Origin of the sequence: Brachyspira pilosicoli (assembly GCF_036997485.1) — a bacterium.
GTDB classification, from domain to species: domain Bacteria; phylum Spirochaetota; class Brachyspiria; order Brachyspirales; family Brachyspiraceae; genus Brachyspira; species Brachyspira pilosicoli_C.
The window spans coordinates 1,038,087-1,095,757 of record NZ_JAWLPU010000001.1; the positions used below are offsets into that span (position 1 = coordinate 1,038,087).

Below are 57,671 nucleotides of genomic sequence, written 5' to 3' on the forward strand. Positions count from 1 at the left end.
ATGCTATTAGAAAATCAATAATATGGTGTGATAGCAGAACATCAAATGAAGTAAATTATATAAATGAAAAAATAGGCAAAGATAATATAATAAAAATTACTCATAGTCCATTAGCAACAGGTTTTCAAATAGTATCACTTTTGTGGATAAAAAATAATGAAAAACACAATTATGATAAAATATATAAAGTGATATTGCCTAAGGATTATATAAGATATAAGCTTACTGGTATAATTGCTACAGATATAACAGATGCAGCTTCCACTTGTGCTTTTGATTCAAATGAAAATAAATGGTCTTATGAGATAATAAAAAAGCTTGATATGAGAAGTGATATATTTCCAGATGTATATTATCCTCATGAGGTAGCGGGAAAAGTTAGTAAAAAAGCATCGGAAGAAACTGGTTTAAATGAAGGCATTAATGTAATGTATGGTGGGGCAGACCAAGCGATGCAGGCCATAGGAAATGGAATTATAGAAACAAAAACTGCATCAATAACTATAGGCACAGGTGGTCAAATTTTTATGCCTATAGATAAAGCCGTGTATAACAACAATTCTCATACATTTAATTTTGTGATGCAAAATACTTGGTATTATTTAGGGGCGGCATTATCATCTGGCTTAGCTTTGAAGTGGGCTAAAAATAATTTTTGTAGTAATGGAGAATCATTTTTAGATATAGATTTAAATGCCCAAAAAATAGCAGCAGGGTGTGAAGGTTTAATATTTCTTCCATATTTAGCTGGTGAAAGAACTCCTCATATGAATAGTGATGCCTCTGCTATGTTTTTGGGATTAACATTAAAGCATACAAAATATCATATTTTAAAATCTATAATGGAAGGTGTTGTATATTCGTTAAAAGATTGTTTTTCAATATTAACAGACGATATGCATTTTAAGTGTGATAAGCTAATAGCATCTGGTGGAGGCTCTCACAGTAAATTATGGCTTCAAATACAGGCTGATATATTAGACAAAGAAATATATGTTTCTAAAACTAAAGAACAAGCTGCTTTAGGTGCTGCTATAACTGCTATTGTTGGAAGTGGGGTATATAGTGGATATAAAGAAGCTATAAAAGAATTAATAAAGCATGATGATAAACCAATAATACCTATAAAAGAAAATGTAAAAATATATTCAGAGTATTATCAAATATTTAAAGAGGCTTATAGGGTAAATAAGCATTTAATGTCATCGATTAGAAATATAGAACAGTAAATTATGATATTTATAATCTAACAATATTAAAAAATACAAACTAATTATAAAAGCTATAGTGTAATTTTTGTATACTTGACAATAAAAAAAAATTGTGTATACTAATTAATATATAAATCTTCGGGGCTAGGTGAAATTCCATACCGGCGGTAAAGTCCGCGAGCCTTTTTGATGTCTCTTTTATTCAAAAATGGCAGATTTGGTGCGATTCCAAAACCGACAGTTAAAGTCTGGATGGTAGAAGATGTTTTTAATGTAAACTACATGTCAAAAAATTATGCTCTAAGTGTGTAAACATTTAGAGTTTTTTTGTTTATAGTTCATACTATCCTACCAAAATATACCAAAGATTAATATAAATATTTTTTTAGAGTATTAATATATGCATGAAAAATATATGAGAATGGCTATAGAGGAGGCAAAAAAAGGAGAGGGTTTTACTAGTCCTAATCCTTTAGTTGGTGCTGTTATAGTGAAAGAGAATAAAGTTATAGGAATTGGGTATCATAAAAAATATGGTGAGAATCATGCTGAGATTAATGCTTTTTTGGATGCAAAAGAAAGAGGAGAAGATGTCGAGGGTTCTTCAATATATGTAACTTTAGAGCCTTGTTCGCATTATGGAAAAACACCTCCTTGTGCTGATGCTATTATAAAAAACAAATTAAAAAAAGTTATTATAGGCTGTGTGGATTCTAATCCTAAGGTTGCGGGTGGCGGCATAAAAAAATTAAAAGATGCTGGAATTGAGGTTGTAGTGAATGTACTTGAAGAAGAGTGCAGAAAGTTAAATGAAGTTTTTTTCTATTATATAGCTAATAAAAGACCTTTTGTTGTGATGAAATATGCTATGACCATGGACGGAAAAATTGCTACAGTGAGCGGCAAATCAAAATGGATAACTAGTGAAAAGACAAGAGAACATTCTCATAGGTTTAGAAATAAATATTCTGCTATAATGGTTGGAATAAACACTGTAATAGAAGATAACCCTATGCTTAATTGCAGGCTTCCAAACACTAAAAACCCTATAAGAATAATTTTGGATAGTTCTCTAAAAATAGATTTGGGCTCTAATATTTGTAAAACAGCAAAAGATATAAAAACTTTTATAGTAACTGTGAGTGACGATGATAAAAAAATAAAAGAGCTTGAGAGTTTAGGGTTAGAGATAATAAAAACAGAAAGTGATAATGGAAGAGTGAACTTAAAAGATTTGATGAGAATACTCGGAGAAGAGAAAGATATAGACAGTGTGTATGTTGAGGGTGGTGCGAGTTTGCATGCAAGTTTATTAAAAGAAAAGTTAGTAAATAAGGCTTTAATTTATATAGCACCAAAGATATTTGGCGGTTTTGAGGCAAAAAGCCCTATAGGAGGCGAAGGAATAGAAGAGCCTGATAACGCTATTAGGCTTGTTGGAAATAGTATAACAAAGATAGAGGACGACTTATTTTTGGAGTATTATTTAAAATATTAAATAATACTTGATTACTGGGGACTAGTCCCCAGACCCCTACTTCTTTTGGTGACCCAAAGAAGCAAAAGGACTGCATTTGTATTATTTTGCATTCAATGTCATCAAAGAAATTATAATTTATAAATTTTTATAGGATTACTTAATAATGTTTACTGGTATAGTTGAAGAGATAGGAACTGTTAAATCGGTACAAAGCAAAGTGATTACAATAGAAGCAAACAAAATATTTGATGATTTGCATTTGGGTGATAGTGTTGCTGTTAATGGTACTTGTTTAACTGTGTCTAGTTTTGATAATAAAATATTTAATGCAGATGTTACTCAAGAGACTTTAAACCGCACTAATTTGGGAAGTTTAAAAAATGGAAGCAAAGTTAATCTTGAAAGGGCTATGACTTTAAGCGGAAGATTTGGAGGGCATATAGTAAGCGGACATATTGACGGAGTGGGAAGCATTAAGTCTATGAAGAAAGATGACAATGCTATAATACTTACTATTGAAGTGCCTAAACATTTAATGAAGTACATTGTAGAAAAAGGTTCTGTTGCTGTTGATGGTATAAGTTTAACAGTGGCAAGTTTAACTGATAATACTTTTTCTATCTCCATTATTCCGCATACATTAAAAGAGACTGTATTATATTATAAAAAAGAAGGTGATAAAGTTAATATTGAAAATGATGTTATAGGCAAATATGTTGAAAGGCTTTTAACATTTAAAGAAGACAATGATAGCAAAAAATCTAATATCACAATGGAGTTTTTGCTAAAAAATGGTTTTTAAAAAATTTATTTAAGAAATATATTTGATTTATATAATAACAAAAAGGAGAGTTAAAATGAAAAATGTTTACAGCACTATTGATGAGGCTTTAGAAGATTTAAGAAACGGTAAGATTATAATTGTTTCTGATGATGAAGATAGAGAAAACGAAGGCGATTTAATCTGTGCGGCAGAGTTTGCTACTACAGAAAATATTAACTTTATGGCTACTTATGCTAAGGGATTAATATGCATGCCTATGAGCAAAGAGATTACAAACAAGTTAAACTTAAATCAAATGGTTACAAAAAATACTGATAATCATGAAACAGCTTTCACAGTATCTATTGACCATATTGATACTACTACAGGAATATCTGCAGTTGAGAGGTCTATCACAGCTTTAAAAGTAGTTGATGAGAATTCTAAACCAGAAGATTTTAGACGCCCTGGTCACATGTTTCCTTTACTTGCAAAAGAAGGCGGAGTGTTGGTGAGAATGGGGCACACTGAAGCTACTGTTGATTTGATGAGATTAGCAGGTTTAAAAGAATGCGGTTTATGCTGCGAGATTATGAAAGATGACGGCGATATGATGAGAAAAAATGATTTAATAGAATTCTCTAAAAAACATAATCTTAAAATGATAACAGTATCTGCTTTAATAGACTATAGAAAGAAAAATGAAGATTTGATGGAGCTTTATGCTAAGGCTAAAATGCCTACAAAATACGGCGAGTTTGAAATATTAACTTTCGTAAACAAAATAACAAAACAGCATCATGTTGTGCTTACTATGGGAGATATCAGCGACGGTGAAGATGTTTTATGTAGGGTGCATTCAGAATGTTTAACAGGCGATGCATTAGGCTCAAGAAGATGCGATTGCGGAGAGCAGTATAATTATGCTATGCGTGCTATTGCTGAAGAAGGCAGAGGTATAATGGTTTATATGCGTCAAGAGGGCAGAGGAATAGGACTTGTTAATAAATTAAAAGCTTATGAGCTTCAAGATAAAGGGCTTGATACAGTTGATGCTAATAGGGCTTTGGGTTTTAGAGACGATATGCGTGAATATTATGAGGCTTATCAGATGCTAAAAAAATTAGGTATTAAGAGTGTGAGAATAATGACTAATAACCCAGAGAAAATAAAACATTTAGAAAATTACGGACTTGAAATAGAAGAGAGAATACCTATACAGATAGAAGCAACAGAGTACGATTTATTTTATTTGCAAACTAAGAAAGAAAGGATGGGACACATTCTTGATTAATTTTAGATAGAAAACTTGTGAGTAATTTGTATTTGCAAAAATGTCAGTAGCTCATTATTAAACAAGTTTTTTATATATTTTAGGAGGTTTATTAATTATTAGGAGGTTTATGAAACGAGATAAAAATTATAATTAGATTTTATAATTTTTAATATGCACTTTTTGCAACTTTGGCGAAGTCCACCTGCGGTGTGCGGAGGGAAAAAGTTGAAAGAATATAAAATTTATTGATTCTTATAATTTTAATCAGTAGTAAGAATTGAATAATTGTTATTTATAAGCAAGGAGTTATTATGAAAAAAATTATTTTGTTTCTTTTAAGCATTAATTTTTTATGGGCATTTCCGCCTAGTGAAGCGTATTTTTCTGAACTTTTAAGCGATGATGGTAAAGTGACAAAAAATACACTTAAAGCCTATAATGTAGAAAGTTATGGTATGGTTTATTTTGATGGAGAGATTACATTAACAGGAGTTCTTGAAAGATCTGATAATTATGATATGGGAAATAATTATACTGCTTTAAGATTTTATCCTGATAATAATGTAGATCTTCCTTTTTTATATGTTTCATCTGAAATGGATTTGAAAAATCAAGGTGCTTCTAAATATGGTGATTCTTGGGATTTTAGCGGCGTTGAATTTGACAGATTGGAATTCGGTGTTTTATTAAAAAATATTGAAGTAAAATTACCAGAACCTTTGAATAAAAGATTTTTAGGTGCTGCTGCTGTAAGAGCTGAAGTTACAATTAGAAATTATCGTTTTTATGGAGAAGGTGAAGCATCTAGAGAGGCTTACGGTGATATTGTAGGTTTTAAGGCTTTAGGTGATGTAGAAACAAAGTATTTTAGTAAAAATAATTATAATTCAGGAAATGTTTCTTACAACGAACTTCAATATAATTCTAAAGACAATTATGTGAATATAAGAGATAAAGCAAATGGAAAAATAATAGGAAAGATTTTGAAAAGAGATATGATTTATAATGGTGGAGTTTTATTATCTATCAATGGAGAAGGTATTGATTATGTGAATTATGAAGATATCGAAACAAAGTGGCTTGAAGTATTTTATCTTCCTCCAGAGGCTGAAGACGGAAAAGATGCAATTCATGGCTTTGTGCATGGTTCACAGATAAAATTTGAAAACGGAGGCTATTAAAAGAGCATAGCAATAATAATAAAATTTTATAGCAAATTTAAATATATAAAGCTAGATAAATTGAACTGACGAAGGAAGTTAGAAGAGCCTAGATATCGGGAAATTTTCTAGCAAGCAAATTTAAAAAAGGATATAAACATGAAAACTTTTGAAGGAAAACTCGTTAGCGAGAAAAAAATTAAAATTGGTATAGTATGTGCAAGATTCAATGAATTTATTGTCTCTAAACTTTTGGGGGGAGCTTTGGACGCTTTATCCCGTCATGATATTAAAGACGATGATATTACAGTAGCTTGGGTGCCAGGTGCCTTTGAAATACCTCTAATAGCTTCTAAAATGGCTAAATCAAAAAAATATGATGCTGTTATATGTTTAGGTGCTGTTATAAGAGGTTCTACTACTCATTATGATTATGTTTGTGCCGAAGTATCTAAAGGTATTGCTAATGTTTCGCTTAATTCTGATATACCTGTAATGTTTGGTGTGCTTACTACTGAAAACATAGAGCAGGCTATTGAAAGAGCTGGCACTAAGGCAGGAAACAAGGGATTTGATTCTGCTATGGGTGCTATTGAGATGGTTAATTTAATAAGAGAAATAGAGAAATAATAAAAATATATTGGCTTAGTATTATTTTGGTTATTATATGTTGGTACTAAGCCGATATTAATTTGCTTGTTGGTATTATAGTTTATACATATTCCAAACATACAACGCTATAGTACTTGCGTTTTCGCGAAGCGTGCCCGAAGGGCGAAAACTTTTTGACGAAGTCCGCACCGCGAGAGCGACAAAAAAGTTGATAAAAAAATAATTATTTCAATATATACTAAAAATTTATTTTTTAAGTTTTTGTTTTGTGGTGGCGTTGCCCCCACGCCCCTACTTCTTTTGCCGAATAGGCACCTACTCGGTGGTGTCCCAAAGAAGCAAAAGGACTGCATTTTTATTATAAATTTATAATTTAATTATACATTAAAATGCATTCCCCCGCACGACTAAGAAGTTATAATTAAAGCATAGCATTACCGTGCGGCAAGGTGGTACAGCTCGTACGCGGGAAAAGAACAACAAAAAGTTGATAGAAAATTATTGTTAAAAAAAGCTGACATATATCAAAAAATATATGCCAGCCATAATTATTAAACTATTATTTATTTTTCGATTCTTACTACAGGTTTAATTAAATCAGCAGGTTTATCTCTCATCATAAATAAAGCTTTTTCAAGATTATCCCAACCATCAAATACATGAGAAACAAGATGATGTACATTTAATTTTCCAGAAGAAACTAAAGAACCAAGTTTTTCCATTCTAAGTCTTCCGCCAGGCATAAGTCCGCCAAGTATAGCTTTATGACCCATACCAACACCCCATTCAACTCTAGGTATTTGTATATAATCGCCTTTACCTAAATAGTTAACGTTACCGATTTTACCGCCAGCTTTTAGTGAACGAACAGCCTCAGCAAAAGTTTCAACACCACCGCCAGCAATAATAACTTTATCAACGCCTTTTCCATTAGTCATTTTAAGAACTTGTTCATCTATAGGACCATTTTTATAGCTAATGAACTCTTCAGCACCATATTTCTTAGCAGCCTCAACACAATTAGGTCTAGTACCCACAGCAATAATCCTTGAAGCTCCTCTTAAAGCAGCACCAGCTACCCCCATAAGTCCAACAGGTCCAATACCTATAACAAGTACACTATCCCCATATTGTACATCAGCAAGCTCAGCACCATGAAAACCAGTAGGCACCATGTCAGAAAGCATACAAGCATCTACAGGGTCAATATTTTTAGGTAAAAGAGCTAAGTTACCATCAGCATCATTAACATGGAATACTTCGCCAAATACACCGTCTTTAAAGTTAGAGAATTTCCAGCCAGCAAGCATACCGCCTGAATGCATAGAATAACCAGCTTGAGCTTCTACACTATTCCAATCAGGAGTAATAGCAGGAATTAATACTTTATCGCCAGGTTTAAAGTCTTTTACTAAGCTTCCAACTTCTACAACTTCACCGCAAGCTTCATGACCTAATATCATGTTATGTCTTTCGCCTATAGCTCCTTCCCATAATGTGTGAACATCAGAAGTACATATAGCTACAGCTAAAGGTTTTACAAGTGCGTCTGTAGGTCCGCAAGCAGGTCTTTCTTTTTCAATCCAGCCTGATTGACCTATTTTTAACATAGCGTAACCTTTCATATTTCTCTCCTTTTATATTTAAATTATACCTTATTAATAGTATATAAATATAATAGCAAATGTCAAAGTTAGAATATGAAAACTTAATGCTTTTACTAAATTTATATCAATTAGCTTGAGAAGTTATATTATCAGTTCCCATTTTTGAGTATATACTATTCAATTTATCTTGTATTATAGCAGCTGAAACTATACCTAAACCGAAAAATGAAAGTACAAGAAGTAAAACGGAAGCATCTTCTGTATTATCCATGCCTACTTTTGAAGTCATATCTTTATATATTATTTTAGAATATTTATAGAACCAGTATAATTGATAGAATGGTATAAATAAGCATAATATTAATTCTAATGTTGGATTTATTTCTGCATTATCCATAAAGTTTTTTATAGAATCTGTGGTTTTATATAACCAATACAAATAATATATTCCGCATGTTACAACACTTAATATTACTAACATTGGAACTGATTTAATATTTTCGTTTTTCATAAAACATCTCCTAATAAATTTATTTTGTATAGAATAATTTATTTTTAAAAAAAGTCAATTATAATACTATTTTTTTATATATTAGTGATAAAATAAATAATATTGAAATTATAATTAAAAATTTATATAATTGCTTTATTATTATTTTTATAGGATATAAATATGATTAAAAGATACACTAGAAAAGAGATGGGTGAACTTTGGAGCTTACAAAATGAGTTTCAGGTTATGCTTGACGTAGAGATTGCAGCTTGCGAGGCTATGGCTGAAATTGGAGAGATTCCTAATGAAGCTGTAAAAAGAATTAAAGAAAAAGCTACTTTCACAGTTGAAAGAATTGCTGAAATAGAAAAAGAAACTAATCATGATATTATATCATTTGTAACAGCTGTTCAAGAAAATGTTGGAGAAGGCGGACAGTATATACATAAAGGCTTAACTTCAAGCGATGTAAAAGACACTGCATTGGCTGTAATGATGAAAAAATCAGCTGAAATTATATTAGAAGATTTAAAAAGATTATCTGAAGTATTATTAAGAAGAGCTAAAGAGCATAAATACACTCCTTGTATAGGACGTACTCACGGTATACATGCTGAGCCTATGACATTAGGTTTAAAATTCATTTTATGGTATGATGAAAACGAAAGAAATATTAAACGTGTAGAAGAAGCAAAAAAACAAGTATCAGTTGGTAAGCTTTCTGGTGCGGTTGGAACATACAGCAACATTGACCCACGCATAGAAGAAATTGTATGTAAAAAATTAGGAATAGAAGCTGACAGAGTTTCTACTCAAATAATACAAAGAGACAGACATGCACAATATCTTACTACTTTAGCAATAGTTGCTAGTTCATTAGAGAAATTTGCTACAGAGATTAGAAACCTTCAAAGAACAGATATTAGAGAAGCAGAAGAGTATTTCAGCGAAAAGCAAAAAGGCTCATCTGCTATGCCTCATAAAAGAAACCCTATCACTTGCGAGAGAATATCTGGTTTAGCTAGACTTGTAAGAGGAAATGCATTAGCTTCTTTGGAAGACATTACTCTTTGGCATGAGAGAGATATAAGCCATTCATCAGTAGAACGTGTTATACTTCCAGATTCTACAATAGCAGTAGACTATGCTCTTAATAAGTTTATTGATATAGTAGACAAACTTTTAATTTATCCTGATGCTATGAAAGCTAATATTGAAAAAACAGGCGGTTTGATTTTCAGCCAAAGAATATTGATAAGCTTAGTTAATAAAGGCATAGACAGAGATAATGCATACAGATGGGTACAGAGAAATGCAATGAAAAAATGGCTAAACAATGAAGACTTTAGAGAGAATGTTCACAAAGATGAAGATATAACAAAATATTTAAGCTCTAAAGAGATTGATGACTGTTTTGACTATGCATATTATTTAAGAAATATAGATGTGATAATGAAGAGATTTGGAATATAATTTTTAAGTTTTTTTGTTTGTGGTGGCGTTGCCCCCTGCGAAGCGTGCCCGTAGGGTGCCGCCCCTAGTTCTTTTGCGACCGTAGGGAGTCCTTCAGGGCGACCGAAGGAAGTGCCTGTGGTATTGCCACAAAGAACCAAAAAGGCTGCATTTTTATTATAAATTTCATAATTTCATTGTACATTAAAATGCACTCCCCCGCACGACTAAGAAGTTATAATTGAAGCATAGCATTACCGTGCGGCAAGGTGGTACAGCTCGTACGCAAGAAAAAGAACAACAAAAAAGAATAAATAAAAAAATTACCACATAAAAAAGAAGGGTTTTTTAATCCCATATTTATTTTTTGAATAATTTGATAAAATCTATTTTTGATTTATAAAAAGCTATAATAATTTACAAAATTTAATTATAAATGTTTATTAATTTTATACAAATCAAAAGGAATAATAATGAGTATAATTGAAGAAATTAATGAATTACATAAAAATGATGAACATGAAAAAATTATTGATATTATAATGGCAATTCCAAAAGAGCAAAGAGATACAGAACTTTTTAGTTTGCTTGCCAGAGCTTATAATAATGTAGGAAGATACGATGAAGCGTTGGATAATTTAATGTATATAAGAGAAGAATGCATTAATGATGCTTTATGGAATCATAGAATTGGTTATTCTTATTTTTATAAAGGAGATAAAGAAAATGCATCTATGCATTTTAAAAAGGCTTATGATTTAAATAATGATGATATACACTCATATAATTTTTATATGCTATGTTGTTCTGAAGATAAAGATGATGGAATAAATTTTGAAGAGAGAGTTAATAGGTTTTGGACATGGTTTGAAGAAAATGAAAAAGTTATATCTGATTTTATAGATAAAAAATCTAATATGTCGTCAGAGGAAATAATAGAATTTGTTTCTAATGGTGTAAGTTTAATATCCAATAATCTGCAGTTTAATTTCGGGGGTAATTATGAGTTTACATTTACTGTAGAAGGCAAAGAATATTTATTTTATCTTACTCCTAGAATAGTAGCTGCTATGCCTGAGAAATTAAAAAATAAATGGAAATTCTTTCCTTATATGCAAAAACAAGATATAGCTGATTCTAATTTTAGAATGTATAATAAAGATTTAAAATTTAATGAAATTTTAGTATTAGCTGAATATAATGAATATACTAATTTTTTTAATTTGAAATTCTATAATAAAAAGTTAAATGAATTAGAAGAAGATTATGCATATAATGCTTTTTACATAATGCTTGAACATGCTGTAGGTGAAAATATATCGAAACTATATTTATTAGGAGATGTTGAAAAATTAGATAAAAAACTTGATGGTATGATAGAGCTTACAAAACTTTATGACTTTATAATGGACATTCTAAAAAATAAAAATAATGATATTATTACAGACCCTATGAATAGATATACAGCTTATGAGTTTAACCCTACAAATAGTTCCTTTAGAGGAGATATATTTATGGGTAGTACATGCTATATGGAATTTATTAGTGATTATGTTAATAATAATGTAAAGACTATTATTAATATTTCCAAAATGGGAGCAAGGGCTGTATATTTAGCTTATGAATTTTCAGATAATAAAGACGATGACGATGAAAATATAATAAAATTGATTGATGAAAGAGATAAGATTGCAAATGAGCTTGAGAGTATGATGGGTGAGAAGGGAAGCGGTAAAGAAATAGGTATACTATTAGGCGGTGCTTTTGGAATACTATGCGGATATATAGACTTGCTTTTATATAATCAAGATGAGTTTATAAAAAGAGCTGAAGAAGTATTAAAAAAATATAATTATAAATTTAACTTATTGAGATTAAGACAATATTCAGAAATTATAAAGACATTTAATGATTAATTAAATACAATAATATTAATGTGCTTTTTTAGTGCATTACTGCATGTATTATAATAGTTTATACATATTCCAAATGATAAAGCTAAAGCATTTGCACTTTTTGGTTCTTTGACGAAGTCCGCAGAGCGTAAGCTGCGGAAAAAAGAACAACAAAAAAATTGATAAAAAATAATTATTTCAATATATACTAAAAATTTTTAAGTTTACCAAAACATATTTTTTATGTTTTTGTTAGTCTCGGGGGCTAGCCCCCGCACCCCACTTCTTTTGCGACCGTAGGGAGTCCTTCAGGGCGACTGAAGGAAGTGCCTGTGGTATTGCCACAAAGAACCAAAAAGGCTGCATTTTTATTATAAATTTTATAATTCAATTGTACATTAAAATGCACTCCCCCGCACGACTAAGAAGTTATAATTAAAGCATAGCATTACCGTGCGGCAAGGTAGTACAGCTCGTACGCGAGAAAAAGAACAACAAAAAGTTGATAAAAAATAATTATTTTAATATATTCTAGAAATTTTTAGCTTTTTATTTTAATTATTTACAAGGCTTTTTAATATTTTTAAGAAGCTTTTTTATTTTTGCATTTATTTATTAAACTTCATAATTTATTAATTTATGAATTTGCTAATTTTAAAAAATAGTATATAATCGTACTAATTCTATATAAGGATTAAGCCTATGATTATCAAATTAATAGAAATGAAAAATGATTTAAACAATAAAAACACATATCATCAAATTTTTAATGATGCATTTCCTATCGAAGAGAGATGGAACTTTGATATGATACTTGAAAATAAAAATGAATCCAGCTATAAATTTTATTCTATTTTAGATGATGATAAACCAATAGGCTTGACTATGATTTGGAGCTTTGAAGAGTTTTATTATGGAGAATATCTTGCTATAGATAAAAACTTAAGAGGAAAAAATTACGGCTCAGAAGTATTAACTAAAATATTTGATATGCATAATGACAAATTAATCGTTATAGAGGTAGAGCCTTATGATTTGAATGATATAGCTAAAAGAAGAATTGATTGGTATAAAAGATTTGGTCTTATATTATCAGATTATGATTATGATATGCCTTGTATAAAAGACGGCAAAAAAGATACAATGAAAATGAAAATTATGACAAACAGAGAAATAAAATCAAAAGAAGAATATAATAATATTATTACAACATTATACAATAAAGTATACAGCCCAAGATTAGAAAGTATAGATAAATGGCGAGATTAAATTACTATTAAAATTTCATCTTGCTTGACAAATAGAAAAATGTTTATATAATATACTCAAATATAAATAATTTTATAGGATTTTTATTATGGATATTAAAAAAATAGCATCAGATATAGTTCAAGTTGCTGGAAAAGAAAATATTATTTCAGTTTCATCTTGTGCGACTAGATTAAGATTAATAGTAAAAGACAGAAGCCTTATTGATGATGCAAAGATGCAGGCAATTGATGGCGTTAATGGTGTATTTTTTAATTCTAATCAGTATCAAATAGTATTGGGTACAGAAATAGTTAAAAATGTTTATGATGCAGTAGTAGCTTTGGGTGTTTCTGGAATTAATAAATAACATAAAAATATTTTTAATATTTATTAAAAAATTTTAAACCTTCTTTTGGGACTAAATATTAATATAATATGTCCTATTATGTCTTTTTTGTTTATGAGACCAAAATCTCTGCTGTCTCTGCTTAGGGCTATATTATCTCCTAAAACAAAATATTGGTCTTTTCCAATATTATATACTGCATTATCTTTTTTGCTGAAAATATAATATTTATGCCTTATAAGCTCATCATTTAAATATAATCCGCCGTCAAAAATTTCTACTTTATCTCCCTCTTTTCCTATAACACGCTTTACTAAATTGTTAGTACCCATTCTAAAAACTATAACATCAAAGTTTTTAATATTATTAAAAATAAAATTATTTTTTAAAAGCAATATCTCATCACCCTCGTAAAAAGTAGGCTCCATTGATTTGTTGCTTACTATATAGGTATCAAAGAAAAATACCCTAATAAAGCCTGCCAAAAATAAAGCAAGCAAAGATGCTAATATTATTTCTAAAATCTGTCTTTTATTCATAAAAATTAATTATTTAAATCTTTCTTCCATTTGTTAATTAAATTAAGCGCCTCTATTGGAGTGATATCATTAATATTTAAGTCTTTAATTTCTTTTTCTATTTCGCTTTCTTTTGTTTTTTTGTTATCTACTATATTAATATCAGAATCTGCTTTAGAATTAAAAGGAAGAATATCTGGAGATTTTTTATTATTTATCTCTATATTCTCAACTTGTATGCCAGCCTCATTCTCAAGCTTTTTTAATATTTCTGAAGCTCTCTGTATGATTTTATTTGGAGCACCCGCAATTTTTGCTGCATATATACCATAACTTGACTCAGCAGCTCCCTCAATAACTTTTTTCATAAATATTATTTCATCTTTATACTCTTCAACTAATACCTTATAATTTTTTACACCTTCCAAATCTTCAAGCATAGTAAGCTCATGATAATGTGTAGCAAATAATGTTTTTGATTTTTTATTCTCTTCGTTTACTAAATATTCAACTATAGCCCAAGCAATAGAAAGCCCGTCATAAGTAGAAGTGCCTCTCCCTATTTCGTCCATTATAACAAGGCTCTTATCAGTACAATGATTAAGTATATAAGCGGTTTCATTCATCTCTACCAAAAATGTACTCTCGCCCTTTGCTATATTATCACTCGCACCAACCCTTGTAAATATTCTATCAACTATAGATATTTTAGCACTCTTCGCAGGTACAAATGAACCAATCTGTGCAAGAAGAACTATCAAAGCAGTTTGTCTCAAATATGTACTTTTACCGCTCATATTTGGTCCTGTAATTATTAGCAAATGCTCATTTTTGTTGTCTAAATATGTGTCATTCGCTATAAAGCTTTCGTTTTTTAAATTGGCTTCAACTACAGGGTGTCTTCCTTCTTTTATGTCTATTATACCGTCGTCTGTTATAATAGGCTTTGTGTAATTTTCTTCTGCAGCAAGGCAAGCCAAAGAAACATAAACATCTATTATAGATATTACTTTTGCCATTTTTAATATAGATGTTAAATATTCATTGACTTTACTGCGTACGTCTATGAATATATCATATTCTAAAGCATAACTTTTTTCATTGGCTTCGTTTATAGTCTTCTCATATTCCATTAGTTTGCTTGTGGTATATCTCTCACTTCCTACCAATGTTTGCCTTTTTATAAAATCTTTAGGCACTAACGATATATTAGATTTTGTTATTTCTATATAATAGCCTATAACATTATTATATCTTATTTTAAGATTGTTAATTGAAGTGGTTGATTTATATTCATTTTCTAATTCGCTTATCCAACTTCTTCCTTCTCTTCTTGCCTCATTATATTTTTTTAATTTTTCATCATAATCATCTTTTATAATATCACCTTCGTTTATTACAATTTTAGGGTCTTCCAATATTGCTCTTTCTATTAAATCAGTAACAATTTTTATATCGCTTATCTCTTCAAAGTTTACATCATTAAAATTATTAAGCACAAGCTCTGTAATTATTTGCAAAGATGAAAATAAAAACCTTTTTAAAGCAACCAACTCTTTAGGGTTAATCCTGCCAAGCGCCAATTTTGAAGCAAGTCTCTCTATATCTCCCACATCAGAAAGCATATCCATTATTCTATACATAAACTTCTGATTCTTATAAAAATATTCAACATTATTAAGTCTTTTATTTATCTCATCAATATTAAGCAAAGGTTCGACTATTATTCGCTTTAAATATCTTGCTCCCATAGATGTTTTTGTTTTGTCTATGGTATCAAATAATGTCATTTTGTTGTTGTCATTTCTTATAGTTTCCAAAATCTCTAAACTTGATATTGTGGCATAGTCTAATGTCATGGAGTCTTTTCTGTTGTAGAGTTTAATATTTGATATATGCTCTAATGATGTTTTGGATAATTCTTGCAAATAATATATCAAAGAACCAAGAAGTGAAACTATTAAATGTTTATCTTCTATACCGAAACTCTTTAATGATATTGTCTTAAAATGATTTATTAATAATTTATATGCATAAGAATATTCTGCTGTATAATTTGGGGTAGTGCTGAAAAATATATTTGAAAACCTATTTTGTATTTCTTTTATTATATTACTCTCTTTTACAGATTCTACAGTCATTATCTCTTTTGGAGAAAACCTTATAATCTCTTCACATATCTCATTTAAAAAGTCTTTTGTATTATTATTATCAAGCTCTGTAACATACAATTCCCCAGTAGATATATCACATATAGCAATAGCAACATTATTCTCACTTTTTGAAACTATTATAGAAGCTAAATAATTATTGCTCTTTGATTCTAAATATTTATTTTCTGCAATAGTCCCAGGTGTTATCACTTGAGTAACTTCTCTTTTTACTATACCTTTTGCTGTTTTAGGGTCTTCCATTTGGTCGCATATTGCTATTTTCTTTCCGCTTTTTACTAACTTTGATAAGTAATTATCTATAGCATGATAAGGTACTCCTGCCATTGGAACATTTGCCCTTTTTGTAAGTGTAAGACCTAAAAGTTCTGAAACTGTCTTGGCATCTTCAAAAAATACCTCGTAAAAATCTCCCATTCTAAACAAAAGTATACTATCGCTATATTTATCTTTAATCTCTTTGTATTGCCTCATCATTGGTGTGAGTTTTTCTTCTTTGTTTAAATTTTCTGATGATTCTTCTAACGAAAAAAAAGTTTCTTGCATATATCAATAAAATCCATTATCTAATATTATTGAAAAATAGTATATTATATTTATTTACTTTTATCAAACGAAATATTGTAAACTATATAATGATACAGTATTTTGCTATAATTTTTTTTTATTTTCCATAAAATTATTATGTAAAGACCTCTTTTATATTGCTTTTTTATATTAAATATTGTATATTATTAATATTACTTCATACAATATTGTTAATTAATTATTTTTTGTTATATTTAAGCATATATATAAAAACACAATATATATAAAAAATACCATTATGGAGAGGATTGAGTAATACTCAGTCCTTTCACTTTTTTAAATTGGACTTATTAAAAATAATCAGAGAAATAAACTTGTTCTTTAGGTATTATACTTTCTAATAATTTAATAGCATTAGCTGTTGATTCTATTCTTCCAATTCTATAAAGATACGAAGGGCTTTTATAACTCATAAGCATAGTAGTTAGAGTTTTTATATCCATTTTTATAATATATCTGTCTTTAGAGTTTCTCTTATATTCTTTAGTTATTCTTTTGCATACCGTGTCTTTATCTTCATTCCAATAAATCATAAAACTTGCATTATTCCACTTAGCCATATCGTCTTTAATTATTAAATTAATTTTTTTATTTTTTGGTTTTCTTAAGAAAGGATAATTATTAATAAAACCTTTAACATCTGTAATTCTCGCCATAATATATGGTCTTATAGTCTCTTTTATTTCACTGTCTTCAAGAAGGAAAGCTATAGGTTCATTTGTGTAATTATATCCTTTAACCTCATCAACCATAGAAAAATGTGCTGATATATAATTCCAAAGCCCAAGTCTTGCTTCAAAATTAAGATAAATCATCTCTTTTATATGAAATACATCATTTTCAATAACATAAACTAAATACCCTTCAGCTTCATTTTTATCATTATAATATAAAGCAACAATTGTATCATCAACTTCCCATCTCCAATACTCTTCCCATTCCAAATCGCCTCTAATTAAAGCACCATGTCTAGTATAAGAAAATTTATTATAAAGCTCTTTTAAATCATCACTGTCTATAGAAACCCTCTCCACTCTTCCTTTACTAGTCATAGTTTTAGGAAGCTGAGTGTCTTTTATAGTGAAGCTCATTTTATCCGATATTATCTCCCAGCCTTTTCTTCTGTAGAAAGGAATGGAGTATGGATATAATACAGATATAGTCTGCCCCTCTTTTTTCATGTTTTCAATACTTTTTATCATTAAATCATTCATAAGCCCAAGATTAGAATATTCCGGATATGTAGCAACTCCTGTAATTCCTGCCATTTTATATATCACGCCATGAATATTCATTTTCATAGGGTATACTGCTATTTGAGAAGCGAGTTTTTGTCCGTCAAACCAACCTAAAACTTTAGCCTTGCTCAATACTGCTGATTTTGCTTGCTTTATTTCATCTACTTCATAACCTAAAGTAATAAGTTCATTATTGCTTACTTGAAACGCGTATCTTAATAAATTATTGAAATCATCTAAATCTTTTAATGTTAAATACCTTATTTTAAATTTCTTTTTTTTCTTATTTATTAAATCTTTATCAATCATATAAAACCTGAACTTTACATAACTTATAAATAATATTAAATCAAAATTTTATAATTGTCAATTTATAATATTTTGTATATTTAATATATATATTTTTTTATTTATAAGTATTTAAAATAAGTTAAATATAAGTCAAATAATTAAAATTGACTTTTTAATTATTTTATATACAATTTATAATTAAATATGATTACAGCTATGGAGAATTAAAATGAAGAAAATTATATTAATGATTACATTGTTTATAATGAGTATAAGTACAACACTTATGGCCAAAAGCGGTGCTGGTGTTGATATTACTGTACCTCTTGGTGCGGGTATTGGTTTTTTCTTTGAAGACGGTAAAAAAAATGAAGCACTTAAACCAAATGCTGGTTTTGAGGGCGGAGTTTATTTAAGACCTAATTATTATTTTGATTTGGCTGTTCTTTCTTTAGGTATATCATTAGATTTAGGCTATCAGAGAGATGTTTTTTCTTTTAAATCTGATATAAATACTGAGTATTTAAGTTTTGATAGCTTAAGTATCGGTTTAATGCCAAAAATAGATATATTATTTTTATCTATAGGGGTTGGCGCTGGTATAAAATTCCCTCTTGGCGGAGCAAGTTATTCAAAAGAAAATAGCGGCGGAGAGCAAAGCCATACATACAATTTAAAACAATTACAAGAGCAATTTGATAATTTGTATATACCATATATTAGAACGAGTTTAGATTTTCTGCTTCTAAATAATTTTACTTTAGGTATTTATGTTTCTTATGATTTTATAGCTATGAAAACTAAAACAATTAATCCTCAAACTACTTTTGGTGCATTAGATATAGGCGGTCAAATAGGGATAAGATTTTAATTAATATATAACTAAATAATTAAGAAGCTTTGATGATTTTTCAAGGCTTCTTTTTTATAAATTAATCTTTAATCTTATAATGCTCTAATATTTAATCCTCTTTTCTAAATCTTGATGAGGTAACATCAAATTTGTTCAGTCTCACCATGCAAATCGATAATATTATAGCAAGTAAAAATGCGAGTGATATAGAATAGTAAGCAAGAGAAACTTTTTTGTCGTTTTTTATGATATTTATTTGTTCAGATTTTGAATTAATATTTTCATCTATTGCACTTGCTTCTGCAATATTCCCGCTTTCCATCAAGCTTCCCTTTTGAAGTCGCAAATTATCAATATCTTTTATAATACTTTCTATCATCTTTTCTTTTTTTATTTTGTTATAAAAATCAAATCCCCATATACCTAAACTAACAAGAGAAAATATTGCAGTTATTATTATCAATATAAATATAGCAAATTTTCTTTTTTTAATGCTTATATTGGAAATATTAACAGATTTTATTTTTATATCATTTATATGATTTATTAAATTTTCAGAATCCGGATATAGTAGTTTTGATTCTTCTATACAAGATAAAAGATTAAGCATAGCTTTGTATCTTTCTGTTCTTTGGAAGTTTAAATAATATTTATCTATATCTTTTATTTTTTCTTCAGGACTGCTTACATGTTTATTAGTTTTGTTTGAATGAATATTTAAAAGATATGTTTTATTTTTTTTCTTTTCTGTATTTTTTTTTATATTTTTGTTTGTATCTTTTTTAGTATCTTTGTCATCTTCTTCTTTTTCTATTTCATCTTCATCATCTACTAACGATATTTTTTTATGTCTTTCATCTATATCATCTTTTGATAATTTTCTAATTCCTCCTAAAGTACTTGATTGGCTTACAGTATTTCCATCTCTATCTTTAACTTGCACTCTTATGCCAAATTTATCTCTAAACATAGCCTCTAAAGTTTCTACACTTGTATCTTTATCTATAACTATAGAAGATTTTTGATTTTTTCTTGGGTCTGCTATTTCAAATAATTTTATATCATTGGATTTTTTGGCGCCTTTATATATTCCTAAAGTAATTCCAAATTCTCTGTCGAAAGAATCTAACAGATTGGATACAGACATATCTAAAGTTATTTTCATAAAATCCTCTATATTTAAATTAAAGTAATTATATATTTATATTAATATCGAAATTATAATAAATAAAACGCAAAAAATAATAAAAAGAAAAATAAATAATTTAAAATTAATGAACATTTTAAATTGAAAAAATAATGTGACTATATCATAAATTTATAGTGTAATTTAATTATTTTTATTATAAAGTTTATTAATTAAAAAATTTTATTGTAGATGTTATGGTTATATAAAAAATACTAAATATTTGTTTAAGAAAGCAGCAAAATTGCAAAAAAAAATTAATTTTATAAGAAAAATGATTTATTTTTTTATAAATCTTTATTTAAGCAGCATCAAATTTATTTAGTACTCATAATATAAAACTAATAAAATTACAACGATTAAAAATACAAGTGACATAGAATAATAATAATCAAAATAAAGTTTTTTATAATAATTATTTGTTTATATTTTGAATTAATATTTAATATTATCTATGCATTAGTTTCTGCTATATTGCTGCTTTCTATCAAACTCCTATTTTTTAACACAAATGTGAATATATTTTTTATGAGTTTATACTTTCTATGTCTTTTATATTATAAACATAAAAATAGAAAATATTATAAAAATTAATTATATTTTTGAATTATAAGAATAAATTATATTATAGAAAATGACTATATATTTAATTTAAATTCCGTATAAGTTAGTATTAATTTTTAATTTGTTATCCAATAAAAAATAAACACATTAAATTTAGTTTTTATATAAATCATATATTATTAATTTAATAATTTAGAGCCGTATTTAAAACCTACAGAAATACCTCCGCCTGAGCCTCCTATTCTTGGAGTATCTGTTAAAGATCTTAAAGGAAGTCCATAATCATGAGCAATATACACCCCCAAAACAACAGCTAAATTATCTGTTACGAATATAGAGTAATCTAAAGTCATCTTAAAATAATGCATAACAGAAGCACTATATCCATATTCCAAATCTTTTTTTCCAGACATAGGTATTTTTATTCCTCCTCCTATAGCTATAGAAAAATCCCAAATTGTAAATTTAGGCATGAATCCTATTTCAAAATTATGTATGTACATAGATGTATCAATAACACTATTATCGCTCAAAGTCTTTGATGAAGCAAAAGTATCGTATGTATATCCTATATCCAAAAACAATCCTGCTCCTATTCTATTATATATTTTATGCATATATCCCAATTGTACTTCCAATCCGCTGTCTATTCCTTTTTTTGATTGATATCCAAGAGATTTCATAGCATCATTTGGAGTTCCTATTGCAGCTCCCACTGGTATATTCAGAGATATTTCAAAACCTCCCCCATAAGCAAATAAATTAAATGATAATGTAAATAATATAACTAAGAATATTTTTTTGAGCATAAAATTCTCTCCTTAAAATTAATAAGTTTATATTTGTTAGAAGATACTAACATTTAAACAGAAAAATACAATATTGACATGTATATTTTTTATTTTTATGATACGTATACTAAAAAAATGTGTATAAAATAATTTTAATAATTGAAAAAAAAATAATGTTAATATATTATAAACTTAAAATATTAATTTAATAAATTTTTTTATTGCAAAGTCTTATTAAATTAAAGTTTCATTGGAGGTATTATGGCAGTATCTAAAAAAAATACTAAAGATTCATTAAAGAAAGCATCGAAATCTGTTAAAAAGTTAGCTTCAGAGAAAAAAGTTATTTCTAAAAAGGCTTCTTCTGCTGTAAAGAAAGCTGCTAAAAAAATTGAGAAAAAAATCGCTGCTCCTAAATATTATGTATCAGAAGTGCCGCTTAAGAGTGCTGATAGAGAGATATTTAATGCGATGAAAAATGAGTACAAGAGAGAGATAAATGGACTTGAACTTATTGCTAGTGAGAATATAGTTTCTCGTGCTGTTATGGAAGCACAGGGCTCTATATTCACAAATAAATATGCTGAGGGGTATCCTTCTAAGAGATATTATGGAGGCTGCAGTGAAGTTGATGTTGTTGAGAATTTAGCAAGAGAAAGAGCAAAGAAATTATTTAAAGCTCCTTTTATAAATGTTCAGCCGCATTCTGGTTCACAGGCTAATATGGGCGTTTATATGTCAGTACTTCAGCCTGGTGATACTTGTTTGGGATTATCACTCGATTCTGGCGGACACTTGACTCATGGTAAAAATGTTAACTTCTCTGGTAAAATTTATAATTTTGAGCATTATAATGTTAGAAAAGATACTATGCAAATAGATTATGATGAAGTAAGAGATATAGCTAAAAAAGTAAAACCTAAATTAATAGTAACAGGCGGAAGTGCTTATCCTAGGCAAATAGATTTTAAAAAGTTTAGAGAGATTGCTGACGAGGTTGGGGCTTATTTAATGGTAGACATGGCTCATATATCTGGATTAGTTGCTGCTGGACTTCATCCTAGTCCTGTTCCATATTCTCATTTTGTTACTGGTACTACTCATAAAACTTTAAGAGGTCCGCGCGGAGGATATATTATTTCCACTGAAGAAGATTTAGCTAAAAAAATTGATAAAACTATATTTCCTGGCATACAAGGCGGCCCTTTGATGCATGTTATTGCTGCTAAGGCTGTATGTTTCAAAGAAGCACTTGAGCCTAAGTTTGTTAAATATCAAGAGCAAGTTTTGAAAAATGCTGATGCTATGGCTAATATGTTCCTTTCTAAAGGTTATGAACTTATTTCTGGAGGAACTGATACTCATTTGATATTAGTTGATGTGAAAAAATCTAAAGGCATTACGGGGCAGCTTGCAGAAACTGTTTTAGATAGAGCACATATCACTATTAATAAAAATGGTATACCTTATGATACAGAATCTCCAATGGTTACTAGCGGTATTAGACTTGGTACTCCTGCTATTACTACAAGAGGATTTAAAGAAAAAGATGTTATGGAGCTTACTCAATATATTGATGAAGTGCTAAGCAATGCTAATGATGAAAAGGTAGTTGCTTCTGTTGCCAAAAAGGTGTTAGCTTTGTGCAAAAAATTCCCAATGTATAAGTTTATAGGCGATATGTAATTAAATAATAATTTATTAATATAAAAAGGGAGACTATTTTTTAGTTTCCCTTTTTTATTGTTTTTTAAATATTTAAATAATTAATAGCTTCATTTATTTTATCTACAACAATATCTGCCCCATGTTCTAATAAAGTTTCTCTTTTATAACTATTTGTAATTGCTATTATTTTTATGCCTGTTTTTTTAGCGCCATCAATACCAGCTAAGCTATCTTCAAAAATAACAACATCTTCTTTTGTTATTTCACTATTTCTTTTTCTTAGTATTTCAAAAGCATTCAAAAATAAATCTGGTTCTGGTTTAGCCTTTAATGTTTCATTATGACATGAATAGCCTATTATGTATTTTGATATAGAGGTTTTCTCAGACATTTTTGTGACATAATCTATATTACTATTAGAAGCTATCACCATATCTAAGTTTTTTAATCTTTCTAATATATCAATAACACCATCAAAAGTTTCTAAATCTGTTTCTATAATTTTACGAAAATATTTTTCTGTATCTTCAAAGAAATCTTTTGGTATAATATAATTTTTTTCTATTAACATTCTTTTTATGTCATTAGTCTGATATCCAGCCATAGCAGCAAAATCTACATCTGTGAGTTTATTCATTTGTTTTGATGTATGTATTAATGATTTTGTATATAAGCTTTCACTGTCCACCAATGTACCATCAAAGTCAAATATTACTCCTTTAATTTTTTTATCCATTTTATTTCCTTTTTTTATATAAATTTGATGATAATATATTTTATATTTAATTATTAGTTACATCAATAGCTTTTATATGTAAGTTAATAAAAATTATATTAATTGTAATAAATTGTATATATGCTATAATTTCAACATATTAGTTTATGAAAAATATTATAAATTAATAAAAGGAGTATTAAAATTATGGGATTAAAAATTATAATTGCTAAAGATGCTAATGGGGTTGGAAAAAAAACGGCTAATGAGATTATTAATATACTAAAGGTGAAAAAAGATGCTGTTTTAGGTCTTGCTACTGGCGGCACAGCTGAAGCAGTTTACCCTCATTTAATAAAGGCTTATGAAAAAAAAGAGATTGATTTTAAAAATGTAAAATCTGTTAATTTAGATGAATATAAAGGCTTAGATGGAAAAAATGAACAGAGCTATAGATATTTTATGAATAAAAATTTATTTGACCATGTAAATATAGATAAAAAAAATACTTTTGTTCCTAAGGGAATAGGTGATAAAGAGAAAATTTTAAAAGAGTTTAATGATAAAATAGAGAAGCTTCCAAGAGATATTCAATTACTTGGAGTTGGGCCTAACGGTCATATTGCTTTTAATGAACCAGATGAGGCTTTACATGCTAATGCTTTATGTGTGAAGCTTGATGAAAAAACTATTAAAGCTAATGCGAGATTTTTTGCTTCAGAGAAAGATGTTCCAAAAGAAGCTTTTAGTATGGGAATGGGGGGAATATTAAAAGCTAAAAAGATAGTAATAGCTGCCATTGGAAAGGGTAAAGCTGCAGCAATGAAAGAGTTATTAAATCATGATAAAGTTATGACTAACTGTCCTGTTACTTTTCTAAAACTTCATAATGATGTAGTAGTTGTTATAGACGAAGAATTGGCTGAGGCTATAGGATATCAAAAGAAAGTGTGTAAGAAAAAATAATATTTAATAACTAAATAATTATTTATTAGCAATGGGATTTTTTATTAATCTCATTGCTTTTTTTATATAAATAATTATTTCAAAATATTAATACTTGTATATATAATGCGGGTTTCCATTAGATTCTAAAGATTCTTTTGAATCAATATTAAAAGCGTCATTGCAATCTTTTATTGATTTTTCAAAATATTTTTTATCTTTAGTATATTTGTATTTATCAAAATAAAGCATGCTTCTATTATTTAATGCATATATATTGTGATGATCCATTTCTATTAGTTCATTATAATCTTTCAATGCTTCATCAAAAGACTCGGCATTTGCTGTAATTTTGTAGTTTAATAAATTTAAAGTTGCTCTATTATGTATAATATCAAAGTCATTATTGTAAGATGAAATTGTGTTGTTAAAAATATTTAAAGCAGTGTTATAATCATTATTATTATTATCTTTACCATATCTTGTTGAATATAATATTGCTTTATTATTTAGAATATCTTTATTTTTGTTATATATAGAAATTGCAGATTCATAAAATTTATCAGCTTTTACAAAATAAGTATTATTTCCATTTTTTGTATATATCTTTGTATAAAGTATTCCAGCGCCATTTAAAGCTAAATAATTTCTATCATCTATTTGAAATATTTTTTCAAGCGTTTCTATAGCACTGTCTTCTTTGGCATTTTTTATTTCTTCTACAAGAAGTTTATACATATTTTTTATTTCTATTTCTTTTTTATCAATTTCGTTAGAAATAATAATATTAGGTTTTTCTTGTATTTTTTCATTTTCTTCTTTTAGAATTTTCTTTGTAGTTTGAATATTATTATTTTCTTTATCGTGGCTGCTAAGTAAGTTTATAATAAGGCCTAATATAAATGTGAATATTGCTAAAAACAATAGTACATAAGTTGTATTTCTAGTTCTTAATTGTATAATATCGTTAATAGATGATTTTAAATTATTAAAGTTTGAAGATGATGTTGATGATGTGTACTCTTTTATCAAATTATTTAATTCATTTATTTTATTTTGATTAGTTTCATCTATCAATTGCTCTTTAAAATATAGCGATAATATTTTTATGTATTGACTTCTCATATCATCTGCTAAAATATTACTAGTTCCATCTATTTCTTTTTTGATATTATTATTTGCCCCTATAGTGTATACATTATATACTATTGTTAATATTAAAAATATAAGAGAAAATATTATAAGTATAATAAAAATATTATTCTTTTTCATTTATATTATTCTTTTAAATTATGCTTTTTTTCCTTTCATAAATAATATTAGAAGACCGCTTGCAATGAAATTACTTGCATAAGTACCTATTACTACACCGCAGAAGAATGTAAAAGCAAAATCATATAGTATAAATCCGCCCCATATCATTATAGCAAGAGCAGCAAGCAATGTAGAGATACTTGTAATAATAGTTCTTCCAACAACATTATTAAGACTTATATTAACAATTTCTTTAAATGGTCTTTTAACATCAGCATTTTCTCTAATTCTGTCAAATACAACTATTATGTCGTTTATTGTATAACCTATTAAAGTAAGCATAGAAGATAATACTAATACGGAAAACTCTTTATTCAAAAATAGAAGTATTCCAAACACTATAACAACATTATGTATAAGAGTAATAATAGCAGGGAAAGCATATCTATAATTAAATCTTATAGTAATGTATATCATAATTATAATCCAAGACACTATTATAAGTATAAAAGCTAATTTTAAATTGTCAGAAGATACAACACCGCTTATAATATTACTTCCTATGAGAGTAACTTTTTCTTTAGTATATTCATCATAAAGTACCTGCATAGCTCTGTCAGATTCTTCATTAGAACCTCTAAATCTTAAAAGAAAAGCATTGATATTATCTTCTCCTTCAAGTTCTTGTATATTAACAGTTTCTGTTCCAAAGTTTCTGTATAAGTTTCTTATATCAGCAATATTTATTACTTCTGGATTATCAATCTGAACCTGTAATTCAACACCGCCTGCAAAATCTATACCCATATTAAAACTATTAGTATTTAATTTATTAATAAAAAGCCCAATAGATATTACAAATAATATACCAGATATAACCGCAGCAACAGGCATAAATTTAACAAAAGGAATTTTATTTTTTGTTACATCATTATTTTCAGTTTTTTTAACATCATTATTTTTTTTAATATTTTCGCTCATACTATAAAATCCTTATTAATTAAATAAAGAAGAATCCAGCTTTCTTCACAAGTTTTGTACGTATAATTTCTTCATATATGTATCTGGTAATAAATACAGCAGTAAATAGGTTTATTAAAATACCAAAGAATAATGTAATAGAAAATCCTTGTACAGGACCGCTTCCAAATATCCATAGTATTAAAGCTACTATTATTGTAGTAATGTTAGAGTCAAATATTGTAGCAAAAGCTCTGTCATATCCAGATATGATAGCATCAGAGACATTAGATTTTATTTTTAATTCATCTTTTATACGTTCAAAGATAATAACGTTAGCATCAACTGCCATACCTATAGTAAGTATAAGACCAGCAATACCTGGCAAAGTAAGAGTAAATCTTAAAGGGGATAGAATAGCAATAATTAATATAACATTTACAAGCATTGCTATTGTAGATAAAACCCCAGATATTCTGTATACAGCAATCATAAATACAGCAACCAAAACAGCCGCCATAAATAAAGCAGTAGTACCAGCCTTAACAGAGTCAGCACCTATAGATTGACCTACAACTTCCTCTTCTACAACGCTTACTTTTAAAGGTAGAGCACCTTCTTTAAGTATTCTTGCTAAATCTTGAGCCTCTTCCAAAGTAAAGCTTCCAGTAATAACACCTCTTCCGCCTCTAATCTCTTGATTAATATTAGGAGCACTTATTACTTTATCGTCTAATACAATAGCAAGCATTCTATTAACATTAGCAGCAGTTACTAATGCAAACTGTTCAGCTCCCTCATTGTTAAGTTCAAACTCAACAGTAACTTCGCCGAATTGTCCGCCGCCTACATTAGCATTAATTAAAGCAGAGCCGTCTAAAGAAGCCTCTTTTTCTATAAATACAGGAGCTCCTCTAACTCTTCTTCCAAAGTCATCTTTTTCGCTATAAAAATAAACTTGCTTATCATTTTCTGGTACTTTAGCTGTATTAGTGAAAACTCCAAGAAGTAAGTCATTGCTTGTAATTGTAGCAGAAGCTTCTTGGTCTACCAAATTGAAAGTGAGAGCACCTTGACTGAGTACAACACTTTTTATTCTATCTGGGTCTCTTGCACCGGGAAGTTCAACAACCACTCTGTCATCGCCTTGTTTTCTTATACCAACTTCGCTAACTCCAAATTGGTCAATTCTTCCTCTTAATCTTGATATGAGCCTTTCCATAGCATCATTTTTCTCTTCAGCTGTTAAAGATAATGCTGTCCTATCTAATTTATTAGCATAATCCTCAAAATCTGCTTGAAGAACTATCCTTATACCTCCCTGTAAATCTAACCCTAAATTCACAGACTCGCTTCTAAGGCGTTTAAGTGATTGAATTTCATCAATTTGTTCTTTTGTATAGCCTTTAGATATCATTTCATCTAATGACATATTACTTTCTTCTTTTTTATCTTCTGATGTAAAAAAATACCATCTTACTGTAGGAGTGATAAACCAACCCATTATAGCAAGACCTATAATTATGAATGCTAATCTTAAATTATGACTCATACTATTTCCCTATTTTTTATATTATTCTTTCTTTTCTTCAGATTGTGCTTTTTCTAATTCTTCTTTTATCTGATTTTTATCTTCTATAGCTTTTTTGTCTTTTTTTTCTTCTTTCTTAGCATTAAGAATTTCATCACTTACTACTGCTGATATAGAAGATTTTATTATTTCTATTTTTGTATTTTCTCCTAATTTTACTATAGCAACTCTTCCGCCTTCTTTATCAGATATATATTCAGCTACTATACCGCCAGCTACAATTATTTTATCACCTTTTTTAAGATTAGCTATGCTTTGAGCTAATTTTTGTTGTTGTTTTTTTTGCGGTCTAATAAGTAGAAAATAGAATATAGCAAAAATAGCTACCATCATACCTATTGATACTAAAGGGCTTCCTCCTGCTTGAGCTCCTCCTGTAGTTTGTGCATATAAAGTTGCTGTGAACATTTAATTACCTCTTTAAAATTATTTTTTATATTTTCAATGATTTTATATGATATCAATAATTTATACTTATGTCAATATTGGAAATTTCATTTTTGTGTTTAGTGTCATTAGTTATATGTATTTTTTGTTATAAATTTAATTAAAATAAACTATATTTATTTATGTTAAAAAATTAAATTATATATGTTTTGAATAATATTAAAAACTATAAAAAGTTTATATATATATTATTAAAATATTTTAATTGTATACTTTCTCAGTAATTTGAAAAGTTCCAAAAATATTTACTTTTGTAGATTTATTAGCCTCTATAATTGTTTTATCTAATGCCTCTATATTAAAGTTCACGCTTCCTTCACAGCTGCCGTTTATTTCTAAACTGTTTCCATCATCATAAAAATTCAAAGTGATATCTCCGCTTGCTGAAACTGATGATATATTAGGTATAATATATTTTGTGATATTATCTACTATTTTGTATTCTGTATTTGATTTTCTAATTATTTTACTTTTATTTATTTCTATATCTGTGTCGGTATCTATTCCTATTATTAATGAAGTTGGTATCATAGATATAATGTTTCCAGATTTAGAAATTTCTATTTTAAAATTTTGTAAATGCACTTCTCCTGCTATATCAGAATATGCAATCAATGTACCATAATATATTCCTGCATAGTTGCTAATATTTTTATATTGATTGTTGCTGAAAGCTAATGTTATAAGAATTAATACAAAAATAAATATTTTCTTCATTAATTTAAATATAGCAATTAAATATAGTAATTTAATAAAAATAATTAAAAAATATCATTGTACGCTTTTAAACCATAGCTTGATTTGGCATTTTTTACAGCATTATTGATAGCTCTTCCCATTACAATAGCAGCCAAACTTCCAACCGCATCAATACTTGCCTTAATATCTCCGACAGACATAGCATAAATACTATCCCCGTCTAATGTGGTGTGTACTGGTTTTATAGTTCTGGCAAAACCATTATGAGCCATAGAAGCTATTTTGCCCATTTGTGTTTTTGTAAACTTAGCATTTGTTATAATAGCTCCTATTGTTGTGTTTTCTACTAAATTGCTTGTAAATGTTATTTCTTTATCTCTTGTTAGTTTTATCAATTCTTCTTCAGAGCTTCTAAAACTTTTTTTGTCTTCACTTAAAAGCCCTGCTAATTTCTCTCCTGTGTCATAATCAAATATGTCCCCAAAAGCATTAACAGAAACAATAGCTCCCACTTTTACACCATCAACTTCTAAAGCATAAAAACCTAAACCAGATTTCATAGCATAATCAACACCGAGTATCTTACCAACAGAAGCCCCAGTTCCTGCCCCATAATTGCCCATTTTTGGATTATTATTTTGAGCATCAATACAAGAATTATAACCCATCTCTATATCAGGACGAACCTTATAATCTCCAACACGCAAATCAAATATACAAGATTCGCAAACCAAAGGCACTTTAGTAACCCCCACATCAAAACCAATATTTCTCTCTTCAAGATACTTCATAACTCCCCCCGAAGCATCAAGTCCAAAAGCACTTCCTCCGCTTAATAGTACAGCATGTATAACTTCTGTAGTTGCAAATGGTTTTGTAAGTTCGCTTTCTCTCGAAGCAGGTCCGCCTCCTCGTACATCAAGAGAAGTATTAGCACCTCTCTCACATATTATTACAGTGCATCCTGTAGCAGCATCTGTATTTTGAGCATTTCCTATTTTTATATTTTCTATATCTGTGATTTTTATTTCTTTCATTTTATTATCCTTAATTCATATATAAAATTATGTATTAAACAGTTTTAGATAATTATAACATAATTTAGTTTTTTTTCTTGATTTTAATTTTAACTATCTTATAATTAATATATAGGCAAAAGGAGGTGCTTTTTATGAGGGTATTGGTATACGATTCTAATTATGCTACAAGAGATAATATTACAACAATACTGCTTATGCAGGGTTACGATGTTGTAGCAGTAAAAGATAAAAAACATATACTTCCAACTTGTTCAAAAATGCCTTTTTCTATTGCTGTTATAGAAACATCTCCTTATGATGAAGAAGTTAATGCCATTTTAGAGAAGATGCATTATGATGATATGTATAAAAATATTAAAGTTTTAATTTATGTGCCGGAAATTATACCTGGTTTTGTTTCTAATATGTTTAAAATAGGTGTAGCTGGAATATTATTTAAACCATTTAATGAAAAAGATTTTTTTAATAGATTTTCAAGTTTGTTATCTAAATCTAATTTGCTTCCTAAAAGAATAAAATATACTATCATTAACAATGTAGATCATGATATAGTTTTTAGGCATGAAGAAAGCAAACAAATAGTGCATGCTATGATATTAGGAATATCTGCGAGGGGTATAAAGTTTTTAATACCAAATGAAAATATTCGTCTTAATGTTGGATATAATATACCGCTTACTTATATGTCTATAGGCTCTTATAAGATGACATTTTCTTTAAATATTATAGAAGTGATAGGTAAGGAATATGTTGGATTATTTGAAAATTTATCTTCTTTTGACCATAAGGTAATTTGTAAATTTATATATGAAAAATATATAGAAAGAAATTTAATATCTTAATTTTAGGATTTTTTATATGATTAAAGCTTTAACTATAGCTGGTTTTGACGGCTCGGGCGGTGCTGGTATACAAGCGGATTTAAAAGTGTTTTCTGCTTTGGGTTGTTATGGGATGTGCGTATTGACTGCATTGCCTGTACAGAATACTCAAGGTGTGAGGAGCTGTTATGAAATAGACATTAAAGCTATAGAAGAGCAGTTATATTGCATATTTGATGATATAGTTCCAGATGCCATAAAAATAGGAATGCTGTTTAATAATGACATAATAAAACTCGTTGCTAACTTTTTAGAGAATAATGCTAAAAATATACCTATAATAGTTGATCCTGTTATGGTTGCTAAGAGCGGGGACAGGCTTCTTTTAGAAGATGCCGTTGAAAGTTTAAAAAAATATATTATTCCTATTTCTACAGTGATTACTCCAAATATACCAGAGGCAGAGGACATCACAGACAAAAAAATTGTTACAGATGAAGACATGATTGCAGCTGCTAATGATATACTTAAAATTGGAGCAAAAAATGTAATGCTTAAAGGCGGGCATTTAGATGGAGAGCTTTCAAGAGATTTATTTATAAACACTAAAGAACATAAGTTTCTTGATGCCGTTAGAATAGACACTAAAAATACTCATGGCACAGGATGCACATTATCTGCTGCTATTTGCAGTTATATTGCTCATGGAAAAACACCATTAGAAGCATGCATTTTAGCTAAGAATTATTTATTTAATGCTTTAGAGTCTGCTAAAATTGATAGTGTTGGTAAAGGGCATGGACCTGTTAATCATTTTTATGAGCTTTGGAAGTATTTAAAGTTTTAATTAGTTTTTTCTAAATCGCTTATTAATTCATAATAATATTTTTTGCCTTGAAATATGTCTTGAGATAATATTTTTTGTGCATTTTCGTATTTAAAAATATCAGAGTTCTCATCAACATTGTTTTCTAATATAAAAGAGTTGTTAGTGATTTTATAGTATTTATGATATGTGCTTATGTTGTTATCAATATTTTCTTTATATAGCAGTGAAATTACTGAGTTTTTATAATTTGTTACTCCTGCATTAATAGCTATAAACATTGGTATATTTTCTGGGACTAAATTTATAGAAGATTTAAATGCTCCGTTAGTGCCGTCCCAAATAAGAATTGGGCTTGGGGCAGCATCATTTAGAAAATTTTCTTTTATTTTTTTATCTACACTTGAGCGTTCTACTATTGCTCTTAAGTATGGATATAAATGGTCATGCTTGAATATTATTAATGCATTTGGTGAATATTTTAATATTGTATCTCTAATTTTTATTATCTCTATAGCTGTCATTACAGAGTTATCTATAGTTTCTAATAAATTTTCTCTATCATTGCCGTTAAAATAGTTCATAAACTTTTTATTTTTTTCTGATATATTAAAATCATTTTCTATATGTGAATCTGTGTGTCCTAAAATTGTAAAGCCAGATACAAATAGAGGTTTTTTAAGATTATTTATATTAGTTTCTAAGTATTTGTTTATATTTGTGATGTTGAGTCCAAATATTGAATTACTGAAGCCTATTGAAGGATAGAATGTTTTAAGATTATATGTGTTTAATGCTTCTTCTAATGCTAATGTGTAATATCCATTTTCATTTAAAAGTCCTATTAAGGTTTTATCTATTTTTTCTGATTGAGTTTTGGGGTATAGCGGGCTTGAAGCAGTAAGCCCTGAAAGTCTTGCATAAAAACTTCCATTATTAACATTTGGTGCTATTTTTTTTGAGATGTCTGCCCACTTTCTATATTCTCTTGGGAAAGGGTCTTTATTAAATAGCTTTACAAAATGTGAATAATCATAAAAAGATTCTAAAAATATTAAAAATATATCTCTTTTGTTTTCGCTTTCTTGTAATAATAAATTGGATAAATCTCTTTTTTCTTCATAGGTTTTTAATAAGTTTATAGAGTTTAATACTAATTCTTTGCTTGGTTTTATATTATTCATTCTATCATAATTTATTCTATAATTGAGTGTATATATTATTCCTCTCTTGTTGGCATTTCTTAAAAAATCTATGCTCCACATTTCTACTTTGTTTGGTCTTAAAAACAAAATATATGATATAGCTATAATTGATAATATCATAATTATTGCATCTATTTTTTTTATTTGAAATATTCTATATAAATTGTATATAAATAAATATACTAATAATAGTATTGAAGAGAAATATATAAAGCTCGATAGTATAGTTATAATTTTCATTTGTATAGGAAGAACTGTGATAAGCGAAGAGTATAAATTGGGCATATCAGAAAATAACACAACCATATCTAACACGCTTAATGCAATAATTTCTATTACAAAAAAAGAGAAATTCGTTATTATACAAAAAATAATTGTAAAAATTATTCTATGATTTTTTAAATGCACAAAACTTGGTTTATAATATAATAGATTGTATGATATTATAACAAATAAATAGGAATATAGTATATCATAAATATTTGTTTGTAATTTTAGCATTGAAGATAATGGAAGAATTAATTTAGTGATTAAGAAGTAGAGTAGTGTATGTATTATTAAGAAAACTATATATATTTTATAATTGTTTATTATGTTTGGTATTACATACAAATATATTATAGGAAATATTAGTATTACAAAAATAAAAAATATAAAAACTTCTTTTTTTAATTTTAATTTATACTGAATATCTATTTTATCATCAAATTCTAAATTATTAGAAGATATTAATTTATGAGATTGCTTTTCTTTATTATAATTAAAAATATAATCTGTATCATAATTGAAATATGGATATACTTCAAATATATAGTTAAAAGCTTTATTATTATAGTAGTTTATTTTGCAGTTATAATTATTATCGTATAGCTTTTTAAAACTTGACAAATATCCTCTTCTCTCTACACTGCCAAGAATAAACAGTATACATAAAGATAAAAATATTAATGATATTAGTATAGAATATATTACGAAAAATTTTTTATTTGTTAGTATTAAATTTGTTATTTTATTTCTCATTAAAGAATAATTCTACTATATAAGATATAATTAGTCAAATTAGTTGTTTATAATATTATTTACATATCCCGCCCTTTATGCTTTATTGCTTTTAATTGAATATTTAAATTTAATTTTTTATATTGCTTTAATTAGAATTTTTATCCCCGCCCAAGTTTTTATTAGATTTGAAATTTCTTTAACGCACGGTGTGTGTATTTTGATATTTTGTTTAAATTGAATTGATAATAAAGCTTATATTTTAAATTTACTCTGCGTGCGGGTTAAAAATAACAAATTTAAAAAGGCTGGGTGGGAGTTGTATTTTTAATGATATAAATTAATATATATAATTGCCTCATTATTATTTATTCTGTAATCATCATATTTTAATTTAATTATATCAAGTTTATTGTTATTAAAAAAATTATTTGGAATAACATTTTTTAAATATATCTGATTTTGTTTCCAATAAGGAATATCATACATCATTTGTTTTTGTTTAGTATATGAAAGATTTGAAATATTGCGAGTTAAACTGCTGTCATCATAAAAAGAAACATATAAATCTATTTTGTTAATGTTTAAATGCAATGGAGATAATACAGTCATCACTCTTAAATATCCATTTATTAACTGAGAAGATAATTTATTTATATTACTATCTGTAATAGCAGATTTCATTTCAATTATATCTAATTTATATCCGTCAATATTTTTTGAAATTAAAATAATATCTGACGATTTTCTAAACGATAAATGATTAAATTTACTATCTCCCTCAATGTTTGTTATTAAAATACATTCATTATATGGAATATTAATATTATATGTAACATCAATATTGCCTATATTTTCATTATAAATAAATTGCCTGTTACGTATAATATCAAACTGAAAAAAATCATTATAATATTTATTTAGCTTTTTTATTCTTTGGTACAAATCTTCCATATTTAATTATCCAAATCTTCAATAAAAGCCTCAAATTCTTCTGATGACTGCATTAAATACTTATGGAATGTAGGAGCTTGAAATCCGTATTTACTTCCTTTTATTTCTGTTATCTCAGTAAATCCGTCTTCTTTTATATCGAATTGGTACATTCTCACTCTATCTTCTGAAATTAAATCATCTTCATCATAATTATATTTTTTCATCAATTCTTTTTTTACATCTTCTTTATTGTTATTTAATTTAATCATGTTATTTATATGCTGAATAATAGTATCACTATGAGTAGTTATTATTATATTAACACCAGTATTAATTAATTTTATAAAAAGCCTAGTTAATTGCTGTTGTAACTGCGGATGCAAAGATATTTCAGGCTCTTCCATAAGCAATTTCTTTTTTATAAACCCGTATTTTAAAAATAAATATAAAGGAGTTAATTCAGTTACAACTGCCGATGATAAATACATTTGCAATTCTAATTCTGTGTTATCGGGTTTATAATATATATTCTTAGTTTCTTCATTTATCATTATCTTGCCGAAAAGCATATTTTTTTCAATGAAATCTAACATTAGATAAGATTTTTTTGTCATATGTTCAATATTATTTTTTTGTTTAGATAATTCATCAAAATTATCCAAAAAGTCCATAATAGGTCTTGATAAATATTCATTATTTTTTTCAGCAAACCTATCATATTTTGAAGCTCTTGCAGAAGCAGATATATCATTTCTGGACAATAAAAAACCAGTTCTTGATACAGGTAAAAATATCTTTAACTCATCACCAATAATATAACGATTATTCAAATAATTATTAATGATAAAATAAATAACTCTTTTAGAAACAAACATAACATAATTAGACTCATTATACATAATACTCGTTCTATCACCATAATAATTGGTTATAGTAAATATATTATATTCTTCATTATCTCTGCATTCATTTTCTTTTTCTACTCTAAATTTTATTTCTCTATCATAAAATTTTAATTTAATACTTTCTAATTTTATTTCATTATCCGAATTAAATATGTAATTTATAACTTCATTAGAATATTTATTTAAAAGTAAATTAAATAATTCTATAAAAAATTCTATTATTTCAAATGATAATTCAGATTCTTTATTAAAATCTAAATTGTCTATATAATTTTCTATAATAGATTTTAATTTTTTATATTCATCTAATTCTTCAATATCTTTTTCATCTTTAAATATTATATTAATTATTTTCTCTGTGTATCTCATTAATCCATAAACTAAAGTCATTAAATAACTTTTTCCGCTGTTGTTATCACCTATAAATAAAGTAAATGGCGATAATTCAATTTTAGCTTCTTTAATTTTTGCAAAATTTTTTACATATAGAGTTGGATATTTAATATTTTTAGACATAATCACTTTTTACACATTTTAATATTTTCTAAAAAATTTTATCATATAATACCGCTTTGTCAAGAATTTGTATTTAATGATAAATGCAAAAAAATAACGGCTGCTAATATTTTTATTAACAACCGTTATATTTATTTATGTTCTAAGCTATTAATTTATTATAGAACAGGACTTTCATGCATAGCTTTAATTCTAGCCCATCTTCTGTCAACTTCAGCTTGGAATCTGTCAAGAATATCTTGATGTTTAAGAAGGTGTTTAGTTTTACCCATTAATTTTAACCATTCAGTAACAGGTAATTTTTTGTCATCAGCTACCATATTAGTGATAGTAGTAATACCTTGTTCAACTTCATATAATGGGAAGAAACAGCAATCAACAGCAGCTTTGATAATATCTTTACCCATATCATCAGGAGTTTTCCAGTTTAATGGACAAGTGATAAGAAGTTTAACGAAAGCAGTACCAACATTATTAGCATACCATTGAGCTTTAGCAGCTTTTTTAACTAAATCTAAAGGATAAGCTTCACAGCCAGTAGCAATATAAGGAACGTGACAACCATTAAATATTTGAGCAACATCTTTGTGGTTGAATTGTTTACCAACTTCAGCTTTACCAACGTTAGAAGTAGAAGTTCTGTGACCTAATGGAGTAGAGAATGATAATTGGTTACCAGTGTTCATGTATCCTTCATTATCATATTCTAATATAATCATTTTGTGATTTCTAATAGCAGCACCAATAGAAGGTCCCATACCTATATCATGACCACCGTCACCAGTAACCATTATAAAAGTAGGATCTTCTGGTCCGTCAATTTCTCCTCTTCTTTTTCTTTCATGATACATTTCTACGATACCAGAAAGAGTAGCAGCACCGTTTTGGAACAAGTTGTGAACATAAGTAGTTCTATAAGAGCTGTAAGGATAACCAGTAGTAACAACCATAGAACAACCAGTATGTACCAAAAGTACAACAGCACCTTCTATACCTTTCATGAAAGTATTGATACCAGAGAAGATACCACAACCGTTACAAGCACCATGACCTTGAGCATAACGATAAGCTTTACCAGTTAATTCTCTAAGAGGCGGAACTTTAACATCAAGTTTATGAGTTTGTTCGTTCATAGTAACAGTGATACCAGATTTTTGACTCTCTAAAGTAAGAGGTTCATGAATAGGTTTCATTTTAACATTAGGGTCACCCATATACTGTTCTAAGTAAGAGTGTTTTTCAACAGAACCAGGATTAGCTAATTCTTTTAAACCTAATTCGAATAATTCTTTAGCTTTATCAAGAGTAAACTCAGTACCGCCAAGACCATAAACTCTGCTCACAATAGAAGATTTGTTGTTAGGGTCATTTTTTAGAGCAGCTCTAATCTCAGTAGACATATTACCGCCCATACCAGAGTATGAATCTTGTCTGTCTCCTACAACAACAACTTTAACATTAGCAAGTAATTTTTGTAATTCTTTTTCAGGGAAAGGACGAATTTGAGTGATAGCAAAAGCACCTATTTTAAGATTAGGATTAGCTTTTCTCATTTCATCAACAGCTAAAGTACCAGTTTCATAAGAAGAACCGCAAAGCATTAAAGCAACTTCAGCTCCTTCCATATTATGAGTTTCTATAGGAGAGTATTTTCTTCCAGAAAGAGAAGCAAACTCTTCAAATACTTCAGCAATAATAGCTCTAGAATCTTCTAAAGCTTGAGAAAGCTGTAATTTACTGCCTGTTAATTCGTCTTCATTCATGTAAGGCCCAATAGTAACAGGGTTCTTAGTAGGCTCAACAGAAGTAACTTCAGGAGTATATTTACCTAAGAAATCTTGAACATCTTTATCATTTTTGAAAAGGTGAATTTTTTTCTTTTGGTGAGAAGTAAAGAATCCGTCAGAAGAAACAATGATAGGAAGTTTAGCCTTCTCAGCAATTTTTAATGCAAATATATTGAAGTCATAAACCATCTGAGTAGTATGAGCCATAATGATGATCCAACCAGTGTTAAGAGCCATCATAACGTCAGATTGGTCACATTTAATATCTAATGGACCAGAAACAGTTCTGTTTACAACATTTAATACCATAGGGAATCTTGTACCAGCTTGAACAGGTAATTGTTCCATAGCAAAAAGTAAACCGTTAGCAGAAGTAGCATTAAATACTCTACCGCCAGCAGTAGTAGCACCATAACAGATACCAGCTGCACCATGTTCACCGTCACCAGGAATCATGCAAACAGTGTGTCTGCCATTAGCTTTCATTTCATCTAAGTACTCAGCAATTTGAGTAGATGGAGTGATTGGGTAGTAACCCATAACGTGATAATTGATTTGAGCGGCTGCAATGGCTGCTAATTCATTACCACTTTCAAGTATGTTTTCTTGCTCAGCAAGATTATATTTTTGTGCCATTTATACGCTCCTTATTATTTTTTATAACGTCTGTATGTAAGTTTATCCACATCACAATTAGCTTCTACTTCTATTCTTAAAGCCTGCTGATCTTTTTCAAATTTACCAGAATAAGGTCCTTTAGGGCAAGCTCTAACGCATTTTAAACAACCTTTACAATATTGATAATCAATACCCATCATATTCATAGCTGTTTTATTAGGGTCTTTCCTGTCTGGTCCTTTTTCCCAAACGATACAAAGGTCAGGACAAACAACTTCACAGTTAGCACAATCAATACAGTTAGCAGGATTGAATACAGGTATATTACCAGTACGAGTAACTTGTAAATCTTTTAAAGTAGAGTTACCAGCAGCATTGATATAACCGCCTGTTAATTGGTTATTCTTACCATATACAGGCTCTGGTTTTTTATAAGGTATGTAAGGATATTTGCCGTCAGCTTTGAATTCTTTAACAACAGAATCGCTTCCGCCTCTTCTGAAAGCTTCAATATTTGGCTCAACTAATTCAGCCTTTCTTCCGCCGAATTGTTTTCTGATTTGCTCTTCAAACTTAGCAGAATCTATGAAATCAAGCTGATTAACCATAGCACCCATTATGATAGTATTAGCAGCTTGTGAAGGAAGTTTTAAATCATTAGCAATTTTAATAGCATCAATACAAACTACTTTACCGCCATGTAATTTAGCAAAATCTCTTGCCTCATCAGGTGTTTTATTAGTGTTAAAAATAACAATAGCATCTTCTTTAACACCTGCTAAAGTAAGAGGGTTTTTAAGAAGATTCATGTGGAACACTGCCACTACATGTGGTTCTTCTACAGTAGAGTTTACTCTAACTTCAGTTTCTGAAAACCTTACAAAAGATTTTACTGGAGAACCTTTCTTTTCTGAACCATAACTTGAGAATGCAGCACCATAGAAACCTTGTGTTAAAACGCCTACTTCTGCAAGCATCTTACCAGCACTATTAGCACCCATTCCACCGATACTTTCGAGACGGATCTCGAAAAATCCTAAATCATTGACTTTTGGGAGTTTCACAGTTTTATTCTCCTTTTATTATTAAAATATGTGATTTTTGGGTTAATATTCTTATATATCAACCTATATATTTTACTATAAAATATATAAAAGTCAAATTAAATATTATCAATTATATGTATAAATATTTTTAAAACTTTGAAAATAAAAAACATAAAAATTTGTTTGACATATCTAAAAAATTATAATACCATATACCCTATATAGGTAAAATGTAAATAAAATAATAGAGAGTTTAATAAAATGAAAAATAAATTTAAAAGCCTAACAATACAAATCCCAATGGCAATTAATATATTTATTACTTCATTGCTGTTTATATCAATCTTTACATTGGTAAGAATGTCTTCTAAAGCTATTGATAAAGCTACTTATGACGGTTTTCAAACTACTGTAAAAGGATATACTACTTTTATAAACTCTTGGTCTGAAAATCAGCTTGTATTGTCAGATACTTATTCTTCATTGTCATTCGTAATTAATTATATGATACAAAGAAACGTTGAAGCAGAGGCTAATATGCTTACTGTATTAGGGCTAATGGGGGCGAAGAATCCTTATGTAATTAGTTTATCATTGGTAGAAAAAGACAGTACTATTATAAATAGTTCGTCAAAAGGAGATAATATCACTGGTAAAAAAATATCTGAATTGTTTCCAGAACTGTGGCAAAAATTTGATAATGTTAAAAAACCTACATTATCAGATTATATATATAAAAATAATGATGGAAAATGGATTATAGGCTGTATATCGCCTGTACTTTCAAGGACTGATAAAAGTTATTTGGGAGCTATGCTTGTAATATTGGATTGGTCTAAGGTTGTTGATGAGATGCTAATTAATATAGGGGATAATTTTGATAATGATAGAAGGATTTTTATTATTAATCAAAAAAATATTATAATGCATAATTTATTAGATAATATTGGGAAAGAATTTCCAAAAGAGTTTAATAATATAATTAATGAAAAAGAAGGGTATCTATCATTTACAGAATCATCTGTAGAAAAATCATGCTTCTTTTACTCTGCTAATGCACTTCCTTGGAAATTGGCTGTTGCTATACCGAATAAGATATTAAATCAAAATAAAAATCAATTAATAGTTACAGGAATTATTATTGGAATAATAGGAATTATTATTGCATATATAATAGGATATTTATATACAAAAATAAAAATTTCGCCTTTAAAAATTGTAGCAAAAGAAGCAAAAGATATGTCAAAAGGGAATTTTATATTAGAAGAACATAAATTCCAAAATAATGAAATAGGAGAGATAGCAGATTCTTTTAGAGAGATGAGAGATGCATTATCTAGTATAATTAATAAAGTTAATAATACTTCGCAAAAAATTAATGAATCAGCTTTAACATTATCAAGAGGAAGTGGTGATTTAGAAAGAAGAACAGAAGAACAGGCAAGCAGTTTGGAAGAAACATCATCGGCAATACATCAAATGGCTTCTACAATAAAAACTTCTACATCAAATTCTTTAGAAGGAAACAATATGATGGCATCGTCTAAAGAAGCAGTAGAAAATGGTGCTAATAGCATATCAGAAACTACAAAAAACATAGAAGAAGTTTATGAAGATAGTGAAAAAATTAAAAGCATTACAAAAACAATAGAAGATATAGCTTTTCAAACTAATATACTTGCATTAAATGCTTCTGTAGAAGCAGCACGTGCAGGAGAACATGGAAGAGGTTTTTCTGTTGTAGCTTCTGAAGTGAGAAACTTAGCTCAAAATGCACAAACTTCAGCTAAAGATATAACATTGTTAATAGATAATATATATGAAAAAATTAATAAATCAGCAGAAACAGCAAGAGAATCTAAATTAATATTTGATGATATACAATCAAAAGTAGAAAATACTGCTAAAATAATGAATGAGATAAGTACAACTGCATTAGAACAAGAAACTTCTATAGAACATATAAATATATCTATATCAAAAATAGATGATATCACTAATAAAAATGTTTCTTTAGTAGATGAGACAGCATTATCATCAAAAGAAATTTTAGAACAAGCAAAGCAATTAAAAGAGATTATGAATTTTTTCAAAATGTCCTAATCTTTAAAATTGACAATAAAATATTTATGTATATAATATCAAAATATTTTGTTATCTGGACATATTTATGAAAAATATAAAAAAATTATTTACTTTTTCTTGTTTTATTATAATAATAGCTTCTTCAATTCTAAATGCACAAACAGCATATACTAATGCAATAATGCCGAAACTACCCAATGCATTCGATATGTTTATAGGAAGAGAGGGAAACAATGAACTTCCTCAATATATAAAACCAGACTATTTTAGAGATGATTATAAAAGAACTTTGCCAAATCTAAATGATACGAATTTAAGCTTCTTTGAGAAATATCCATTAGAATTTCATTTAGTTTCAACTTTCTCTTATGCAATCGCTGTAAATACTTTTAATATGAGGGATACTTTTGCTACCATTGGGCAAACTTTTCATAATGATTATATACAATTTACAGGTTTTATCACAGCTTATGGATACTTTGATACACATAATCCAGAGATAAATTATCCATATATAAGAGGAAACGGAGGTTTATATGATGGAGGTGTACAGGCTGTATTTGTTGATAGAATATTAGTTTCTGCAAGAGGAAAGGCAACTTTTGATATTAATACTACAACATTTATGCTTATACCGCATTATTATGACACCACACAAAATCCAGCATATATAGATACTCCTGATTATTATATACCTCAAGTATTAAATGGTCCAGGAATGAGAGTGGGGTTTATAGGAAACCATTATGAGATAGCATATTCGCAGGGAGATTTTAGACATAGCATACCAAAAGCATTATTATTAAGATTTAATATACCAAATATAGAGTTTAGATTTCTTTATGAGCATGAAAACAGAAGAGAGCCTCAAAATTATCATATAACATTATTTGATTCTCTTGTTCAGGCTTCTGCCACTTTCAGATTCCCTCTTATGAATGAAACTATTTGGCTTAATGCTATTGCTGAATATACTTGGAGAGAAAATGATGCTCATTATATAAGATTAGAACAAGGATTTGAATGGTATATGCTCAATATTGCCTTGAGAGAAATGGTGCATATAAAAGATAAAGATGCTAAACTTTATTTAGAATATGCTATATTTGGGAAATTTAAAGCCGGTCCTGCAGAGTTTAATGTTGGTTTCCAAGGTGCTACAGACGGAAGATACTATATTGCTGGAAATGTAAAACTATAGTAAGTATTTTATTTATAATATATAATATTATTTTATGGAGGTGCTAATAATGAAAAAAATAATATATATTGTTCTTGCATTATCAATAATCATAACATCTTATGGATATTGTCAATCTATTGCAATAAGTGAGGTTCCAAAAAGCTCCATAATGTTTGCTGACAAATATTTCTCAGATTATTATCTATATAGAGCGGCTAAATCATCTGGGGGATATGTTTTAATATTCAAAGGCGGGTTAAAAATATATGTAAACTTTAATGGCGACTGGCATACTATAAGCGGCGGCGGAGATGAAATATCTATAGATTATATAGAAGATAAAATAAAAAATACTGTAAAAAAAGAATTTCCAGATGAAAAAGTAGTATATATACAGAAAAAGACTAAAGAATATAAAATACAATTTAAAAGCAGAAGAAAAATTACTATAGACTTTGACGGCAATATTACAAAAGGCGGTAGAGATTAAATATTATCTGCTAAATATTTAACAATATCATCTCTAACATTTCTGCCATAATAATCAAATTGTGCTTCTCTCATTTTTACAAGCTTTTCTCTATTATTAGCAATAAGTAAGTCTATTTTATTGAATATATCATCTGTAGATTTTGAATCTAAACCTAAACCATTTTGCTGTATATAAATAGGATTTTCCTCTTCCTGACCTGGTAAAGCCCCCATAGATACTATTGGAATGATGCAATTAACTGCCTCTATTATTGCTGTAGGACCTGATCTTGTTATTAATATATCATTACTATGAAAAAGTTTTGGTATGTCTTGTGTATAACCTATTATCTGAGGACTATAACTTCTTGATGAATAAAATTTATTTATTTTATTGTATGTACGCTTATTTCTTCCGCATACTATTGTAACTTCGCAATTATATCTGCTGTAAAGATTTTTTATTATATATAAAAGTCTTTTAGTTTTTTCAGAATTATTAAGTATTAATATTTTTAATTTATCTGTAATATTTGTATTTTTAATAATCTCTTCCTTACTCGTAAAAGGAGCATCAAAACCATTTCTTACAGGAAGTCCAAATGTAATAACCTTTTCTCTGTCTATACCGTTTTTTATCATATATTCTGTAGCCTCTTTAGATGGGCTTATAATTTTGTCTGCTCTATTATCAAACCATATTCTTGTTATAGTTATTAAGTCTGTAATGAGTATGAAAAACTTTACATCTAATTTCTTTTTTTCTATTATATTTAATAAGCTTCCGCTAAAAAGAGGGTGAACATTTAAAATTAAATCAGGTTTATATTGTTTATAAATTTTTAAGAAACTTCTCTTAATTGTTATAGAATTATTTCTGTTAATAAAATCTTTATTTTTAAATGAAAACTTAAAAATTTTCTCCCAAAGTTTAGGAAAATATTTTACACACTGATTATAAAGTCTCTCAGCAGCTAATAAATCAGGTCCTCCCAAAGTAAAACCGTTTATTACTTTTATTTCGATACTATCTTTATATAATTTTTCAAAACCCTGAATAAGTGCTGTATGTACACTCTTATGACCGTGACCTGTATATTCTGATGATATTATAAGTATCTTTTTCATTTTTTTCCTTCTATAACTGTAATATTCATAGATATATTATAATAAAATGAAATCTTTTGTCAATCTAATCATCAAATAGTTTTCAAATCCTATTTCCTTCATTGTCAAAAAATACTATTTTCCCATCATCAACTTTAAATTGATATCCTTTAGATTTTTTATATATTGAGTTTATTTTACTATATTTTGATTTTATAGTATTTATAATATTTGAAGGTATAAACTTACTTGCTGTTTCAAATGTTATTATATTTCTATTGCCTATAATATTAATCCATTCTCCTTTAAAATTAAATTGAATAGAACTTCCGCCTTTAAATACAACTATATAATGATGGCTCATCATAGTGTTATGAACAGTATAAGTATTAAAATTATTTTCTATAAATTCTTTTGAAATATCAGGAAGCCTTTCATAAGGTATCATAGTAAAATTACTATCATCATAAAAATATAAATAACCAGAGCTAAAAAAACTTAAAGACAATAAAAATAAATAAAGCTTTTTCATTATTAATTTTCTCTATATTTTATATATTACTAATTATAATATAATAAAATATTTGTTATATTGTATATGCTTTTTTCCAAATATTATTAAGTTTATCTTGCAAAATAAGAGAAGATGCATTTATTATATATATAAAACTAAAAGGTATAACTCTTAAAATAGCAAAAATTCTATCAATATCATCATCTATATAATTAGCACTTATAGCAAAAATAATAGCACTAAATATTATATTTAAAAATAAAGCAATAAAAATAACAATATCTATTAAAACTATCATAACCGTTTTATCTTCAGTATTATTCATACCGACTTGAGCAGGTATTTCTTTATAAACTATCTTACCATATTTGTAATACCAATACTTAAAATAAAGTCCGCAAGTAAAAAATCCCAACAATACTTCAATCAAAGGGTTAATATCTTCTTTACCTGTGAAATCTTTTATTTCTTTTGAAGTTTTATATATCCAATAATAATAAAATAATCCACAGCTGGCTATATTTAGCATAAGAAGCATAGGAATTTGTAAAACAGTACCTTTTTTCATAAATACATATTTATAAACTGCTAATTATTCATTAAAAAAAGCTTTATATAAAGCATTAATGGCCTTATTTAAATCTTTCTCTTTTACACCTATCATAATACTAGCTTCACTAATACTTTGGTTAAGCATTTCAATATTAACATTAGCTTTTTCAATAGCATTCATAGCCTTAGCAGATATACCAACAACCTCCTGCATACCCTCTCCAACAAGCATTATTAAAGCCAATTCATTATCAAAAAATACATTATCTACATTAAGCTCATCACGAACTCTTTCATAAATGCGTTTCTCTTTCTCTTCTGTTAAAGTAGAGCCTCTAACTATTACAGATATATTATCTATTCCAGAAGGAGCGTGCTGATATGGTATTCCTTCATCTTCTATTATTCCTAATAATTTTCTTCCAAAGCCAACTTCTCTATTCATAAGATATTTACTAACATAAAGACAAGAGAAATCAGATTCTCCAGAAATGCCAACCACAGGATTCTTTAATTTATCTCTTTTTGCAACTATTTTAGTTCCTTTTGATGCTGTGTTATTAGTATTAAGTATATGAACAGGTATGTTAGCCTCATAAACAGGCTGGAGTGCCTCTGCATGAAGAACATTAAAACCGCCATAGCTAAGTTCTCTCATCTCTCTATATGTAAACTCATCTATAAGTTTAGGATTATCCACTATACTAGGAGAGGCAGCCAAAACACCATCTACATCAGTAAAGTTTTCATATACTTCAGCATTTACGGCTTTAGCAAGTATGGAGCCTGTAATATCGCTTCCGCCTCTTGGGAAAGTTACAACATCACCTTTCTTAGTATATCCAAAAAATCCCGGGAAAACTACTATAGCACTTTCATCTTTTAATTTGGAAAGATTATTGTAAGAGACATCGAGTACAGTAGCATTTCCAAACTCTTCAGATAATAATAATCCAGCATCTTTAGGGTTAACATATTTGGCTTCTACTCCCAAACTATTGATATATGAAGCTACCACTTTAGCATTAATATCTTCTCCAAGTGCTTTAACTCCATCTGTAAACTTTGTAGGGATACTTTTATCTTCTGATATTCTTTTTTTTATGTCACTGTCAATCTCTTCTAAAAGTGAATGGGATAGGCCTAAATCATCTATTATATTTTTAAATCTTTCTAAGATTATTTTTAATTCATGATTACCATCTTTTCCAGCAAGTATTGCATCGGCAAGTGCTATAAGCAAATCTGTAACTTTAGTATCTTCTTTCACTCTTTTACCTGGTGCAGAAACTACAACTATTCTTCTATCTTTATCAGATAAAATTATATCTACAACTTTTTTTATTTGTACAGCATTAGCAAGCGAAGAGCCCCCGAATTTTGCAACTTTCATAATATACTCCATAAAAATACAAAATATTTCTACATATAATAACATAAATATATTTTTTATTCAATTATCAGAGTATAAAATTAATTAAAATAGTAAATTTTATATTAAAAAATTATTATTTTTTGAAATTTAGTTATGTTTTTTTATAAAGATAGTTATATAAAGTGATATATAGGCACTATAAAAAATAGTTATAAAATTAATTAAAATAAATAAAAGCTCTGCGACAAATATCAACAGAGCTTTTTTAATATTTAATAATTGTTTAAATTTTAAGAAATCAAACTTTTAACAGCATCACGTCCTGCATTCAAAGCCTTTTCATTTCCAGGCAAAAACTCTTTTTTTCTCTCACCAAATACTTTTAAGAAAGCTTGTTGAATACTGTCAAAAGAAACAATATTCTGAAGTGTAAGCAAAGCACCAAGCATAACCATATTAGCAGCCTTAGGGTTACCAATATCTCCTGCTATCTTATTAGCTTCCACATAAGCAACGCGAACATCATTTCTTGAAGCTTTTTTTTCTATTAGAGAAGAGTTAATAAGAAGAACTCCATTAGGAAGAACATCTTTTTCAAATTTAGTTAAAGAAGGTAGGTTCATTATCACAGCAGCAGTAGCATCATGTGAAACAATAGGAGAGCCAACAAGTTCATCACTCACAACCACAGAACAGTTAGCCGTACCTCCGCGCATCTCAGGTCCATAAGAAGGACACCAAGTAACATGCTTATTTTCTATCATACCTGCATAAGCAATCATCTGTCCCATAGACATAACACCCTGCCCGCCAAAACCAGCAAAAATTAATCTTTCTGTACTCATATATGGATACCTCCTTATTTTTTAACCATCATTTCTAAAATTGCCAAGCGGATAATGAGGAATTAAATAATCTCTTATCCATTTATGTGCATCGGTTGGAGATATGCCCCAGTTAGTAGTACAGCTTGTAAGCATTTCTACTATAGAGAATCCCTTTCCAGCAATCTGATTTTCAAAAGCCTTTTTAGTAGCCATTTTAGCCTTTCTAATATTTGCCGGACTATCCAAAGCAACTCTCTCAACAAAAGTAGCTCCTTCAATAGTAGCAAGCATCTCACAAACTCTTATAGGCTTGCCAGCTCTGTGAAAATCTCTTCCAGCTTGAGTGGTAGTAGTTTTTTGACCTTCAAGAGTTGTAGGAGCCATCTGTCCGCCGGTCATACCATAAATAGCATTATTTAGGAAAATAACAGTGATGTTTTCACCGCGTGCTGCAGCATGCACTATCTCAGCAGTGCCAATAGCAGCTAAATCTCCATCGCCTTGAAGCGTAAACACCACGCTGTCTGGAACAGCTCTCTTTACTCCAGTAGCAACAGCAGGAGCCCTTCCATGTGCCGCTTGCTGCGTATCGCAATTAAAATATTTATAAGCAAGTACAGAACATCCTACAGAAGCTATACCAACAGCCCTGTCTAATACTCCCAGTTCCTCTAAGCATTCGGCTATTATTCTTTGTGATGTCCCATGCATACAACCTGGGCAATAATGTGTCCTGCTATCAGTAAGCCCCTTAGATTTTTCAAATACTATCATAAAATACCTCCTGCAAACTCTCTAACATGCTCTATAATCTCATAAGCTGCAGGAACTAATCCGCCAGCTTTACCAAAAAACTTAACAGGCGCTTTACATTCAATAGCAAGCTTAATATCATCAATCATCTGCCCCATACTCATCTCTACAGAAACATATAATTTACAATTAGGATTATTAAATGCTTTTACAGGGAAAGGCCATAAAGTTTGCGGGCGAATCATGCCTACTTTTTTGCCTTCAGCTCTGAATGTATCAACAACGCCCCTCACAACCCTAGACATAGTGCCGTAAGAAACAAGTATAACATCTGCATCATCTGTTTTATAATTTTCAGCTCTTGCTTCTTTTTCTTTTATTTCGTTATATTTTTCTTGAAGATGTATGTTATGTTGATAAAGTAATTCAGGCTCTAAATAAAGTGAATTAACAATGTTTTTTTCTCTTTTTCCTCTTGTTCCATTAGCAGCCCAAGTTTTCTCTTTTAATTCATATTTAGGTTTATATATAATTTCTACAGGCTCCATCATCTGCCCAATAAATCCATCAGCAGCCACATAAACAGGTGTTCTATAATGGTCAGCCATATCAAAAGCTTCCATAATCATGTCTGCTGCTTCTTGTAAATTTGCAGGAGCTAAAACAGGGCAATTATAATCACCGTCTCCGCCGCCTCTAGTCATCATATTATAATCACTCTGAGCAGGCTGTATGCTTCCAAGACCTGGACCGCCGCGCATAACATTAAGTATAACAGCAGGAATCTCGGCTCCAGCTAAATATGATATACCCTCCTGTTTTAAAGCTATTCCAGGTGATGATGATGATGTCATAGCACGCACGCCAGCTCCACCAGCACCATAAACCATATTAATAGCAGCTATTTCGCTTTCTGCTTGTACAAAAGCTCCTCCTGACTCATACATAGCTTTAGACATAAATTCTGGTATCTCATTTTGCGGTGTAATAGGATATCCAAAAAAACATTTGCATCCAGCAGCAATAGCCGCAGCAGCCATAGCCTCATTACCTTTCATCAAACTTCTAGCCATTATTTACCCTCCTTCTTCTCATCAAGTCTCTCTACTTTTATACATATATCTGGGCACATCATGGCACAGTTAGCACAGCCTATACATTTATCCATATCTGTAACCGCTGCAGGATAATACCCCCAAGAATTCATATTCTCCTTATCTAAATATAATATCTTGGTAGGACATACAGATACGCAATTTGAACAACCCTTGCATTGTTCGCTATCAATAATAACACGACCTTTAGCCATATTACCTCCATTATTTTTTAAAAAAATTATAATAATTGACTATACTTTTAATACAAAATTTATTTACCTATAATTAGTATATTAAAAAAATAATGTTTGTCAAAATATTGAATATTATTTTAAGCGATTAATAAAAATTTATGAATGATAATATATAACTATTAATTATAGTAATAAATATCTAATTATTAGTCTATTAGTGAATTAAAATATTTGTTTTCTCTAAATATGTCTTCTGATATAACTCTTTGAGCATAATTATATTTATATGATAAACTATTTTTATTAACTTCTATACGTTTTATATTACCATAACTATTACTATAAAAACCGTTGTAAAAACTTATAATATTATCAGTATTTTCTTTAAATAAAAGTGATATTAAACTATTTGTATAATCAAGCTTAGTATTAACAGCTATAAACATAGGAATATTTTCCGGAGGGAATCCATCTTCCAATTTGTAAGGTCCGTCTTGTCCATTCCATATAAGAAGCGGGTTTACTGTATATGAACTTAAAAACGATAATTTTATGCTTTCATCTATAGAAGAGTTGTATATAATATTTTTTAGATATGGATATAAATGGTCATGCTTAAATATGATTATGGCATCTGGGTATTTCTCTAATATAATATCTTTTGTTTTTATTATATCTATTGCCGTCATTGCTGAGTTTTCAAGAGTTTCTACCAAAACAGCTCTATTTTTTTTGTCTATTTTTCTCATGAATCTTTGATTGTTTGAAACAAAATTTAAATCATTTTTTATATGTGTATTAGCATGACCTAAAAATGTAAAGCCTGTAACAAAAACACTACCTTCTGAAATATTATTTTTAATATAGTTTTTTATATTTGTAATCCCTAAATTAAATACTGTTTTTTCAACTCCAATATCAGGAAACAATTTATCTAAATAATAAGTAACTCCAGATTCCTCTAAAGCTATTACTTTGTACCCTTTATCTCTAAACAAAAATGGAAGAGTTTTAGTGATGATAGTAGAATCAGGCTTTTTTGGAAATATAGGCGAACTGCCTGTTAAGCCAGACAACCTTGCAAATAAACTTCCATTTCCATCATTAGGACCAACTTTAGATGAAGCTTTAGCCCACTTTCTATATTCCTCTGGAAAAGGATCTTTGTCAAACAAACTTTCAAAATGGCTATAATCATAAAAAGATTCTAAATATATTAAAAATACGCTTCTATTTGTAACTGTATTGTTGCTATATGGCATTATTAATTCTGATACATCTATGTTTCTTTCGCTTAATAAATTAATAGCATCTCTTACATCATTAAGATTACATTCTATATTATTATATTCTCTATCAAAAGATATTCTATGGCTTATTGTGTTTATTATTCCTTTGCTATTTGCTATATCAAAATAATTCGCATAAATAGAATTAATCTTTACAGGTCTAAAAAATGATAAGTATGTTGTTAATATAACAATCACTATTAAAGAAATAGATTTTACTCTTTTTATTTTATACATCTTATATAATCTATATATAAAATATAAAGCAAAAGCTATAAGCAAAGAAAAATAAAGCACAGTAGCAGATATAGTGATAATTTGCAAATATAATGGTACAACTTCTATTAATGATGGGTATAAATCAGGCATATCTGTAAAAAACAAAGGTTTTGTAACTACGGAAATACCCAAAGGCTCTATACTAAAAAAAGAGAATACTGAAACTACAACAAAAGAATATGATATTATAAGCCTCTTTTTAGGGTTAATATAATCACATATATTATATGCTATTACAGAAAACCAATAAACATATATTATATCAATTACATGAAACTCGAAATTTCCTAAAGACATAAATGGAAATAAAAAATCTATTAATAAAAAATACAATATTAATATTATAAAAAAGGAAATAAAATAAAAGTTATTTTTCATATTTATTATACACTATTATCTAAACACTATTATACTATATTTTGAAGATTATATATTAAAATATTTTTTATTCAATATATGTAAATTAATTATGAAATATTTTGCTTAAAAACTCTTTAATTCTTTCATTATTTTGATTATTAAAGAAGTTTTCAGAATTATCCATAGCAATGATTTTGCCTCTATCCATGAATGCTATATTTGTAGAAAGCTCTTTTACAAAACTAATCTCGTGGCTTACAATAATCATAGTCATTTTTTCTTCGGCAAGTCCTTTAAGTACGGTTAAAACCTCGCCTATAAGTTCAGGGTCCAAGGCGGAAGTAGGCTCATCGCATAAAAGTACCTCAGGCTTCATTGCTAAAGCTCTTGCTATTGCAACACGCTGCTTTTGACCTCCGGAAAGTTCACTCGGGTAACTGTCTCTTTTATCTTTAAGACCAACCATATCGAGTAACTTTAACCCTTCTTCTATTGCTTCATCTTTGTTTTGTTTCTTTACAATGATTGGTGCTTCTATAATATTTTCTAAAGCTGTTTTGTGGTGAAACAAATTAAAGTGCTGAAATATCATTCCTATCTTTTCTTTTCTCTTTATAAAATCTTCTTTAGAGATAGTAAGGTTATTTGAAAACAAAGGTTCATTATCTATATAAACTTCTCCAGAATCAGGCCTATCTATTTGTATAATATTTCTAAGAAGAGAACTCTTTCCCGCACCAGATGGACCTATAATAGAAACTATATCTCCTTTATTTACTGTAAAGCTTACACCATTAACTGCAGCAGAATCTTTATATCTCTTTTTTAAGTCAACAACTTTTAAATTAGCTTCTAATGACATATTTCTTCTCCAAATTTCTAAAAAGAACAACTATAACAAATGTAAACAACAAATATATTATTCCTGCTATTACAAAAGGTATAAGTTTAAAATCTCTAGTTAAAACTTGTCTTGCATAAAGCATTAAGTCGCCTATTCCAAGAACTATTACTAATGATGTATCTTTTATTAGGTTAATAGCTTCATTTGAAAGAGGAGGCAATACTTTTCTTATAGCCTGCGGAAGTATGATCCTTGTCATTATTTGTCTGTAATTCAAATTAAGTACATAAGCTGCCTCATATTGTCCTTTATCTATACTCTCTATACCCGCTCTAAATATCTCCATAAGATAAGCTGCATAATTAAGAATAAAAGTAATAGCTGCAGAGGTAAATGCTGGAAAAGCTATTTTATTGTTGGTGATAAGAGGAATACCATAATAAAAAAATATTAGCTGGAGTATTAAAGGAGTACCCCTAAAAAGCCAAGCATAAATATCAAAAACATATCTAATAAATTTGGGCGCACTAAATTGTAATGCCGCAAAAATGATAGATAATGGCATTGAGAATATAGCAGTAACTAAATAAAGGCTTATTGTAACATATGTGCCTTTCAATAAATAAATGGTTGTAGATATTATGTATTCCATATAACAAAACTTTATAATAAAAAATATTTATAGTAATACTATTAATAATAGTATAATGCTATTATTAAAAATAATCAATACATTTATTAAAATACTATTAATAAAAATATTAATATAACTTTTTTATTACATATTAATTTGATTTTTGATAAAAAAATATTATTATATAACTATAAACTTTTATGAGGGTTAATTTATGTATAAAATATCACAATTAGAAGAATTATTAAAGAACAGTAAGCTTGATGAGCAATTTTCTAATATATATGGCAATGATGATAAAACTATTAAGGAAGCATATTTGAGATTAACTTCTGCATTAAATCATTTTAAAACTATAGATAATAGTGAAGATGTTCATATATTTAGTGCTTCAGGAAGGACAGAATTATCTGGGAATCATACAGATCATAATAATGGTTGTGTATTGACAGCTTCAATTAATTTAGATAAATTAGCGGTAGTATCAAAAAGAAATGATGAAAAAATAGTTATTTATACTGATTATTCTGATAATCCTAACTATATAAATATAAATGAATTAAATATTAATAAAAATGAATATGGTAAATCTAGTGCTTTGATTAGAGGCGTATGTGCGCGTATAAAAGAAATGGGATATAAATTAGGAGGTTTTACTGCTTCTATTTCAAATAAAGTTTTGATGGGAAGCGGCCTTAGCTCTTCTGCAAGTTTTGAATCTTTAGTTGGCGAGATAATAAATTCTCTTTATAACGAAGATAAAATAGAAAAAACAGATATTGCCAAAATAGGGCAGTATTCAGAAAATAAATATTTTGGAAAACCTTGCGGACTTATGGATCAGATGGGCTGTTCTATTGGCGGTATTATGGCTATAGACTTTAAAGACAATAATAATCCTAAGTTAGAAAAAGTGGAATATGATTTTGAAAAGGTTGGTTATGCTCTTATGATAGTTGATGCTAAGGGGGATCATAGTTCTCTTACTAATGAGTATGCTGCTATAAGAGAAGAGATGAATTTAGTTGCTAGATATTTTTCTAAAGAAGTGTGCCGTGATATTACAAAAGAACAGTTATTAGAAAATGCTTCAAACATAAGAAAAGAGATTGGAGACAGGGCTTTTTTAAGAGCTTATCATTTTATTACAGAAAATGAAAGAGTAGAAGAACAAATAAATGCTTTAAAAGAAAATAACATAAAGAAGTATCTTGAACTTATGAATGAATCTGGGCTTTCTAGTTTCATGTATCTTCAAAATTGTTATTCTATTACAAGTTCTAAAAATATGGGGGTTGCTTTGGCAATTGCTATGACTAAAGATTTCTTGCATGGTGATGGAGCTTCAAGAGTGCATGGCGGAGGTTTTGCAGGAACTATTCAGGCTTTAATACCATTAGATAGAGTAAAAGAGTATACAGATTTTATGGACAGTATATTTGGTAAGGGTTCTGCTGTAAAAATTAGAATAAGACAAAGTCCTGTTTGCGAGATTTGAAATACTATAATATATTTATAGATTTTTTATGCTTATTAAAAAGGTTTTATAAATTATTTATAATAATTTTATATTTTGTTAATATTTTTATAAACTAATATATAGTTTAAATATCTTATTACAGTGTATGAGCTGCAGCAAAAAATGATATAAAATTAGCTGCAAACAAAGGGCGAAAAATATTTTTACAAAATTTAATTTTTTAGTATTATATTGTAATATTTAAATATGGATAACTAAAGTATGAGAAGAAAAATAATAATATTAATAATATTTTTGAGCATATTTTTGTCTTCTTGTATTATTAATTTAAGCAGTTCTTCATTTTTTCCAACAGGCAGAACATATACAGGAGGTTGGTCTGGGTATTTGTATGGAACAGATAATATACATGGTTATTCTATTATAAGAATTGCTTCTGATGGTACTATGCAATTTAAAAATCAATATAATCTTACTATAGATTTTTATAGATATGATATTGAATATAAGAATATTCTTGGAAATGATGTATATGAGGCAAGTAAATATGTATACAATAATGGAGATAGTGTTACTTATTATTTAACTATGGAATTTGTGAAGAGCAGTTTTAATGAGAGTATTTATATAGCTAATGTTATGTTGGTGGAGAAAAGAAATATTATGAATGATAAAATATATAGCGGTACTTTTAATAAATATTAATTAATTTTGAAGGTTATGATAATTATATGTCAAATCATATAGGCAAAGATCTCACAGAATCAAAAGTCTCTTCTACACTTATAACACTCTTGATACCAATACTGTTATCAAACACATTGAATGTTGTTTATAACATAGTAGATAGTATATGGATAGGTAATATTATAGGACCTCTTGGACTTTCTGCAGTTGCTGTGAGTTTTCCAATAACACTTATGATGGGCTCTTTTGCTTTTGGGGTAAATATGGCTAATGGGGTTATAGTATCTCAATATTATGGTGCTAAAGATTATGATACAGTTGGCCATGTAATAAAGGTATCTACCACTTTGGGAGTTATTATACTTTTTACCGTGGGTTCATTAATGTTTATATTTGCTAAGAAAATATTAATAATAATGAACACCCCAAAAGATGCTTTAGGTATGGCTGTTATTTATTTGAGAATAACTATAGTAGGTTTGCCGTTTGCTTATTCTTATTTTTTCATATCTTCTATACTTAGAGCTGTTGGCGATAGCGTGAGACCTTTAATATTTTTGATAGTATCGTCTATTGTTAATATTATATTAGACCCCATATTAATAAAAGGATTTTTTATAATTCCAGCAATGGGGCTTAAGGGGGCTGCTATTGCTACTGTAATATCTCAATGTATTTCTGTGTTAATAAGTACATCATACTTAAGAATAAAAAATAGTTTTATAAGGATTAATCCTTTTATATTTACATTTGATATTAATATAACCAAAAAGATAATGAAATTAGCAATTCCAATTTCATCAAATCAATTTATAGTAGCTTTCGGCTGGCTTATAATAACAAGGCTTATAAGCAGTTTTGGAGATGCTGCAAGTGCTACGGTTGCTATAGTAAATAGGGTAGAGTCCTTATTTATTATGCCTATAGGAGCTTTGGGAAATGCTGTTATGACAATGTCTGCACAAAACATTGGAGCTAATAAATTAGACAGAGTAAAAGAAATTTTTAAAAATGGCATTGTTATTGGCATTATTATCTCTTCTGTGATGAGCATATTTTCTATACTTAATCCTCACTTGCTAATTAATATGTTTACAAAAGATTTAGAAGTTTTTGAATATTCTAAAAGCTATATTTATACTATAATGCCTATATTTATATTTTATTCTATTATGTTTGTATGCAATGGTGTAATTAATGGAGCTGGCAAAACTAT

Annotated in this window: 51 protein-coding genes and 1 riboswitch (2 of these 52 cut by a window edge); of the genes, 21 read left to right on the top strand and 30 right to left on the bottom strand. The window is 28.3% G+C overall.

Annotated elements, in window-relative coordinates; genetic code table 11:
- The 6 genes from xylB to ribE form a co-directional block, all read left to right on the top strand.
- Positions 1–1,229, top strand: partial view of a xylulokinase gene (gene xylB, locus R4I97_RS04695; RefSeq protein WP_335783924.1) — the 3' portion only. The gene continues 280 nt to the left of window position 1, outside the view; the window shows 1,229 of its 1,509 coding nt (coding positions 281–1,509); its start codon lies off the left edge, out of view; its stop codon occupies positions 1,227–1,229.
- A 112-nt stretch (positions 1,230–1,341) separates the two neighbouring features.
- Positions 1,342–1,479: riboswitch (FMN riboswitch) on the top strand.
- Positions 1,480–1,611: 132 nt separating this feature from the next.
- A complete protein-coding gene (ribD, locus tag R4I97_RS04700) occupies positions 1,612–2,709 on the top strand; it encodes a bifunctional diaminohydroxyphosphoribosylaminopyrimidine deaminase/5-amino-6-(5-phosphoribosylamino)uracil reductase RibD (RefSeq protein WP_335783925.1) in 1,098 nt (365 codons plus the stop codon).
- Positions 2,710–2,854: 145 nt separating this feature from the next.
- Positions 2,855–3,493: a riboflavin synthase gene (locus tag R4I97_RS04705; protein ID WP_335783926.1), complete on the top strand. Its 639-nt coding sequence runs from the start codon at positions 2,855–2,857 to the stop codon at positions 3,491–3,493.
- A gap of 55 nt (positions 3,494–3,548) precedes the next feature.
- Entirely contained in the window at positions 3,549–4,748 is a 1,200-nt protein-coding gene (locus R4I97_RS04710) for a bifunctional 3,4-dihydroxy-2-butanone-4-phosphate synthase/GTP cyclohydrolase II (protein WP_335783927.1), read from the top strand.
- Between the two features lie 293 nt (positions 4,749–5,041).
- A complete protein-coding gene (locus tag R4I97_RS04715) occupies positions 5,042–5,911 on the top strand; it encodes a hypothetical protein (RefSeq protein WP_335783928.1) in 870 nt (289 codons plus the stop codon).
- Between the two features lie 138 nt (positions 5,912–6,049).
- The gene (gene ribE / locus R4I97_RS04720) at positions 6,050–6,520 is read left to right on the top strand and encodes a 6,7-dimethyl-8-ribityllumazine synthase (RefSeq protein WP_013244359.1); all 471 of its coding nucleotides are present in this window, start codon (positions 6,050–6,052) and stop codon (positions 6,518–6,520) included.
- Positions 6,521–7,065: 545 nt separating this feature from the next.
- Here ribE and R4I97_RS04725 read toward each other — a convergent pair.
- Positions 7,066–8,127, bottom strand: a complete 1,062-nt coding sequence (locus tag R4I97_RS04725) for an NAD(P)-dependent alcohol dehydrogenase (RefSeq protein ID WP_335783929.1) — start codon at positions 8,125–8,127, stop codon at positions 7,066–7,068.
- 106 nt (positions 8,128–8,233) lie between these two features.
- Positions 8,234–8,620, bottom strand: coding sequence for a DUF4234 domain-containing protein (locus R4I97_RS04730; protein WP_335783930.1), 387 nt, complete (start codon positions 8,618–8,620; stop codon positions 8,234–8,236).
- A gap of 162 nt (positions 8,621–8,782) precedes the next feature.
- Between R4I97_RS04730 and purB the strand changes: the two genes are divergently transcribed.
- From purB to R4I97_RS04750, 4 genes are all read left to right on the top strand, one after another.
- The gene (gene purB, locus R4I97_RS04735) at positions 8,783–10,075 is read left to right on the top strand and encodes an adenylosuccinate lyase (protein WP_335783931.1); all 1,293 of its coding nucleotides are present in this window, start codon (positions 8,783–8,785) and stop codon (positions 10,073–10,075) included.
- A 452-nt stretch (positions 10,076–10,527) separates the two neighbouring features.
- A complete protein-coding gene (locus R4I97_RS04740) occupies positions 10,528–11,970 on the top strand; it encodes a hypothetical protein (protein WP_335783932.1) in 1,443 nt (480 codons plus the stop codon).
- Positions 11,971–12,651: 681 nt separating this feature from the next.
- Positions 12,652–13,218, top strand: coding sequence for a GNAT family N-acetyltransferase (locus R4I97_RS04745; protein WP_335783933.1), 567 nt, complete (start codon positions 12,652–12,654; stop codon positions 13,216–13,218).
- Positions 13,219–13,306: 88 nt separating this feature from the next.
- On the top strand, positions 13,307–13,567 hold the full coding sequence (locus tag R4I97_RS04750; RefSeq protein ID WP_335783934.1) for a PTS transporter subunit EIIB: 261 nt from the start codon (positions 13,307–13,309) through the stop codon (positions 13,565–13,567).
- Positions 13,568–13,590: 23 nt separating this feature from the next.
- On the opposite strand, the gene lepB is transcribed toward R4I97_RS04750, so the two are convergent.
- From lepB to R4I97_RS04765, 3 genes are all read right to left on the bottom strand, one after another.
- Complete coding sequence (lepB, locus tag R4I97_RS04755; RefSeq protein WP_335783935.1) at positions 13,591–14,085, bottom strand: signal peptidase I; 495 nt, start codon at positions 14,083–14,085, stop codon at positions 13,591–13,593.
- A 5-nt stretch (positions 14,086–14,090) separates the two neighbouring features.
- Entirely contained in the window at positions 14,091–16,781 is a 2,691-nt protein-coding gene (gene mutS, locus R4I97_RS04760) for a DNA mismatch repair protein MutS (protein ID WP_335783936.1), read from the bottom strand.
- A gap of 332 nt (positions 16,782–17,113) precedes the next feature.
- On the bottom strand, positions 17,114–18,370 hold the full coding sequence (locus tag R4I97_RS04765) for a GNAT family N-acetyltransferase (RefSeq protein WP_335783937.1): 1,257 nt from the start codon (positions 18,368–18,370) through the stop codon (positions 17,114–17,116).
- 211 nt (positions 18,371–18,581) lie between these two features.
- On the opposite strand from R4I97_RS04765, the gene R4I97_RS04770 reads away from it, so the two are divergent.
- Entirely contained in the window at positions 18,582–19,223 is a 642-nt protein-coding gene (locus R4I97_RS04770; protein WP_335783938.1) for a hypothetical protein, read from the top strand.
- A 91-nt stretch (positions 19,224–19,314) separates the two neighbouring features.
- Here R4I97_RS04770 and R4I97_RS04775 read toward each other — a convergent pair whose 3' ends face one another.
- A complete protein-coding gene (locus R4I97_RS04775; protein ID WP_335783939.1) occupies positions 19,315–20,370 on the bottom strand; it encodes a hypothetical protein in 1,056 nt (351 codons plus the stop codon).
- A 764-nt stretch (positions 20,371–21,134) separates the two neighbouring features.
- Positions 21,135–21,764, bottom strand: a complete 630-nt coding sequence (locus tag R4I97_RS04780; RefSeq protein ID WP_335783940.1) for a hypothetical protein — start codon at positions 21,762–21,764, stop codon at positions 21,135–21,137.
- 243 nt (positions 21,765–22,007) lie between these two features.
- Between R4I97_RS04780 and glyA the strand changes: the two genes are divergently transcribed.
- Complete coding sequence (glyA, locus tag R4I97_RS04785; protein WP_335783941.1) at positions 22,008–23,432, top strand: serine hydroxymethyltransferase; 1,425 nt, start codon at positions 22,008–22,010, stop codon at positions 23,430–23,432.
- A 64-nt stretch (positions 23,433–23,496) separates the two neighbouring features.
- Here the strand turns inward: glyA and R4I97_RS04790 are convergent, their stop codons facing one another.
- On the bottom strand, positions 23,497–24,150 hold the full coding sequence (locus tag R4I97_RS04790; protein ID WP_335783942.1) for an HAD family phosphatase: 654 nt from the start codon (positions 24,148–24,150) through the stop codon (positions 23,497–23,499).
- Positions 24,151–24,336: 186 nt separating this feature from the next.
- On the opposite strand from R4I97_RS04790, the gene R4I97_RS04795 reads away from it, so the two are divergent.
- Positions 24,337–25,095: a glucosamine-6-phosphate deaminase gene (locus tag R4I97_RS04795; protein WP_335783943.1), complete on the top strand. Its 759-nt coding sequence runs from the start codon at positions 24,337–24,339 to the stop codon at positions 25,093–25,095.
- An 87-nt stretch (positions 25,096–25,182) separates the two neighbouring features.
- Here the strand turns inward: R4I97_RS04795 and R4I97_RS04800 are convergent, their stop codons facing one another.
- The 6 genes from R4I97_RS04800 to R4I97_RS04825 form a co-directional block, all read right to left on the bottom strand.
- Positions 25,183–26,346 (bottom strand): hypothetical protein, encoded by a 1,164-nt coding sequence (locus tag R4I97_RS04800; RefSeq protein WP_335783944.1) that lies wholly within the window; start codon positions 26,344–26,346, stop codon positions 25,183–25,185.
- A gap of 18 nt (positions 26,347–26,364) precedes the next feature.
- Complete coding sequence (gene secF, locus R4I97_RS04805) at positions 26,365–27,309, bottom strand: protein translocase subunit SecF (protein WP_335783945.1); 945 nt, start codon at positions 27,307–27,309, stop codon at positions 26,365–26,367.
- 19 nt (positions 27,310–27,328) lie between these two features.
- The gene (gene secD / locus R4I97_RS04810) at positions 27,329–28,840 is read right to left on the bottom strand and encodes a protein translocase subunit SecD (protein WP_335783946.1); all 1,512 of its coding nucleotides are present in this window, start codon (positions 28,838–28,840) and stop codon (positions 27,329–27,331) included.
- Between the two features lie 21 nt (positions 28,841–28,861).
- On the bottom strand, positions 28,862–29,287 hold the full coding sequence (yajC, locus tag R4I97_RS04815; protein ID WP_335783947.1) for a preprotein translocase subunit YajC: 426 nt from the start codon (positions 29,285–29,287) through the stop codon (positions 28,862–28,864).
- A 240-nt stretch (positions 29,288–29,527) separates the two neighbouring features.
- Entirely contained in the window at positions 29,528–30,043 is a 516-nt protein-coding gene (locus R4I97_RS04820) for a hypothetical protein (protein ID WP_335783948.1), read from the bottom strand.
- A 44-nt stretch (positions 30,044–30,087) separates the two neighbouring features.
- Entirely contained in the window at positions 30,088–31,062 is a 975-nt protein-coding gene (locus R4I97_RS04825; protein WP_335783949.1) for a P1 family peptidase, read from the bottom strand.
- Positions 31,063–31,196: 134 nt separating this feature from the next.
- On the opposite strand from R4I97_RS04825, the gene R4I97_RS04830 reads away from it, so the two are divergent.
- Both R4I97_RS04830 and thiD read left to right on the top strand, forming a co-directional pair.
- Positions 31,197–31,907, top strand: coding sequence for a response regulator (locus tag R4I97_RS04830; protein WP_335783950.1), 711 nt, complete (start codon positions 31,197–31,199; stop codon positions 31,905–31,907).
- 16 nt (positions 31,908–31,923) lie between these two features.
- Complete coding sequence (gene thiD / locus R4I97_RS04835; protein WP_335783951.1) at positions 31,924–32,733, top strand: bifunctional hydroxymethylpyrimidine kinase/phosphomethylpyrimidine kinase; 810 nt, start codon at positions 31,924–31,926, stop codon at positions 32,731–32,733.
- On the opposite strand, the gene R4I97_RS04840 is transcribed toward thiD, so the two are convergent.
- From R4I97_RS04840 to R4I97_RS04860, 5 genes are all read right to left on the bottom strand, one after another.
- Positions 32,730–34,937: a hypothetical protein gene (locus R4I97_RS04840; protein ID WP_335783952.1), complete on the bottom strand. Its 2,208-nt coding sequence runs from the start codon at positions 34,935–34,937 to the stop codon at positions 32,730–32,732. The two genes, thiD and R4I97_RS04840, sit on opposite strands and share 4 nt — an antisense overlap.
- 306 nt (positions 34,938–35,243) lie before the next feature.
- Positions 35,244–35,870 (bottom strand): hypothetical protein, encoded by a 627-nt coding sequence (locus R4I97_RS04845; protein WP_335783953.1) that lies wholly within the window; start codon positions 35,868–35,870, stop codon positions 35,244–35,246.
- Between the two features lie 2 nt (positions 35,871–35,872).
- Positions 35,873–37,273 carry an AAA family ATPase gene (locus R4I97_RS04850; protein WP_335783954.1) on the bottom strand — a complete coding sequence of 467 codons (1,401 nt, stop codon included), beginning with the start codon at positions 37,271–37,273 and terminating at the stop codon, positions 35,873–35,875.
- A gap of 158 nt (positions 37,274–37,431) precedes the next feature.
- Positions 37,432–39,696 (bottom strand): thiamine pyrophosphate-dependent enzyme, encoded by a 2,265-nt coding sequence (locus R4I97_RS04855; protein ID WP_335783955.1) that lies wholly within the window; start codon positions 39,694–39,696, stop codon positions 37,432–37,434.
- A gap of 14 nt (positions 39,697–39,710) precedes the next feature.
- Positions 39,711–40,742, bottom strand: a complete 1,032-nt coding sequence (locus R4I97_RS04860) for a 2-oxoacid:acceptor oxidoreductase family protein (protein ID WP_219708522.1) — start codon at positions 40,740–40,742, stop codon at positions 39,711–39,713.
- A gap of 243 nt (positions 40,743–40,985) precedes the next feature.
- Here R4I97_RS04860 and R4I97_RS04865 point away from each other — a divergent pair, with 243 nt between their 5' ends.
- The 3 genes from R4I97_RS04865 (at position 40,986) to R4I97_RS04875 (ending at position 44,482) form a co-directional block, all read left to right on the top strand.
- Positions 40,986–42,827: a methyl-accepting chemotaxis protein gene (locus tag R4I97_RS04865; RefSeq protein WP_335783956.1), complete on the top strand. Its 1,842-nt coding sequence runs from the start codon at positions 40,986–40,988 to the stop codon at positions 42,825–42,827.
- A gap of 67 nt (positions 42,828–42,894) precedes the next feature.
- Positions 42,895–44,010: a hypothetical protein gene (locus R4I97_RS04870; RefSeq protein WP_335783957.1), complete on the top strand. Its 1,116-nt coding sequence runs from the start codon at positions 42,895–42,897 to the stop codon at positions 44,008–44,010.
- Between the two features lie 49 nt (positions 44,011–44,059).
- Positions 44,060–44,482 (top strand): PepSY-like domain-containing protein, encoded by a 423-nt coding sequence (locus R4I97_RS04875; RefSeq protein ID WP_335783958.1) that lies wholly within the window; start codon positions 44,060–44,062, stop codon positions 44,480–44,482.
- Here R4I97_RS04875 and R4I97_RS04880 read toward each other — a convergent pair.
- The 11 genes from R4I97_RS04880 to R4I97_RS04930 all read right to left on the bottom strand — a co-directional run bounded on the left by R4I97_RS04880 (position 44,479) and on the right by R4I97_RS04930 (position 54,306).
- Positions 44,479–45,591, bottom strand: coding sequence for an MGDG synthase family glycosyltransferase (locus R4I97_RS04880; protein WP_335783959.1), 1,113 nt, complete (start codon positions 45,589–45,591; stop codon positions 44,479–44,481). The genes R4I97_RS04875 and R4I97_RS04880 overlap by 4 nt on opposite strands.
- Before the next feature lie 82 nt (positions 45,592–45,673).
- Complete coding sequence (locus R4I97_RS04885) at positions 45,674–46,102, bottom strand: PepSY-like domain-containing protein (protein WP_335783960.1); 429 nt, start codon at positions 46,100–46,102, stop codon at positions 45,674–45,676.
- Between the two features lie 55 nt (positions 46,103–46,157).
- Positions 46,158–46,652 (bottom strand): DUF4234 domain-containing protein, encoded by a 495-nt coding sequence (locus R4I97_RS04890; protein WP_335783961.1) that lies wholly within the window; start codon positions 46,650–46,652, stop codon positions 46,158–46,160.
- Positions 46,653–46,676: 24 nt separating this feature from the next.
- Positions 46,677–48,029 (bottom strand): aspartate kinase, encoded by a 1,353-nt coding sequence (locus tag R4I97_RS04895; RefSeq protein ID WP_335783962.1) that lies wholly within the window; start codon positions 48,027–48,029, stop codon positions 46,677–46,679.
- A gap of 272 nt (positions 48,030–48,301) precedes the next feature.
- Positions 48,302–48,856, bottom strand: a complete 555-nt coding sequence (locus tag R4I97_RS04900; protein WP_335783963.1) for a 2-oxoacid:acceptor oxidoreductase family protein — start codon at positions 48,854–48,856, stop codon at positions 48,302–48,304.
- 21 nt (positions 48,857–48,877) lie between these two features.
- On the bottom strand, positions 48,878–49,612 hold the full coding sequence (locus R4I97_RS04905; RefSeq protein ID WP_335783964.1) for a thiamine pyrophosphate-dependent enzyme: 735 nt from the start codon (positions 49,610–49,612) through the stop codon (positions 48,878–48,880).
- Complete coding sequence (gene vorB / locus R4I97_RS04910; RefSeq protein WP_335783965.1) at positions 49,609–50,664, bottom strand: 3-methyl-2-oxobutanoate dehydrogenase subunit VorB; 1,056 nt, start codon at positions 50,662–50,664, stop codon at positions 49,609–49,611. The genes R4I97_RS04905 and vorB overlap by 4 nt, the downstream gene beginning before the upstream one ends.
- Complete coding sequence (locus R4I97_RS04915; RefSeq protein ID WP_295297498.1) at positions 50,664–50,900, bottom strand: 4Fe-4S dicluster domain-containing protein; 237 nt, start codon at positions 50,898–50,900, stop codon at positions 50,664–50,666. The genes vorB and R4I97_RS04915 overlap by 1 nt, the downstream gene beginning before the upstream one ends.
- Before the next feature lie 188 nt (positions 50,901–51,088).
- Positions 51,089–52,828, bottom strand: a complete 1,740-nt coding sequence (locus tag R4I97_RS04920; protein WP_335783966.1) for a sulfatase — start codon at positions 52,826–52,828, stop codon at positions 51,089–51,091.
- Between the two features lie 85 nt (positions 52,829–52,913).
- Positions 52,914–53,672, bottom strand: a complete 759-nt coding sequence (locus tag R4I97_RS04925) for an amino acid ABC transporter ATP-binding protein (RefSeq protein WP_335783967.1) — start codon at positions 53,670–53,672, stop codon at positions 52,914–52,916.
- Positions 53,656–54,306, bottom strand: a complete 651-nt coding sequence (locus tag R4I97_RS04930) for an amino acid ABC transporter permease (protein ID WP_335783968.1) — start codon at positions 54,304–54,306, stop codon at positions 53,656–53,658. The genes R4I97_RS04925 and R4I97_RS04930 overlap by 17 nt, the downstream gene beginning before the upstream one ends.
- Before the next feature lie 196 nt (positions 54,307–54,502).
- On the opposite strand from R4I97_RS04930, the gene R4I97_RS04935 reads away from it, so the two are divergent.
- The 3 genes from R4I97_RS04935 to R4I97_RS04945 all read left to right on the top strand — a co-directional run.
- Positions 54,503–55,786, top strand: coding sequence for a galactokinase (locus R4I97_RS04935; RefSeq protein WP_335783969.1), 1,284 nt, complete (start codon positions 54,503–54,505; stop codon positions 55,784–55,786).
- A 243-nt stretch (positions 55,787–56,029) separates the two neighbouring features.
- Positions 56,030–56,473 carry a hypothetical protein gene (locus R4I97_RS04940; protein WP_335783970.1) on the top strand — a complete coding sequence of 148 codons (444 nt, stop codon included), beginning with the start codon at positions 56,030–56,032 and terminating at the stop codon, positions 56,471–56,473.
- Between the two features lie 26 nt (positions 56,474–56,499).
- Positions 56,500–57,671: the 5' portion of an MATE family efflux transporter gene (locus tag R4I97_RS04945; protein ID WP_335783971.1), read on the top strand. It continues 193 nt past the right edge of the window; the window shows 1,172 of its 1,365 coding nt (coding positions 1–1,172); the start codon lies at positions 56,500–56,502; its stop codon lies beyond the right edge, outside the window.

Excerpts from the sequence above, each read along its gene's own strand:
- ribD (WP_335783925.1), top strand. The coding sequence starts at position 1,612 with ATGCATGAAAAATATATGAGAATGGCTATAGAGGAGGCAAAAAAAGGA.
- R4I97_RS04705 (WP_335783926.1), top strand. The coding sequence starts at position 2,855 with ATGTTTACTGGTATAGTTGAAGAGATAGGAACTGTTAAATCGGTACAA.
- R4I97_RS04710 (WP_335783927.1), top strand. The coding sequence starts at position 3,549 with ATGAAAAATGTTTACAGCACTATTGATGAGGCTTTAGAAGATTTAAGA.
- R4I97_RS04715 (WP_335783928.1), top strand. The coding sequence starts at position 5,042 with ATGAAAAAAATTATTTTGTTTCTTTTAAGCATTAATTTTTTATGGGCA.
- ribE (WP_013244359.1), top strand. The coding sequence starts at position 6,050 with ATGAAAACTTTTGAAGGAAAACTCGTTAGCGAGAAAAAAATTAAAATT.
- R4I97_RS04725 (WP_335783929.1), bottom strand. The coding sequence starts at position 8,127 with ATGAAAGGTTACGCTATGTTAAAAATAGGTCAATCAGGCTGGATTGAA.
- R4I97_RS04730 (WP_335783930.1), bottom strand. The coding sequence starts at position 8,620 with ATGAAAAACGAAAATATTAAATCAGTTCCAATGTTAGTAATATTAAGT.
- purB (WP_335783931.1), top strand. The coding sequence starts at position 8,783 with ATGATTAAAAGATACACTAGAAAAGAGATGGGTGAACTTTGGAGCTTA.
- R4I97_RS04740 (WP_335783932.1), top strand. The coding sequence starts at position 10,528 with ATGAGTATAATTGAAGAAATTAATGAATTACATAAAAATGATGAACAT.
- R4I97_RS04745 (WP_335783933.1), top strand. The coding sequence starts at position 12,652 with ATGATTATCAAATTAATAGAAATGAAAAATGATTTAAACAATAAAAAC.
- R4I97_RS04750 (WP_335783934.1), top strand. The coding sequence starts at position 13,307 with ATGGATATTAAAAAAATAGCATCAGATATAGTTCAAGTTGCTGGAAAA.
- lepB (WP_335783935.1), bottom strand. The coding sequence starts at position 14,085 with ATGAATAAAAGACAGATTTTAGAAATAATATTAGCATCTTTGCTTGCT.
- mutS (WP_335783936.1), bottom strand. The coding sequence starts at position 16,781 with ATGCAAGAAACTTTTTTTTCGTTAGAAGAATCATCAGAAAATTTAAAC.
- R4I97_RS04765 (WP_335783937.1), bottom strand. The coding sequence starts at position 18,370 with ATGATTGATAAAGATTTAATAAATAAGAAAAAAAAGAAATTTAAAATA.
- R4I97_RS04770 (WP_335783938.1), top strand. The coding sequence starts at position 18,582 with ATGAAGAAAATTATATTAATGATTACATTGTTTATAATGAGTATAAGT.
- R4I97_RS04775 (WP_335783939.1), bottom strand. The coding sequence starts at position 20,370 with ATGAAAATAACTTTAGATATGTCTGTATCCAATCTGTTAGATTCTTTC.
- R4I97_RS04780 (WP_335783940.1), bottom strand. The coding sequence starts at position 21,764 with ATGCTCAAAAAAATATTCTTAGTTATATTATTTACATTATCATTTAAT.
- glyA (WP_335783941.1), top strand. The coding sequence starts at position 22,008 with ATGGCAGTATCTAAAAAAAATACTAAAGATTCATTAAAGAAAGCATCG.
- R4I97_RS04790 (WP_335783942.1), bottom strand. The coding sequence starts at position 24,150 with ATGGATAAAAAAATTAAAGGAGTAATATTTGACTTTGATGGTACATTG.
- R4I97_RS04795 (WP_335783943.1), top strand. The coding sequence starts at position 24,337 with ATGGGATTAAAAATTATAATTGCTAAAGATGCTAATGGGGTTGGAAAA.
- R4I97_RS04800 (WP_335783944.1), bottom strand. The coding sequence starts at position 26,346 with ATGAAAAAGAATAATATTTTTATTATACTTATAATATTTTCTCTTATA.
- secF (WP_335783945.1), bottom strand. The coding sequence starts at position 27,309 with ATGAGCGAAAATATTAAAAAAAATAATGATGTTAAAAAAACTGAAAAT.
- secD (WP_335783946.1), bottom strand. The coding sequence starts at position 28,840 with ATGAGTCATAATTTAAGATTAGCATTCATAATTATAGGTCTTGCTATA.
- yajC (WP_335783947.1), bottom strand. The coding sequence starts at position 29,287 with ATGTTCACAGCAACTTTATATGCACAAACTACAGGAGGAGCTCAAGCA.
- R4I97_RS04820 (WP_335783948.1), bottom strand. The coding sequence starts at position 30,043 with ATGAAGAAAATATTTATTTTTGTATTAATTCTTATAACATTAGCTTTC.
- R4I97_RS04825 (WP_335783949.1), bottom strand. The coding sequence starts at position 31,062 with ATGAAAGAAATAAAAATCACAGATATAGAAAATATAAAAATAGGAAAT.
- R4I97_RS04830 (WP_335783950.1), top strand. The coding sequence starts at position 31,197 with ATGAGGGTATTGGTATACGATTCTAATTATGCTACAAGAGATAATATT.
- thiD (WP_335783951.1), top strand. The coding sequence starts at position 31,924 with ATGATTAAAGCTTTAACTATAGCTGGTTTTGACGGCTCGGGCGGTGCT.
- R4I97_RS04840 (WP_335783952.1), bottom strand. The coding sequence starts at position 34,937 with ATGAGAAATAAAATAACAAATTTAATACTAACAAATAAAAAATTTTTC.
- R4I97_RS04845 (WP_335783953.1), bottom strand. The coding sequence starts at position 35,870 with ATGGAAGATTTGTACCAAAGAATAAAAAAGCTAAATAAATATTATAAT.
- R4I97_RS04850 (WP_335783954.1), bottom strand. The coding sequence starts at position 37,273 with ATGTCTAAAAATATTAAATATCCAACTCTATATGTAAAAAATTTTGCA.
- R4I97_RS04855 (WP_335783955.1), bottom strand. The coding sequence starts at position 39,696 with ATGGCACAAAAATATAATCTTGCTGAGCAAGAAAACATACTTGAAAGT.
- R4I97_RS04865 (WP_335783956.1), top strand. The coding sequence starts at position 40,986 with ATGAAAAATAAATTTAAAAGCCTAACAATACAAATCCCAATGGCAATT.
- R4I97_RS04870 (WP_335783957.1), top strand. The coding sequence starts at position 42,895 with ATGAAAAATATAAAAAAATTATTTACTTTTTCTTGTTTTATTATAATA.
- R4I97_RS04875 (WP_335783958.1), top strand. The coding sequence starts at position 44,060 with ATGAAAAAAATAATATATATTGTTCTTGCATTATCAATAATCATAACA.
- R4I97_RS04880 (WP_335783959.1), bottom strand. The coding sequence starts at position 45,591 with ATGAAAAAGATACTTATAATATCATCAGAATATACAGGTCACGGTCAT.
- R4I97_RS04885 (WP_335783960.1), bottom strand. The coding sequence starts at position 46,102 with ATGAAAAAGCTTTATTTATTTTTATTGTCTTTAAGTTTTTTTAGCTCT.
- R4I97_RS04890 (WP_335783961.1), bottom strand. The coding sequence starts at position 46,652 with ATGAAAAAAGGTACTGTTTTACAAATTCCTATGCTTCTTATGCTAAAT.
- R4I97_RS04895 (WP_335783962.1), bottom strand. The coding sequence starts at position 48,029 with ATGAAAGTTGCAAAATTCGGGGGCTCTTCGCTTGCTAATGCTGTACAA.
- R4I97_RS04900 (WP_335783963.1), bottom strand. The coding sequence starts at position 48,856 with ATGAGTACAGAAAGATTAATTTTTGCTGGTTTTGGCGGGCAGGGTGTT.
- R4I97_RS04905 (WP_335783964.1), bottom strand. The coding sequence starts at position 49,612 with ATGATAGTATTTGAAAAATCTAAGGGGCTTACTGATAGCAGGACACAT.
- vorB (WP_335783965.1), bottom strand. The coding sequence starts at position 50,664 with ATGGCTAGAAGTTTGATGAAAGGTAATGAGGCTATGGCTGCTGCGGCT.
- R4I97_RS04915 (WP_295297498.1), bottom strand. The coding sequence starts at position 50,900 with ATGGCTAAAGGTCGTGTTATTATTGATAGCGAACAATGCAAGGGTTGT.
- R4I97_RS04920 (WP_335783966.1), bottom strand. The coding sequence starts at position 52,828 with ATGAAAAATAACTTTTATTTTATTTCCTTTTTTATAATATTAATATTG.
- R4I97_RS04925 (WP_335783967.1), bottom strand. The coding sequence starts at position 53,672 with ATGTCATTAGAAGCTAATTTAAAAGTTGTTGACTTAAAAAAGAGATAT.
- R4I97_RS04930 (WP_335783968.1), bottom strand. The coding sequence starts at position 54,306 with ATGGAATACATAATATCTACAACCATTTATTTATTGAAAGGCACATAT.
- R4I97_RS04935 (WP_335783969.1), top strand. The coding sequence starts at position 54,503 with ATGTATAAAATATCACAATTAGAAGAATTATTAAAGAACAGTAAGCTT.
- R4I97_RS04940 (WP_335783970.1), top strand. The coding sequence starts at position 56,030 with ATGAGAAGAAAAATAATAATATTAATAATATTTTTGAGCATATTTTTG.